Genomic DNA, 57,671 nt, shown 5'->3' on the forward strand with positions numbered 1-57,671 from the left:
TGACTTTTGGCACGCTGTTGAGTTCTCAAGGAACGGACGCTTCCATCAGACCCTCATCAGGCCCTCCGGGCATTTCCCTTCGGTCTTGCGTTTCCGACTCTATCAGATCCTTTCGGGCCTGATTCCCGGTCGAAATCGGGATGTCTTTCCGGCCCTTCGGCCGTTCCGACGAGTGAGACTTTAGCGGAATCATCCGCCCCGACGCTAATCGGGGTCGCGCTCTTTCGAACGCGGGATTCCTCATTTCACAAAAGCACACCAAAAGCGCACGACAACACGTCGTTCGTTCGTAGTAGGTCTTGCGGAATGGCTGCCCGGGGACCAACCGTGGTCGGCGCTCACTGCGGGCAACTCGGAGAACACTATGGAGGATCGCCGTGCCGTGTCAACTTGAGGGCGTGTGTCTGTAGACTCCGCCCCATGACTACGCGTATGTGCTCCCTTCAGTGGTGGGCCGCCTGACGGCGGCCGGCACCTACGTATGACTCAACGGCCGCCGCCTCGGCGGCCGTTCTTCGTTTCTCCCTCCGGGAGTCGGCCGCCGGGCGGTGGCTCCGACCAGGAGACGGAGAACGGGATGACGCGGATCTTCAGCGGGATCAAGCCCACGGGGCACGCGACGCTGGGCAACTACCTCGGCGCGATGCGGCGGTGGGTCGAGGTCGACCAGCACCAGTCGGACGCGCTGTTCAGCGTGGTCGATCTGCATGCGCTGACGATGGAACACGATCCGGCGCGGGTCGGGAGGCTCAGCAGGCAGGCGGCGACGCTGATGCTGGCGGCGGGGCTGGATCCGGCGCTGTGCACCCTGTTCGTGCAGAGCCAGGTGGTCGAGCACGTGCGACTGTCGTATCTGCTGGAGTGCACGGCCACCGACGGCGAGCTGCGGCGGATGATCCAGTACAAGGAGAAGGGCGCGCGGGCGCAGGCGGCCGGGCAGAGCGTACGGGTGTCACTGCTGACGTATCCGGTGCTGATGGCGGCGGACATCCTGGCCTACGGGACCGATGAGGTCCCTGTGGGTGACGACCAGACGCAGCACGTGGAGCTGACCCGGGATCTGGCGGTGCGGTTCAACCAGCGGTACGGGCACACGTTCACCGTGCCGAAGGCGACCCGTCCCCAGGTGGCCGCGCGGGTCATGGATCTGCAGGACCCGACGTCGAAGATGGGGAAGTCTCACGACTCGGGGGCCGGCATCGTCTATCTGCTCGACGATGCGGACCAGGTGCGCAAGAAGATCATGCGCGCGGTCACGGACAGCGGGCGCGCGGTCGAGTACAACCGCGAGGACAGCCCCGGCGTGGCGAATCTGCTGGAGATTCTTTCCGCCTGCGGAGGTGGGAACCCCATCGACTTGGCCGGTGTATATGAGTCGTACGGGTCCTTGAAGAAGGATGTGGCCGAGGCGGTGGTGGAGCTGCTGAGGCCGGTGCGGGAGCGGCATGCGGAGCTGGCCTCGGACCCGGGATATGTCGATCAGGTGCTGAGGGAGGGAGCTGAGCGGGCCAGGGCGATGGCCCGCCCGAGGGTGGATGCCGCCTATGCGGCGTTCGGGTTGCTGCCTTGAGGTGAGGGGCCGGTCCGCTCGCAGAGCGGGTGCCCCGTCCCGCCGGCGTGGCGCCGCGCCGGCGGGACGGGGTGATGGTCAGCCGTTGCCGGAGGCGAGCTCGCGGCTGCGGTCGCGGGCGGCTTCGAGGGCGGCGATCAGGGCGGCGCGCACGCCGTGGTTCTCGAGTTCGCGGATGGCACTGATGGTGGTGCCGGCAGGGGAGGTGACGGCTTCACGGAGCTTGACGGGGTGTTCGCCGCTGTCGCGGAGCATCACGGCGGCGCCGATGGCGGCCTGGACGATGAGGTCGTGGGCCTGGGCGCGGGGCAGGCCGAGCAGGATGCCCGCGTCGGTCATGGCCTCGACGAGGAAGTAGAAGTACGCCGGGCCCGAGCCGGACAGGGCAGTGGCCGCGTCCTGCTGGGACTCGGGGACCCGGAGGGTCTTGCCGACGCCGCCGAAGATCTCCTCGGCGTGGGTGAGATGGCCGGCGGTGGCGTGGTTTCCGGCGGAGATCACGGACATGCCCTCGTCGACCAGTACGGGTGTGTTGGGCATGACACGGACGACAGGGGTGCCTGCGGCCAGGCGTTCCTCGATAAAGGAGGTGGGGATACCGGCAGCGGCGCTGATGACAAGGCGGTCGGCGGTGATGTGCGGGGCGAGTTCGTCGAGGAGCTTGCCCATGTCCTGGGGCTTGACGGCCAGGATGAGGGTGTCGGCGCGCTTGGCGGCCTCGGGGTTGGTGACCGGTTCGACGCCGTAGCGGGTGCGGAGCTCTTCGGCGCGGTCCGCGCGGCGGGTGGTGACCAGCAGATCGGAGGGTCGCCAGCCCGCGCGGATCATGCCGCTGAGAAGGGCCTCGCCGATCTTGCCCGTGCCGAGGACTGCGACTGTGTGGGTCATGGCTCTGTTCACCTCGCCGGAGGGGGTATGTGCCGCCATCCTCGCACCGGAGGTGGGACGGTGCCGGGGTGGTCCGAGGGGCGGTACGGGTGGTGCCGGAGCCGTGAGACCTGTGAGGCCCATGGGTGGCGGTGTGGCGGATTGCGGGATTGGCGTGTGAGGCCGGGACGTGGCGCAGAAGGCGGGGTCGGCATGTCAGTGGGTGAGGCCGGATCTGCGTCTTGGAGAGAGTGAGACGAGAGGAGGCGGAGTGCTTCTGTGTGACGTGAGGGGAACCCCGCTGTTATCGGGGCGGTCCCGCCCTTGGTGACGGACGAGGAGTTCGACGCCTTCTACGCGGCGGCCTTCCCGCGCCTGGTGGGACAGCTCTCTGCGATGACGGGTGATCACAGCGAGGCGCAGGACGTGGTTCAGGATGCCTTCGTCCGGGCGTGGGACCGGCGTGCCTCCTTTCTGGTGACGGAGGCTCCCGAGGCCTGGATCCGGACCGTCGCGACGCGGCTCGCGGTGAGCCGGTGGCGGCGGGCGAGGCGGTGGCTGGAGCTGATGCGGCACCATGCGCCCCTGGTGGACCGGGTGCCCGGGCCGGGGCCCGAGCGCATGGTGCTGGTGGAGGCGTTACGGCAGCTTCCGGAGGCACAGCGGCGGGCGGTGGTGCTGCACCATCTGTGTGATCTGAGCGTGGAGCAGATCGCGGCGGAGACGGGGACACCGGAGGGGACGGTCAAGGCACGGTTGTCGCGGGGACGGGTGGCTCTGGCCAGGTTGCTGGCCCCGGGTGAGCGGGTGGAGGAGAAGGAGAAGGAGGACAGCCGGGTGTGAGGCCGCCGGTCGCTGTGGGCCGCGCGAGGGGCCCACCGTGCCGGGGTGCCAACTGTGCGGGGTGTGGGTTGTCGGGGTGCCGACCGGGGCCGGTGCGGGGTGGGGTGCCGGTGCCGGGGAGTCGTCCGCCGGGCGGGGCTCCCGGGCACCCGCTGGAGGCGAGGCCGGGTCAGACGGTGCGGCGGCGGAGGGTGGCCGCGCCCAGGGCGAGTACCAGAAGGGCACAGGCGGCGACGACCAGCACGTCTCGGATGAAGTCTCCGGTGGCGTCCGCGTGGCGCTGGACCTGGGCCATGGCGTCGACGGCGTACGACATGGGCAGGACATCGGAGATCGCCTCAAGGGCGGGCTGCATGTTCGGGCGCGGGGTGAACAGGCCGCAGAGCAGCAGCTGCGGAAAGATCACCGCCGGCATGAACTGGACCGCCTGGAACTCGGAGGCGGCGAAAGCGGAGACGAAGAGGCCGAGCGCGGTGCCGAGCAGCGCGTCGAGCAGGGCGACCACGAGCAGCAGCCAGGGTGAGCCGACGACGTCCAGACCGAGGCCCCAGAGCGCGAGGCCGGTGGCAAGGAGCGACTGGACGGCCGCGACCAGGCCGAAGGCCAGGGCGTATCCGGCGATGAGGTCGCCTTTGGCGACGGGCATGGCGAGCAGACGTTCCAGGGTGCCGGAGGTGCGCTCGCGCAGGGTGGCGATGGAGGTGACCAGGAACATGGTGATCAGCGGGAAGATCCCGAGGAGGGAGGCGCCGATGGAGTCGAAGGTCTCCGGGCTGCCGTCGAACACATAGCGGAGCAGAAAGAGCATCACGCAGGGGACGAGCAGCATCAGGGCGATCGAGCGGCGGTCGTGACGAAGCTGCCGCAGGACGCGGGAGGCGGTGGCGAGGGTGCGGGCGGCGCTCATCGGGCGTTCTCCTGGGTAGTGGGCTCCGGTTCCAGGGTGGTGGGCCCGGGATTCCCAGTGCTGTGCCTCGGAGTGGCCTGCTCCGGACTGTTGTCCTGAGGGCCGTGGTCCAGAGGACCGTTCGCCTCGGGTTGGTTGCCTGCGGGGTGGTTCTCGTCAGGACGGTCCCCTGGCGGGTGGTTCTGGTCAGGGCGGTTCGCTCTGAGGGTGGTCCGGGTGGCGCGGCTTCCTGCCGGGCGGGTTGCTCCGGGGTGGTGAGGGTCCGGGCTGATCGCTTCGGGAACGTTCGCCCCGGAGCTGCTCGGTTCGGGGCGGTCGCGGTCCGGGCTGATCCGGGCGGTGGGGGCCGGGGCCGTCGCGGTCCGGGCGTCGGCCTCGTCGACGAGGTGGAGGAACGCGGCTTCGACCGTTTCCGAGCGGGTGCGCAGGCGCAGGTCGTCCGGGGTGTCCTCGGCGAGGATCTCGCCCTCGCGCATCAGGAGGAGGCGGTGGCAGCGTTCGGCCTCGTCCATGACATGGGAGGAGACGAGGAGCGACGTACCGCGTTCGTCGGCGAGGCGGTGGAAGAGGTCCCACAGATCGCGGCGGAGGACGGGGTCGAGACCGACGGTGGGTTCGTCGAGGACCAGCAGTTCGGGGGTGCCGAGCAGGGCGACGGCGAGGGAGACGCGGCTGCGCTGGCCGCCGGAGAGGCGCCCGGCGAGCGTATCGGCGTGCGAGGTGAGGTCCACGTCGGAGATGGCGCGGGTGACATGTGCCCTGCGGGTGTCGCGGTGGCGGCGGCCGGGCTGGAGGACCGAGGCGAAGTACTCCAGGTTCTGGCGGATGGTCAGGTCCTGGTAGACCGACGGCGCCTGGGTGACATAGCCGATACGGGAACGGAGGGAAGCGTCGCCCGCGGGCCTGCCGAGGACGTCGAGCGTGCCCTTGACCTTGGCCTGGGTGCCGACGATCGCCCGCATCAGGGTCGACTTTCCGCAGCCGGAGGGACCGAGGAGTCCGGTGATCCGGCCGGGCGGGACGGTGAAGTCGATACCGCGGAGGACCGTGCGATCCCCTCGTACGACGGTGAGACCGCGGGCCAGGACGGCAACCCCGGAAGAATTCATCATGTGATGAATAATCCTCCCGGGGATGGGCTCCGTCAAGCGGTACGAGGTGTTTTCGGCCGTTGGGCAGGCTCCCGCCCGTGCGTCGCCGCTGCCCGGGCTCCGGGCCCGGCCCCTCCCCCAGCCGTCCGGCCTGCACGCACGCGGTCCCGTCACGCAGCAGCGCCGCGCGGATGGGGCCCCTCCCCTGCCCGCCACCCCGACCCCTCCCCCGGCCCGGTCCGGTCGGCCCGGGCCTGGCCCGCCGGTCCCTCCAGCCCTGTCCACCCCGCCAGGTCCATCAGCCCCGTCCACCCCGTCACCCCGCCAGGTCTGTCCCCCGCCAGGTCCATCAGCCCTGTCGGCCGCACGGCCCGTCAGCGCCGACGAGGCCGGAGCGCCCCTGTCAGCCCGGTCCGGGCATCAGTGGCAGGACGCTCGGGGCTCGGCGGGCCACGGAGCACACGCGGATGGTGGAGCGGACCACCTGCTCCTTGATCCGGGCGGCCGTACGGCCCGTCAGGACGCGGTCACGCGGGGAGTCGTCCGCGCGTACGAGCTGGATCAGCCCGTCATGGCGCCCCAGACTCACGCACTGGACGGGATAGCCGAATGTCAGCGGCTTCGGCTCGCGTCCCCGGGCCGCCCCCGGGACTCGTCGACGATCGCGGACGCCGCGTGCAGTCCGGTCGGCAGGGCCGCGGCGCAGCCATGCGCAGCCGACCGGCCTTCGGGGTGTGGGCTGCGGACGCGTCGGCCACGGCGTGGATCCCGGGGTGGGTGACCGAGCGCAGGGAGGCGTCGACCGCGATACGCCCGGTGGCCGGATCGAGTGCGAGACCGGCGGCGGACGCCAGATCCGTGTGGGGGACCATCGAGGCCGCCCAGACGACGGCGTCGGCGTCCATGGCGTCCGCGTTCGTGACCTGCGCCCCCTCCTCGACGTGGACTCCGCGTGCCTCCAGGACCCGCCGTACATGAGCGCGACCGCACGGGGAGTGGCCGCCGGCGACCAGGCCGGCGGCCAGGAGGCGGACCTCCCCGTCGGGGTGCGTCTCGGCCACGTCGGCCGCCATCTCGGTCCCGGGCAGCCCGCCGCCGACGACCGCGAGCGAGCCGGGGCGGTCCTGGAGCCGTTTGCGGAGGGCGTCCGCGGACTCGGCGCTGTAGACGTGTTCGCCCACGATGTCACCAGTGCGACTGCCGAGGGCGTACACCAGCCGGTCGTACGGGAGGTGGTGACCGTCGTCCGTCGTCACCGGGCACGCTGCCGGGTCCAGGCCCGTGGCGCGCCGGGCGATGTGCCGGACGCCGGGGCCGCGCAGCAGATGGGCGAGCGGATGGGGGACGGCGGTGGGCCGGGTGGCGAGTTCGTGCCATCGGACGCGTTCGGTGAACCGGCCGCTGGGATCGCCGTGGGTCCGTCCGGTGACATGCCCGGGCGTACGTGGTGAGGTCGGCGCAGCCCTCGGCCGGGGCGGGGACGGCGGTGCCGGGGCTACGTGCGCTTCTGCTTGCCGGAACGGCCCTTGCGTGCCGCCGGGTTGCCGGTGCGGGAGCTGCGGCGCTTCTTGTACTGGGCGCGGGCCCTCTCGTACTCCTCGCGGTGCAGCTTCTCGCCGGGTGCCTCGGCCAGCGAGCGGAGGAACCACGCGAGAAGGACGCCGACGAAGCCGATCGCCCGCAGGCTGCGCAGGGCGTCCGGTGTCGCGGCCCCGGTGGGGCGTCGGCCGAAGCCCTCCCAGGTCTTGCGGAAGGCGATCGCGCTGCACACCGCGAACATGACGATGACCATCGTGTTGAGGAAGCCGCCGATCTCCGCGATCACGAGGCCCTCGTAACCGAAGCGCAGCGCCAGGCAGCCGACGACGGCCGCGGCGAGCGAGCCGACGGCGACGCCCGCCCTGCGCAGCCCGTATCCGCCGTCGTGGTCGACCCAGGTCGTACCGAAGAAGCGGATGGGTTCGGGCCGCGGGCCACCGTCGCCACCGCCGGTCGTGGTGGACTCCGTGGATCCGGACGCGGATGCGGGTGTGGTGGTGTCGCCGGTCCTGCCGCTCTGCTCGCTCACGGGTCGATTATCCCCGGGAGCGGACGGGAGCGGATGTACGGGTCCTGGCGGTCGGGCCCCGGCCGTACCGGGTGCCCGGCCGTACCGGGTGCCCGGCCGTACCGGGTTCTGACGGTACGGCCGAAGCAGCCCCGCACGACCGGTGTGACGGGCGGCGGAGGACCGTACGGCCGAGGCGGTACGGATCCGGTGGGGCGGGCGGCCGTCAGGGGCAGCGGATGGTCACATAGCCGTCGCTGCCCGTGTTCACGTACGCGTCCGACACGAACTCGCCGCTCGCGATGTTGTCCCAGATGTTGGTCGTGCCGTACGGGCCGGAGATGGTCTCCCCCGGCTTCTGGCAGTGGATCGGCACGGTGGCTCCCAGAGGGAGGACCCGGACGATGCCGAACCCCGTGCCGGGGCCGCTGCGGACGTTGACGCGGTAGCCCGGGGCGACCGGGTAGCGGCGGACCCTCGCCGCGGCCTCTGCCCCGGCGTCGGCTTCCGGCGCGCTGTCGGCGGCAGAGTCGGCAGCGCCGGCAACGCTGGCAGAAGTCACGGTGTCGGTAGCGGCTTCGGCTGTGTTCCCGGTCTCGGTGCCAGCCCCGGTGCCGGTCTCGGGTCCCGCGGTGGCGGAGTCGTCGTTTTCCGGACGTACGTCGTCAAGTGCCATGTAAATCGCCCCCGTTGCCGTATGTGCGTATTACGTACCGTACGCTGTGACCCATCTGACAGGCCACCCCTGGATCGCACCCACCATCGACTAGGCTCCGTGAGTCGCGCGCGCACGTTCAACATGTCGGGGGTGGGAGATGCCACCGCTGCGCAGCACCGGGGAATCCCCGGAAGCCGGGCATCCACAGTACGCGGGGCAGTACCGGCTGGAGGCATGCCTGGGGACCGGCGGCATGGGAGTGGTCCATCTGGCCACCTCGGCCTCGGGACTGAGACTCGCGGTCAAGGTCATCCACGCCGAGCATGCGTCGGACCCCGAGTTCAGGGCGCGCTTCCGGCAGGAGGTCGCGGCCGCACGGCGGGTCAGCGGAGCCTTCACGGCGCCGGTCGTCGACGCCGATCCGGACGCCGGACGGCCGTGGATGGCCACCCTGTTCATCGAGGGCCCGACGCTGGCCGAACGGGTCAAGCGGAACGGGCCGCTGGAGTCGGAGGAACTGCGCAGGACGGGTGCCGGGCTGGCCGAGGCGTTGCGCGACATCCATCGCGCGGGCGTGGTGCACCGCGATCTCAAACCCAGCAATGTGCTGCTCGCGCCGGACGGGCCGAAGGTGATCGACTTCGGGATCTCCCGGCCCTCGGACAGTGATCTGCGGACGGAGACGGGGAAGCTGATCGGGACGCCGCCGTTCATGGCGCCCGAGCAGTTCCAGCGGCCGAGGGAGGTCGGGCCGGCGGCGGATGTGTTCGCGATGGGCGCGGTGCTGGTGCACGCGGCGACCGGGCGGGGGCCGTTCGACTCGGACAGCCCGTACATCGTGGCGTATCAGGTCGTCCACAACGAGCCGGATCTGACGGGGGTTCCGAAGGATCTCGTGCCGCTGATCCGGGGCTGTCTCGCGAAGGAGCCCGAGGACCGGCCGACTCCGTACGGGCTGATGGTCGCGCTGCGGGAGTCGTCGCCGTCGTCCTCGTACGACACGCTGACGCATGTGCCCGGTCCGCGGACGCCCGATCCGCGGGGGAAGGCGCCCGTCGTCGGCGGCGGGTCCGGCCCGGCCCGGACGTGGTCCCTGAGGGGCGGAAGGAAGCGGTGGGCGGCCGCCGGGGCCGCGGTGGCGGTGCTGATGACGGCGGGGATCGTCGTGACCCGGGCCATGGGCGGCGAGTCGGCGCCTCCCTCGTCCACACCGGCCCCGACGCGTACGGAACAGGGCTCGAAGGGCTTCGTCGGGTGGAGCGTGGATCTGGGCGAGCGGGGCGCGGAGGACCGGATGCCCGCGTGTACGGCGGGGCCTCGGCTCACCGCGCTCTACTGCGCGGCACCCGGGCTCAAGGCGGCCAGGCTGGACCCCGGCAGCGGCCGCAGGGCCTGGTCGCGGGCGGCACACGCGGGTGCCGCGCAGAGCGGTCACCCCGGTGCGCCGGTGTTCGCGGGCGGGCTGGTGCATGTGCTCTCGCCGGGAGAGCGCAAGCTGGAGGCGCTCGATCCGGAGACCGGCGCGGTGCGCTGGCACATCGGGACGGCGCCGTACTCCGCCGTCCGGCACGTCGGCGACGTGGTGCTGCTGATCACGGACGGCGGACAGGTACGGGCGGTCGACGCGGCCACCGGTGAGCAGCGGTGGAGCAGGCGGCACGGCGGGCCCGGCACGGAGTGGGTGGCGGCGGCCGGCGGGAACGCCGTGGCGATGGCCGTGACGCAGTCGGCCGACGGGACGTCCACGCTGGTCAAGGCGGTGGATCCGCGGAAGGGGAAGCCGCTGTGGAAGAAGCGGCTGGACGGGCTGCTGAGACCGATGGGGGTGTCCGGGGGCGCGCTGTATCTGATGACCGTCGATCTGGGCGGTTTCACGGACGCGGTGGTACGGGTGGACATGGCGGGCCCGGCCCATGGGATCCGTACCGTGGCGCTGACGGCGCCGGTGGATCAGGCACAGGCGGTCGTGCGGGGCGACGTCGTCCATCTGAGCGGGTCGGGAGGTTCGCTGGTCGCGGTCCGGATGGCTCCCGCGGGGGCGGGGGCGGGTGATGAGCCGCGTCAGCTCTGGCGGCTGGAGACGTCCGTCACCAATCTCTCGCGCCCGGAGGCGGACGGGCGTGCGGTCTATGTGACGGCCGGGGACGGCAGGCTGCTGGCGGTGGACGCCGTGCGGGGGTCGCTGATCGGGCAGACGGAGCCGCGGATGGACGACGGGCGGTACACGTTCGCGTCGTTTCTGCCGCCGCCGGTGGCGGTGGGCGGGCGGGTGTTCGGGGTGGCGCCGAACGGGGCGGTGTTCGCGGTGGACGCGGAGGGACCGGCGGGGTGGTGACCCCGTGGCCCCATGCCCCCCCTGACCTCGTGATGTCCGCGACGCCGCGTCCTGGTCGGCCCCGTGAGCGATGTCCAGCCATGTGAGGGCGTCCGGGGTCGCCCGTGCCTGTACGAGGGTCCCTGTACGAGGGGCCCGCGTCCGGCGGGGCGGGATGGTCAGGCGCCTTCGCCGGTTCCCGGGCGGGGCGCTCGGCAGCGCGCCCGCCCTCCCGAGGATCCGCCCCCGGACGCGACGAGGGCCGGTGGGCTCGGCTTCCGGCGCCGCGCCGGCCGCGCCCGGGATGCGCCCGGGCACGGTCGGGAGACGGGGCGGGAGTTACGGGAGGAGGGTCACGTCGCGGACCGCGCCCTTGTCGGCGCTGGTGGCCATGGCCGCGTAGGCGCGCAGGGCCGCCGAGACCTTCCGCTCGCGGGACTTGGGGGCGTAGACGCCGCCGAGCGCGTCACGGCGTGCGGTCAGTTCCGCGTCCGGGACGAGCAGGTCGATCGAACGGTTCGGGATGTCGATACGGATGCGGTCGCCGTCCTCCACGAGGGCGATCGTGCCGCCCGAGGCCGCCTCGGGTGAGGCGTGCCCGATGGACAGGCCCGACGTACCGCCGGAGAAGCGGCCGTCGGTGACGAGGGCGCAGACCTTGCCGAGGCCCCGGCCCTTGAGGAAGGACGTCGGGTACAGCATCTCCTGCATACCCGGGCCGCCCCGGGGTCCCTCGTAGCGGATGACGACGACGTCGCCCGCCGTGATCTCCTTGCGGAGGATCTTGTCGACGGCCTCCTCCTGGGACTCGCAGACGACGGCCGGGCCCTCGAAGGTCCAGATCGACTCGTCGACGCCCGCGGTCTTCACGACGCAGCCGTCGACGGCGAGGTTGCCGCGCAGGACCGCGAGCCCGCCGTCCTTGCTGTACGCGTGGGCCACGTCCCGGATACAGCCGCCGGCCGCGTCCGTGTCGAGGGTGTCCCAGCGCTCGGACTGCGAGAACGCCTCCGCCGAACGGACACACCCGGGGGCCGCGTGCCACAGCTCGACCGCCTCCGCCGACGGGGAGCCGCCGCGGACGTCCCAGGTCTCCAGCCACTGCTTGACGGACGGGGAGTGGACGGTGTGGACGTCCTCGTTCAGCAGGCCCGCGCGGTAGAGCTCGCCCAGGATCGCGGGGATGCCGCCGGCCCGGTGGACGTCCTCCATGTAGTACGTGCCGCCGGGGGCGACGTTGGGCGCGACCTTCGCCAGGCACGGGACACGGCGCGAGACTGCGTCCATGTCGGCCAGGCCGTAGTCCAGCTCGGCCTCCCGCGCGGCGGCCAGCAGATGCAGGATCGTGTTGGTGGAGCCGCCCATGGAGATGTCCAGCGCCATGGCGTTGTCGAAGGCCGCGCGCGTGGCGATGCTGCGGGGCAGAACGCTGTCGTCGTCGCCCTCGTAGTACCGCTCGGTGATCTCGACGACCGTACGCGCGGCGTTCTCGTACAGCGCGCGGCGGGCGGTGTGGGTGGCGAGCACCGAGCCGTTGCCCGGCAGGGAGAGGCCGATCGCCTCGGTCAGGCAGTTCATGGAGTTGGCCGTGAACATGCCGGAACAGGACCCGCAGGTCGGGCAGGCGTTCTCCTCGATGCGGAGGATGTCCTCGTCCGAGATGTTCTCGTCGACCGCGTCGGCGATCGCGTTGACCAGGTCCAGCTTGCGGACCGTGCCGTCGACCAGGGTCGTCTGGCCGGCCTCCATGGGGCCGCCGGAGACGAAAACAGTGGGGATGTTGAGGCGGAGTGCCGCGTTCAGCATGCCCGGGGTGATCTTGTCGCAGTTGGAGATGCAGATCAGGGCGTCGGCGCAGTGGGCCTCGACCATGTACTCCACGCTGTCCGCGATCAGATCGCGGGAGGGGAGGGAGTAGAGCATTCCGCCGTGGCCCATGGCGATGCCGTCGTCGACGGCGATCGTGTTGAACTCACGCGGAACGGCGCCCGCCGCCTTGATCGCCTCGCTGACGATCCGGCCCACCGGCTGGAGGTGGGTGTGACCGGGCACGAACTCCGTGAAGGAGTTGGCGACCGCGATGATCGGCTTGCCGATGTCCGCGCTCGCTACGCCCGAGGCACGCATCAGGGCACGGGCGCCCGCCATATTGCGGCCGTGGGTGACAGTGCGGGACCTCAGCTCGGGCATCGTCGCTCGCTCCTCGGTAGGTCGGATCAGTACGGGAAAGGGTACGCCCGGGCTCCAGGATCTGGACATTCCGTCCGGGATGCGGGACCGGTGGCCACGGAAACCGGGCGGCGGCCTCGTACCGGTCCGGTACGGGACTGTACGGGCCCGGGTGCGGGTCTCGTACGGGCCAGGCGTCGCCCGGCCCGGAGGCCGGTCCACCAGCGTACGGCCCCGGACCGCGTCACGTGCGGCGCTCCGCCGGGCCGGATCCCTCACCGCGGGGCCGGGCGACCCCGTACGGCACGCGGGTCCCGCCCCGGCCGGGGCCACCGGCCTCGTCAGGGATCAGGGCTCCGTCAGGGATCAGGGCTCGGCGCGCAGGGCTCCGTCGGATGCTCAGGGCTCCGTCAGATAGCGCTGGAGCGTGGGCGCCACCATCGACACGATCTCCTCCGGGTCCGCCGAGGCCAGCGGCTCGACCCTGATCACATAGCGCAGGATCGCGATGCCGATCATCTGGGAGGCCGCCAGCTCCGCGCGGAACCTCGGGTTCGGGACGTCGAGGTCCGCCGCGATCCGCTCCAGCAGCCGCCGCAGCACAAAGCCCCGCAGCACGGTGGCCGCCGCCTCATGGGTGAGCGCCGACCGGACGATGGCCAGCAGGGGGGCGCGGGAGACGGGGTTCTCCCACACGCCGATGAAGTAGCGGGCGAGCCGTTCGCCGATGCCGTCCTTGCTCTCCCCCAGGATCGCCGGGAGGACGAGTACCGGTTCGAAGGAGAGCTCGATCGCGGCGGCGAAGACCTCGTCCTTGGTCCCGAAGTAGTGATGGACGAGCGCCGCGTCCACACCCGCCGCACGGGCGATCCCGCGCATCGTCGTCTTGTCGTAGCCGCGCTCGGCGAACTCCTTGCGGGCCGCGAGGAGGATGCGGTCCCGAGCGCCCGGGCCCTCGGCCGCCTCCTTGCGGGCCGGGCGGCCGCGCCGCCGGGGGGTGGTGCCGTCCGTCATCCGCGGCGTGCTCCCCGTACGTCCGCGCGCGCCGACGAGGCCAGATGCAGCCGGGTGAAGGCGAGCGCCTCCGCGAGGTCGGCCTCGCGCTCGGCGGCGGACATGGCACGGCGGGTGTTGACCTCGACGACGACATGGCCGTCGAAGCCCCGGCGGGCGAGACGTTCCAGCAGCTCGGCGCAGGGCTGGTCCCCCCGGCCGGGCACCAGGTGCTCGTCCTTCGCGGAACCCTTGCCGTCGGCGAGGTGCACATGCCCGAGCCGGTCGCCCATGCGGTCCACCATCGCCATGGTGTCGGTGCGGGAGGTCGCGGTGTGCGAGAGGTCGATCGTGAAGTGGCGGTAGTCGTCCTTGGTGACGTCCCACTCGGGGGCGTACGCGAGCATCTCGCGGTCCCGGTAGCGCCACGGGTACATGTTCTCGACGGCGAACCGGACATCGGTCTCGTCCGCCATCCGCCAGATGCCGCCGACGAAGTCCCGGGCGTACTGCCGCTGCCAGCGGAACGGCGGATGGACGACAACCGTGGACGCGCCCAGTTTCTCGGCCGCCGCCCGGGCGCGCTGGAGCTTCACCCACGGGTCGGTGGACCAGACACGCTGGGTGATCAGGAGACAGGGTGCGTGGACGGCGTGGACCGGGACGCCGTGGTAGTCGGAGAGCCGGCGCAGGGCCTCGATGTCCTGACTGACGGGGTCGGTCCAGACCATGACCTCGACGCCGTCGTACCCGAGGCGCGCCGCGATCTCGAAGGCGGTCGCCGTCGATTCCGGATAGACCGAGGCCGTGGACAGGACGACCTTCGCATCCGGGATGCGTACCGCTGGTTCTGCCGCTCCTACCGCTTCTGCCACGGGACACAGCGTACGGGCCGAGGGCGGGTCGGCGTGGTGCGACGGCTGGTTGGCGGGGCGGGTGGCCGAGAGCGGCTCGGTGGCCGCGGCCGGTCCGGGAAACGGTGGCGAGGGGCGCGGTGAGGAGCCGTCGGGGCCTGGTCCGGTCGGGCGTCGGGCCGGGCCCGGGGGCCGGGGCCGGTCCGGATCCCGGGGGTCGGCGGGGTCCGGCCCGGTCCGGGTCCCGCAGCGGCGGCGGGCACTCGGCCGCGGACGTACGACCGCCCGGACCCGGGCCCGACGCGCCCCACAGGCAGCCCGCGGGCAGCCGCCCCGGCCACTCCCCTCCGCACCGTGAGCGGCGGCCCGGCACCGGGAGTGGCGGCTTCCGGACCCTGAGCGGCGGCCCCGGACCGTGTCAGTCCGCGGGCAGGTGGTCCAGGCGGCGCAGGATCACGCCTTCGCGCAGCGCCCAGGGGCAGATCTCCAGCGCATGCGCCCCGAACAGATCCATCGCGCCCTCCGCGACCAGCGCGCCCGCCAGCAGCTGCTGGGCGCGGCCCGGGGACACCCCGGGGAGCCCGGCGCGCTGCTCGGCCGTCATCTCGGCGAGCTTCGGCAGCCACTCCTGAAGTGATTTACGACTCAGTTCACGCTGCACGTACAGCCCGTCCGACTCGCGCGCCGCTCCGGCGATCCGCGCCAGCTGTTTGAACGTCTTCGAGGTCGCCACGATGTGGTCGGGCTTGCCGAACCGGCTGAACTCGCCGACCGTACGGGCGATCTCGGCCCGGACGTGCCGGCGCAGCGCCCGTACGGCCTCCGCGTCCGGCGGGTCCCCCGGCAGCATTCCGGCGGTCAGCCGCCCCGCCCCGAGCGGGAGCGACACCGCGGCGTCGGGTTCCTCGTCGATCCCGTACGCGATCTCCAGCGAGCCGCCGCCGATGTCGATGACCAGCAGCCGTCCGGCGGACCAGCCGAACCAGCGGCGGGCCGCGAGGAAGGTGAGCCGGGCCTCCTCGGCGCCGGTCAGCACCTGGAGGTGGACCTCGGTCTCGGCCTGGACCCGGGCGAGCACCTTGTCGGCGTTGGTGGCCTCCCGTACGGCGGAGGTCGCGAAGCTGATGACCTGCTCGCAGCCCTGGTCCTCGGCCGCCTGCACCGCGCGCTGGATGGTGGCCACCAGCCGGTCGACGCCCGCGGGGCCGATGGCGCCGTCCTCGTCGAGAAGTTCGGCGAGGCGCAATTCCGCCTTGTGCGAGTGGGCGGGCAGGGGGCGGGCGCCGGGGTGCGCGTCCACCACCAGCAGGTGCACCGTGTTCGAACCGACGTCGAGGACTCCGAGTCTCATGAGAACGAACGCTACTGCTGTCGCGGACATACGCTGGGCCTGTGCCAAAGACGAAAAAGGCGAAGCCGGGCAAAGCCGAGCGCTCGGAGCAGATCCCGGAACGGGTCCAGGGCGACGAGAAGGGCCTGGACTTCCCCCGCGCGTGGGTGGAATTTCCCGACCCCACGGACGACGAACAGGTCTTCCGCTGCGACCTGACCTGGCTGACATCCCGCTGGACCTGCATTTTCGGCAGTGGCTGCCAGGGGATCGAGGCCGGCCGGGCGGACGACGGGTGCTGCACCCTGGGTGCGCACTTCTCCGATGAGGACGATGAGAAACGGGTCGCCGGACATGTGGCCCGGCTCACGCCGGAGCTGTGGCAGTTCCACGACGTGGGGACGGAGTCGGGCTGGACCGAGGAGTCCACCGGCGAGGACGGGGAGGCCGAGCGCCAGACCCGGCGCTGGAAGGGCTCCTGCATCTTCCAGAACCGGCCCGGTTTCCCCGCGGGCGCGGGGTGCTCGCTGCACATCCTGGCGCTGCGGGAGGGGCGTGAGCCGCTGGAGACGAAGCCGGACGTGTGCTGGCAGCTGCCCGTACGCCGGACGTACGACTGGATCGAGCGGCCCGACGACACCAAGGTCCTCCAGATCTCCATCGGGGAGTACGACCGGCGGGGCTGGGGTCCGGGCGGGCACGATCTGCACTGGTGGTGCACCTCGGCGACCTCGGCGCACGGCGCCGGGGAGCCGGTGTACGTGACCTACCGGCCCGAGCTGACGGAGCTGATGGGCAAGGAGGCGTACGACGTCCTGGTGGAGCTGTGCGAGGCGCGCCTGAAGTCCCAGCTCCCGCTGCTGGCGCCGCACCCGGCGGACTCCTAACCGAAAACGCGGGCGCCCAACCGGAAGCGGGGAACGCGCGGCCGCGGCGGGACGGGCGGGCGCCGTAGCGCGGCGCCGTGCCGCGGATCTGGGCACGGCCCCCGTCGGGCCCGCCGGAAGGAACCGCTCAGGAGGGCGGAGGGGCCTCCTCGGACGGCGACGGGGACGGGGGCTCCGGCGAGGGGGGCGGTGACGAGGGCGGGTCGGTCGGTGAGGGCGTGGGGTCCGTGGGCGGGTCGGTCGGGGGCGACGACGGCTCCTGCGGGCCGGACGGCGGACGCGTGGGCGGCCGGGACGAGCCGCGGCCCTCGATCACGACGACCGCGCCCGACGGGTGCACGCCCACCCTGGCCCGCCACGCGCCCTCTGGCTCGCGCGACCGGTCCACCGTGACGTGGACCGTGGCGGACTCGCCGGGGCGCAGGACGCCCGAGGTCCGGCTCAGCCGGAGCCAGGGGGCGTTCGCGTGGGTGGACCAGGAGACCGGGGCGCTGCCGGACGCGGTGAGGGTGATTCGGGTCATACCCCCGGCGGGTTCCGCGGTGACCGTGAGGCGGCCGGGGCCCTGCTGTCCGGGATGCCCCGGGGTGCCCGGGGCAGTGCCGACGACCTCGACAGAGACGCCGGGGGAGCCGGGAGGCCCGGGGGAGCGGCCGGGTTCCACATGGGAGCTGCCCGCGTTCTCGTAGTGGTCGTAGGGCTCGCCCTCCAGGCCCTCGCCCCCGGTGTCGGTCGCGCTGACGGAGGGGCCGTCGTCCCGTGCCTCCCCCGTCAGCGGTGCCCCGCGGTACGCCGCCCACAGGGCGAGTACGGGCGCGGCCACCACCGTCGCGACCACCGTCGTCGTCAGGGCCCGCGCGCGCATCCGGTCGCGCCGGGCCGCGTGGTCCTTGGGGTCGAGCGGAAAGCCGCCGGGACCGAAGCGCGGGGCGGCGGCGCGGGCGCGCGGGACGTGCAGCATCGCGACGTACGCGGCGGAGCGCGGTGCCCTGACCAGCGGGAGCGCCGCGGGGGTGGCCGGGGCGGAGCCCGGCCAGGGGCCGCCCGCCCCGGCGCGCTCGGCGGCGCGGCGGCACAGGGGGCAGTCGTCGACGTGCCGGACGAGTTCGGTGCGCAGGGCGGCGGAGAGCAGGACGCGGTTGTCACCGGTGAGGCGGGCGACGGCCGGGCAGCGACCGGTCCGGACGACGGCGAGCGCCGCCCGGGTGCGCTCGACCTCGCACGCGGCGGCGGCCAGCAGGTCACGGGCGGCGACCGCGTCCAGACCGAGGACGGCGGCGACCTCCCGGCGGCCGAGCCCGTGGCGTACGGCGAGTTCCAGGGCCTCGCGCTGTTCCGGGGACGTACCGGCGGCTTCGGGCCACGCCAGGAGGGCCAGTTCCGCGCGCCGGCGCTCGGCGGTCTCCTCGGAGACGCGGGGGCGTTCCTCGGAGACGACGGGCCTGCCGGTGTGCGCCCCCTGCCGGCCGCGCCGCTGCTCGGCCAGCCGGCGCCGGCACGCCCACCGGGCGAGCGCGTACAGCCACGCCTTGAGCCCGGGGCCCTCCGCGGGGCCGCGGCCGTGGTGCCGTTCGGCGATGGCGAGGACCTCCCCGAGGAGCCCGGTGGCGGCGTCGTGGTCGCAGAGCACGGAGAGGCAGTACGTGAACAGGCCGTCGAGATACGGCTCGTAGCGCGCGGGCGGCTGCTGAGGCGCCGGGTGGGGGGCGCGCCGGAGCGCCCGGTGCGCGCCGGGGGTGCGGGTGGACGGGTTCGGCCTGCTGCTGGTCACCCGGCGACCGTAGGCGCAGGAGCGGACCCCGTTCTCACTGCTTGAAGTCTTTTAATTCTTACGGGTGAACAGATCGCTCGAAGGGGGACAGGAATCGTCGATTCCGACCCCTTCCGGGCCCCTTGCCCCCACTTCCCCCGGCACTTTCCCGCCCTTTCCCGCCCTTTCCCGCCCTTCATCGCCCTTCATCGCCCTTCATCGCCCTTTATCGGTTCTCCGTCCGTTCGCCGCCGCCGGGCGGTCCCGGCCGCGGGGATCACGCTGTCAGTGGTCCCCGCTACGGTTTGCGCATGGCTGCCCGTACGAAATCCGCGAAGGACCGGCCGTCCTACCGCTGCACCGAGTGCGGCTGGACCACCGCCAAGTGGCTCGGCCGCTGCCCCGAGTGCCAGGCGTGGGGGACGGTCGAGGAGTACGGCGCGCCCGCGGTGCGGACCACCGCCGCGGGGCGGGTGTCCACCGCCGCCGTGCCGATCGGGCAGGTCGACGTGCGGCAGGCCACCGCTCGGTCCACCGGCGTGGGCGAGCTGGACCGGGTGCTCGGCGGCGGGCTCGTGCCGGGTGCCGTCGTGCTGCTGGCGGGCGAGCCGGGCGTGGGCAAGTCCACCCTGCTGCTGGACGTCGCCGCGAAGGCGTCGAGCGACGACCACCGCACGCTGTACGTGACGGGCGAGGAGTCCGCGAGCCAGGTCCGGCTGCGCGCCGACCGGATCAGCGCGGTCCACGACCATCTGTATCTGGCCGCCGAGACCGATCTGTCCGCCGTTCTCGGGCACTTGGACGCGGTCAAGCCGTCACTGCTGATCCTCGACTCCGTGCAGACGGTCGCGTCCCCGGAGATCGACGGCGCGCCCGGCGGCATGGCCCAGGTCCGCGAGGTGGCGGGCGCGCTGATCCGCGCCTCCAAGGAGCGCGGGATGTCCACGCTCCTCGTCGGCCATGTCACCAAGGACGGCGCGATCGCCGGACCCCGGCTGCTGGAGCACCTGGTGGACGTGGTCCTCCACTTCGAGGGCGACCGGCACGCGCGCCTCCGTCTCGTACGAGGGGTCAAGAACCGTTACGGGGCGACGGACGAGGTCGGCTGCTTCGAACTGCACGACGAGGGCATCACCGGACTCACCGACCCCTCGGGGCTCTTCCTCACCCGCAGGGACGCGCCCGTGCCGGGCACCTGTCTGACGGTGACCCTGGAGGGGCGGCGGCCCCTGGTCGCCGAGGTGCAGGCGCTGACGGTCGATTCGCAGATTCCCTCGCCCCGGCGCACCACCTCCGGCCTGGAGACCTCGCGGGTGTCGATGATGCTCGCGGTGCTGGAGCAGCGCGGCCGGATCACCGCCCTGGGCAAAAGGGACATCTACAGCGCCACCGTGGGCGGGGTGAAGCTCTCCGAGCCCGCCGCCGACCTGGCGATCGCGCTCGCGCTGGCGTCGGCGGCCAGCGACACCCCGCTGCCGAAGAATCTTGTCGCGATCGGGGAGGTCGGCCTCGCGGGCGAGGTCAGAAGGGTCACCGGCGTCCAGCGCAGGCTGGCGGAGGCCCACCGGCTGGGCTTCACCCACGCGCTCGTCCCGCCCGATCCGGGCAAGGTGCCGGCGGGGATGAAGGTGCTGGAGGTGGCCGACATGGGAGAGGCTCTCGGAGTGCTGCCGCGCGGCCGGAAGCGGGCGGCGGAAGTGCCTCCGGAAGAGGCCCCCTGGAGTGCCCCGAAGCGGGCCGCGGGCGGTACCGGGCGCCGGGAGCGCGCGGACGCCCCACGGGACGACGACGCTCGCCGGTAGACTTTGCCCTGGTCTCGCCCATCCGTACGAGCCGGAGGAGTGCAGTGGCAGCCAACGACCGGGCACCAGCACCCGGAAAGTCCGGCGCGGGCTCCGGCAACGAAGGACTGATCCGCGCCGCCCTCAGCGCCGTCGCGCCCGGCACCGGGCTGCGCGACGGCCTGGAGCGCATCCTCCGCGGGAACACCGGAGGACTGATCGTTCTCGGGATGGACAAGACCGTCGAGTCGATGTGCACGGGCGGTTTCGTGCTGGACGTGGAGTTCACCGCGACCCGGCTGCGCGAGCTGTGCAAGCTGGACGGCGCGCTCATCCTCGACAAGGACATCACCAAGATCCTCCGGGCCGGGGTCCAGCTCGTGCCCGACGCGTCGATCCCCACCGAGGAGACCGGCACCCGGCACCGTACGGCGGACCGGGTCTCCCGGCAGTGCGGCTTCCCGGTCGTCTCCGTCTCCCAGTCGATGCGGCTGATCGCGCTGTACGTGGACGGGGAGCGCCGGGTGCTGGAGGAGTCGGCCGCGATCCTCTCCCGCGCCAACCAGGCCCTCGCCACCCTGGAGCGGTACAAGCTCCGTCTCGACGAGGTCGCGGGCACGCTCTCCGCGCTGGAGATCGAGGACCTGGTCACGGTCCGGGACGTCACGGCCGTCGCGCAGCGGCTGGAGATGGTCCGCCGTATCGCGACCGAGATCGCCGAGTACGTCGTGGAGTTGGGCACCGACGGGCGGCTTCTCTCCCTCCAGCTGGACGAGTTGATCGCGGGCGTGGAGCCCGAGCGGGAGCTGGTCGTCCGGGACTACGTGCCCGAGCCGACCTCCCCCAGAGCCGCGCCGGGAAGGGGCCCCCAGCGGTCCCGTACGGTCGACGAGGCGCTGTTCGAGCTGGACGCCCTCACCCATGCCGAGCTGCTGGAACTGCCCATCGTGGCAAGGGCGCTGGGCTACAGCGGCTCGCCCGAGACCCTCGACTCGGCGGTGTCGCCGCGCGGTTACCGGCTGCTGGCGAAGGTGCCGCGGCTGCCCGGCGCGATCATCGAGCGGCTCGTCGAGCACTTCGGCGGGCTGCAGAAGCTGCTCGCCGCGAGCGTCGACGACCTCCAGACCGTCGACGGTGTGGGCGAGGCGCGGGCCAGGAGCGTACGGGAGGGGCTGTCCCGGCTCGCGGAGTCGTCGATCCTCGAACGGTACGTGTAGCGGCCGGGGCCGGATGCGGTCCGGCGGCCGCCGGTTTCCCCGGACCCGGCTCCGGCGTTCCGAGTACGTCCCGGTGCGTCCCGGCCCCTGCCCGTTCCGGTGGCCCTGAGCCCTGCTCAGGCCCTCCCGGCCGCCTCAGCCCTGCTCAGTGCTCCCCGGCCCCTGGGTCTTCTCCGGTCCCTCTCGTCCTTCTCAGCGCGTCCCGGGCGGGTCAGTCCTTCTCCAGGCGGAACGTCGCCTGATCCACCGTCACGCCGGAGATGCTGGCCTCCACGAGATACGTCCCGGCCGACGCGCTCGCGGCGGGCGGGGTGGCGCACCGGGGCGCGCTCTGCCGGCGGTCCCAGGCGACGCTGTAGCTGATCGTCGAGTGCGCCGGGACCTCCACCAGCGCCCGCTCCGGATCACTCGGGCAGTCCTCCGACGACCACACCTCGTCCGCGTCGGAGTCGGTGATGCTGAGCACCGCCTCCTTGGGGCGGAAGTCCGCCTTGCACGTCGTCGCCGAGGAGTTGGTGGCGATCAGCCGGAACATCGGCTTCTCCCCCGGCTTGTACGCGGTCTTGACGCTTTCCAGTTCCACCTTCAGCGCGCTCGAAGGGCAGTTGGGGAGGCTGGAGTCGGCGGGGAGCTGTCTGGCGACGGTGCCGCCGGCGCCCGCGCCCGCACCGCCGGAGCCATGGCCGCCGCCGGATGCGTCGCCCCCCGTACCGGTGCCCGCGCCGCCGCCCGTACCCGCGGAGCCGCCTCCGCCGTTGCCGGCGCCGCCGTCTTCGCGGCCGCCCGGCTGCTCGCTGATGGCGGGGCCCGACTGGGAGGGGCCCGGTGTGATCGAAGGCGCGGGCTTTCCGGCGCCGTTGGCGCCGTCGCCCTTGTCGCCTCCACCCCCGCCCGAACCGACCGCCCAGGCGACCAGCACGACGAGGAGCGCGACCAGAGACAGCGCGACTGCCCTCCGTCGCCAGTAGATGGAGGAGGGGAGCGGCCCGATCGGATTGCGCAGAGATCCCACGCGTCAAACTCTACGAGAGATCGCGGCCAACTCCTGTCCCACCCGCCGCCTACTTCGCAAGTTCTGCGGATCATCATCACGGGTGGCCGATACCGACCCCCTACTTTTGTCGGGGGAAGCCCTGGCCGATCGCTGCGGGTCACCGATCCGGCCCACCGGGTACGGTCCGTGACCATGGACAGCAGCATCACCAGCGGGCTCTACCGCGACATCACCGACTTCGCCCACGACATGCCTTCCTGGGTTCAGCATGCGGCCGAACTCTGGACCGAGGCGGGACTTCTGCTCTTCGGGGCGCTGTTCGTCATGGCCTGGTGGCGGGCGCGCGGGAGAAGTTCGCGCGCGATAGCCGTGGCCGTGCTCGCCCCCCTCGCGACCGCGGCCGGATACGTCGTCAGCGAGCTGCTCAAAACGGTGTTCGACGAGGAGCGCCCCTGCCGTACGGTCACGGACGCGGCGGCGTCCCTGGTGGCCTGCCCGCCGACCGGGGACTGGTCCTTCCCCAGCAATCACGCGTCGATAGCCGGGGCCGCGGCGGTGGCGCTCGCGATGGCCTGGCCGAGGATCTGGCTGCTCACGGTGCCGATGGCGCTTCTGATGGCGTTCTCGCGGGTCTTCGTCGGGGTGCACTACCCGCACGACGTGATGGTGGGGCTCGTGCTGGGCGGGGTCGTCGCGGCGGTGTTCACGACGGTGCTGACCGGGCCGGCGGGAGCGCTGTTCACGACGGTGCGCACGAGCGGCACGGGGGTGGTGCGGTGGTTCGCCGGGCCGGGTCCGGTGGAGGTCCCGGTCCGGACCGGGGCGCGGCACGGCTGAGGCGGATGGCGCCGCGCCGGGGGTGGGAGGCGTGACCCCTCGATCGCCCCGGCGGGGGCTCCGTCCCCGGTCGCGCCACGGGCCGAGGCGCCCCCCTCGACCGGGCCGCCCACCTGCGAGGCTCCGCCCCGGACCGCGCTCCCCGAACGCCGGAGGGGCTGATCACGACGCCCCCCGGCTCGGGGGACGGGCGCTGAGCCAGACGGCCGGAACACCCTCCGCCGCTTAGCCCATGGCCCGGGGCGAATGCGGCGACCGCTCCTCGTCACGTGCCAGGATCGTGGAGCCATGACTGACACCACGACAGCCCCCTCCGGTGAAGCCGCGGACCCCACCGCCGCCCGCGCCGTGTCCCTCCACGCCCCCGTCATCGCCTGGTTCGACGAGCACGCCCGCGATCTGCCCTGGCGGCGCCCCGAGGCGGGCGCCTGGGGGGTGATGGTCAGCGAGTTCATGCTCCAGCAGACCCCCGTCAGCCGGGTGCTCCCCGTGTACGAACAGTGGCTCGCCCGCTGGCCCCGGCCCGCCGGTCTCGCGGCCGAGGCGTCGGGCGAGGCCGTCCGTGCCTGGGGCCGCCTCGGCTATCCGCGCCGGGCCCTGCGGCTGCACGGGGCCGCGCAGGCGATAACGGAGCGGCACGGCGGTGATGTGCCCCGCGATCACGCGCAGCTGCTCGCGCTGCCCGGGATCGGGGAGTACACGGCCGCGGCGGTGGCGTCCTTCGCGTACGGACAGCGGCACGCCGTGCTCGACACGAACGTGCGCCGGGTGTTCGCGCGGGCCGCCGCCGGGATCCAGTACCCGCCGACGGCGACGACCGCGGCCGAGCGCAAGCTGGCCCGCTCGCTGCTCCCCGAGGACGACGCCACCGCGGCCCGCTGGGCGGCGGCCTCCATGGAGCTGGGCGCGCTGGTGTGCACCGCGCGCAACGAGGACTGCGGGCGCTGCCCCATCGCGGCCCAGTGCGCCTGGCGGCTGTCGGGGAAGCCCGCGCACCAGGGCGCGGCCCGGCGTGGTCAGACGTACGCCGGGACCGACCGTCAGGTGCGCGGCAAGCTGCTTGCCGTCCTCCGCGAGGCCGAGGGGCCGGTGCCGCAGTCGGCGCTGGACGCGGTCTGGCACGAGCCGGTGCAGCGGGCGCGCGCGCTGGACGGGCTGGTCGCGGACGGTCTGGTGGAGCCGCTGGACGGCGGGCTGTACCGGCTGCCCGGCTGAGGCGCCCGGCCGAAGCCCCCGGCCGCCGCCGACGCCGGGCCGGTGCCGCCCGCCGAACCGGACGGTGCCGGCCTCAACCGGGCCACCGGCCCCACCGGACGGTCCCGGCTCGACCGGACGGTGCCAGACGCCCGGGCCGCCGGCCCCTCCCGGGCACGGGGCCGACCGGTACCGTCCGGACCCGCCCACGCCCCCTCCGTACCTCCGCCGTTCCTCCACCACGCCCGCAGACCTGCGGACCCGCAGGCCCCCCAGACACCGCGACCCCTCCGGGACATCGTGTCCCGCGGTCCTCCCGGGCACCCGTCCCGGCCGCCTCCGGTTCCCCGCCCCACCACCTCCGAAACATCAGCTGTTACACAACCGATGGATGGCCGTGCGTCCGCCGACGGCTGCGCAGCACAGGCCCGTGACAACCGCTCCGTAACTTCAGTGGCGTACCAGGACGGGGAAGCGCGACAACATCGCGCGGTGGCACACAGTGCACGACACGGGGTGGAGGCGGTTGGCATGGCGCACGGCGAGGTGCTCGGCTTCGAGGAGTACGTACGCAACCGGCAGGAGGCCCTGCTGCGCAGCGCCCGGCGGCTCGTCCCCGACCCGGTCGACGCCCAGGACCTGCTGCAGACCGCCCTGGTCCGCACCTACGGCCGCTGGGACGGCATAGCCGACAAGTCGCTCGCCGACGCCTATCTGCGCCGCGTGATGATCAACACGCGTACGGAGTGGTGGCGCTCGCGCAGGCTCGAAGAGGTTCCCACCGAGCAGTTGCCCGACGCGTCCGTCGACGACGGCAGTGACCAGCGCGCGGACCGCGCGCTGCTGATGGACGCGCTGAAGGTGCTGGCGCCCAAGCAGCGCAGTGTCGTGGTCCTGCGGCACTGGGAGCAGATGAGCACCGAGGAGACGGCTGCCGCGCTGGGGATGTCGGCGGGTACGGTGAAGAGCACCCTGCACCGGGCGCTCGCCCGGCTCCGTCAGGAGCTGGAGAGCCGGGCGCTGGAGTACCGGGCCGCGGAGCGGGAGGCCGACGGCGGGGCGCCGGCCGTCCGCGCCGAAGCGCGGGGCGGGATACGGCGGTGCACGGCCGAGGAGTACGGCGGGCGGGACGGACGGGGGCAGGAGCGGTGCGCGGCCTGAGAGGCAGACGCGTCAGAACGACGAGGGCGGCGGGTTACACGGCGATGGCCGGGCTCGCCGTCTTCGGGCTGTTCACGGCCTCCTGCTCGGCGGGCGGCACGGGCGTCCAGGACGAGGGCGCGGCACAGGCCGACAGCCAGAAGCCGGGCGCCGCGCCGCCGCCCGTCGCCTCCGGCGGTGACCCGGCGACGATGGCCCAGAGGATCGACCCCATCCGGCTGCTCCGGAGCGATCCCAAGGTCAGCAAGGAGATCAAGGCAACGCTGAAGCCGTGTGTCGGGGCCGAGTTCCCGGTGGACACCTCCTTCGGGAATCTCACCGGCGGGACCGACCCCGATGTGGTGGTCAACCTGATGACCTGCGGAGAAGCGGTCGGCATCGGCACGTACGTCTACCGGGCCAACGGCGAGCGCTACGAGAACGTCTTCGCCTCCGAGGAGCCCGCGGTCTTCGCGGCGATCGACCGGGGCGATCTGGTCGTCACCAAGCAGGTGTACGACGAGGAGGATCCGGTGGCCGAGCCGTCCGGTGAGGAAGTGACCACCTACCGCTGGTCGACCGGCAAGTTCAGCCGGATCCACTGGGTGTGGAACAAGTACCGGGGAGGCGCGTCCCAGGAGGGCGACGTGTTCTTCCCGCCGGAGAGCGAGCCGGGGACCGAGACCGTACCGGCCGAACCGCCGCTGCCGAGAAAGAACTGAGGGCACGGATGGCCGAGACCCATGTCCTGTTCGTCGAGGACGACGATGTCATCCGGGAGGCGACCCAGCTGGCGCTGGAGCGCCAGGGATTCATGGTCACCGCGATGCCGGACGGGCTGCTGGGGCTGGAGGCGTTCCGCGCGAACCGCCCGGACATCGCGCTCCTCGATGTGATGGTGCCCGGACTCGACGGGGTGAGCCTGTGCCGGCGCATCCGGGACGAGTCGACGGTGCCCGTGATCATGCTGTCGGCGCGCGCCGACTCGATCGATGTCGTGCTCGGCCTGGAGGCGGGGGCCGACGACTATGTGACCAAGCCGTTCGACGGCGCGGTGCTGGTGGCCCGTATCCGCGCGGTCCTGCGCCGCTTCGGCCACGCGGGCGGCGGGGAAGCCGCGCTCCAGGGGCAGGGGCCGCACGGCGCTCTGCTCACCTTCGGCGATCTGGAGGTCGACACGGAGGGCATGGAGGTGCGCAAGGGGGGTGTGCCGGTAGCGCTGACCCCGACGGAGATGCGGCTGCTGCTGGAGTTCTCGTCCGCCCCGGGCACGGTTCTGTCCCGTGACAAGCTCCTGGAGCGGGTGTGGGACTACGGCTGGGGCGGCGACACCCGGGTGGTGGACGTGCATGTCCAGCGGCTGCGCACCAAGATCGGCCAGGACCGGATCGAGACGGTCCGCGGCTTCGGTTACAAGCTCAAGGCATGAAGGCCCCAGGTAAGTGGTCGCCGGGCGACCTGCGGATGAAGCCCTACGCCGCGAAGCTCCGCGGTGGCCGCCGGGCGCCCGGCGCCGTCCCTGCGGGGCCCCGCAGGACCAGGCGCCTGGCCGTGCGCACGGGCGTCCGGTGGAAGATCAGCATCGCCATCGCGCTCGTCGGCGCGCTCATCGCGATGGCCCTGAGCCTGGTCGTGCACAACGCCGCCCAGGTGTCGATGCTCGACAACGCGCGCGATGTGCAGATGGAACGCGTCCTGCTGGCACAGCGCTGGTACGAGACGGCCAAGGGCAAGGACCCCCGGTTCAACACCAAGATCAACGACCCGGCGCTGCCGGCCGAGCTCAAGCGGCTGATGAAGGAGAAGCGGCGCGGCACCTTCGTGCAGGACGCCGGGGGCGGCCCGCCCGAGATCTGGGCCGCGGTCCCGCTCTCCGACGGGGAGGTGCTCTCGCTGCACTCCCGGTTCGCCGGGCGCAGTGCCACCATCCTCCAGGACCTCGACCGGGCGCTGATCATCGGCTCGGTGTCGGTGGTCTTCGGCGGCTGCGCGCTCGGGGTGCTGATCGGCGGGCAGCTCTCGCGCCGGCTGCGCAAGGCCGCGACGGCGGCGGCCAAGGTCGCGGAGGGCCATACGGAGGTACGGGTCCGGGACGCGATCGGCGGGGTCGTCCAGGACGAGACGGACGAGCTGGCGCGCGCCGTGGACGCGCTCACCGACGCGCTGCACGAGCGCATCGAGGCGGAACGCCGGGTCACGGCCGACATCGCGCACGAACTGCGGACGCCGGTGACCGGGCTGCTCACGGCCGCCGAGCTGCTGCCGCCGGGGCGGCCGTCCGAGCTGGTACGGGACCGGGCGCAGGCGATGCGGACGCTGGTCGAGGACGTGCTGGAGGTGGCCAGGCTCGACAGCGCGTCGGAGCGGGCGGAGCTTCAGGAGATCGCGCTCGGCGAGTTCGTCAGCCGCCGTATCGCCGTGCTCAACCCCGAGGTGGACGTCCAGGTGGTCCACGAGTCCTGGGTCAGCACGGACCCCCGGCGGCTCGAACGCATCCTGCTCAATCTGCTGACCAATGCCGCCAGGCACGGCGGGACGCCGATCGAGGTCACGGTCGAGGGCCGGGTGGTACGGGTGCGGGACCACGGGCCCGGCTTCCCGGAGGCACTGCTGCGGGACGGCCCGAGCCGGTTCCGTACGGGCGCGAGCGACCGCGCGGGCACGGGCCACGGGCTCGGTCTGACGATCGCGGCGGGCCAGGCCCGGGTGCTCGGCGCCCGGCTCACCTTCCGCAACGCCGCGCCGCAGGGCACGGCGCCGCCGGGTGTGACCGGGGGCGCGATCGCGGTGCTCTGGCTGCCGGAGCACGCGCCGACGAGCACGGGGAGCTTTCCGGCGCTGACGCAGGAGCCCTGAGACCCCGGACACGGACCCGCCACCGGGCCGGGGCCGGGACCATGGCCGCGCGGAATCCGGCCACCGGGATGAGCGGAAGACGGGGTGAGCGGAAGACGACCGCCGGCCCCGGGCCGGGGCCACGGCCCGGGGCCGGGGCTCCTGGAGCGCGGCCGCCGGAACCACAGCCGCGCGGGAGCCGGGCGCCCGGGAGCCAGGGACAGCGGGAGGGCGCCCGGGCATCAGCGCGGTCGTCTTCGACGACGGCGGCCGGGTGCCGCTCGGCAGACGGGCCGACCACGGCCGCTGGTCGACGGTCGGCGGCACCCCCGAGCCCGGTGAGGAACCGGCCGACACCGCCGGGGTCGGCCCGGGCCGGGTGCCTACAGGGCCGGGCCGAAGGGCTCCGGGCCCGGCCCGGGGCCGACCGGGGCCGGGACCACGGCCCCGGAGCCGGGGCCGGGAGGGCTTCGGCCCGGGCCGGGACCCGCGGGGCTACGGCGAGCTAGTTCGCCCAGTCCTTGGAGAGGTCCAGCTCCTCGTTGCGCTCGGTCAGCGAGTACCAGTTGCCGTTGTCGTCGCGGAAGATCGCCTCGATGCCGTACGGACGCTCCTTCGGCTCCTGGACGAACTCCACCCCCCTGGCCCTGAAGGTCTCGTAGTCCCCGCGGCAGTCATCCGTACGGAATACGGCCGCGCCCAGGATACCCTTGCTGACCAGGGCTTTCAGCGCCTCGGCCGAGTCGGGGTCCATGACGGGGCCGTCGAGGCTCATCAGCGCCAGGTCCACATCGGGCTGGTCCTTGGCACCGACGGTCACCCAGCACGTGTCGCCCATGGACAGGTCCGAACGGATCTCGAAGCCGAGCTTGTCCTTGAAGAAGTTCTTGGTCCGCTCCTGGTCGAGCGTCCAGACGGTGGCGATGCCCAGGCCCTTGATCATGGCGTGCTCCCTGCTGACGGCGTTCCTGCTTGCCCCGCCAACGTAGCCACCGGCCCGCTCAGTCCGCTTCTTCGGAATTGCGGGGCTCAGCGGAAGCGGGGCCCGGCGCGGCCCCGGAGCCGCGGGCAGGCGCGGGACCGCCCGCAGCAGGCGCCGGGCCGGAACCGGGCTCCCGGGCAGGTACGGCACCGGAACCCCGGGCAGGCGCGGGACCGCCCGCAGCAGGCGGCGGGCGGTCCCGGCCGGGGAAGCCGCCCGCCCACAGCAGCGCGTAACACCCCGGTATCAGCGCGGTTCCCCGGCCCACGTACCGGGCCCGGTACTCGCTCGGGGTGAGCCCGGTCCGGCGCTTGAACCGGGAGGAGAAGGTGCCCAGGCTGCTGAAGCCCACCAGCGCGCAGATCTCGGTGACGGACAGATCCGCCGACCGCAGCAGCTCCTCGGCCCGCTCGATGCGTCTGCGGGACAGATACCGGCCGGGCGTGCACCCGTACTCCGCCTTGAACGACCGCACGAAGTGATAGCGCGAATACCCCGCGTGCGCCGCGACCGCGTCCAGGTCGAGCGGCTCGGCCCAGTCGCGGTCCATCGCGTCCTTGGCGAGGCGCAGCTGCCGCAGGCGGGCGAGGCGCGCCGGACTCGTCCTGTCCACGTGTCCGATGCTGGCACACGCCACTGACAACGGCCCCCGGCGTGTGTGAACACACCGGGGGCCGTGAGCGTGGTCCGTGCGCGCCGGGCCCGTGCGGGCTCACTGCCGGATCGCACGGGGGGCGTCGGATCGCACGGGTCAGATCGTGACGCCGACCGAACGCAGGAAGGAGACCGGGTTGACGGAGCTGCCGTAGTTCGGGGTCGTACGGATCTCGAAGTGCAGGTGGGGACCGCTGGAGTTGCCGGTGTTGCCGGACAGGGCGATCTGCTGGCCGGCCTTGACTATCTGGCCGGGCACGACGTTGACGCTGGAGAGGTGCGCGTACTGGGAGTACTTGCCGTTGTTGTGCTTGACGACGACGGCGTTGCCGTACGCGGGGCCGTCACCGGCGCCGTTGGGGCCCGCCTTCACCACGGTGCCCGCGCCCACGGACTTGACCGGGGTGCCGGTGGGCACGGCGAAGTCCTGGCCGGAGTGGTTGCTCGTCCACATGTTGCCGGCCTTGCCGTAGGTGGCGCTCAGGACGTAGCTGCTGACCGGCTTGGTCCAGGACGGCGCGGCGGCCTTCTTGGCGGCCGCCTTCTTCGCGGCGGCCTGCTTGGCGGTGGCGGCCTTGGCGGTGGCGGCGGCCTGGGCCTCCGCGGCCTTCGTGGCGGCGGCGGCCTGGGACTGGGCGGTCGCCTGGGCGGCGACGGCCGCGGCCGGGCTCATCGCGACGGTGGACGTGGCGGCCGCCGACGTACCGGTCTCAGCGGCGAACGCGGCCCCGGTTCCGAGCACGGCCGTTGCTCCCAGTCCGGCCACGACGACGGCGGCACGGGTACGGAGAACGGACGAGCGGGGACGAGCGGAAGTGACGCGCGACATATGAGAAAAGCCTCCGGGCACAAAGGGGCCCGGCACAGGAATTTGCGCCGGGGTGGGTTGGCCATCCCTTGGTAACCGACCCCCGCACTTCGCCTCAAATACCCCATCTACGACATTACGTCGTAGCCAGAGCGCCGTGAATCAGGCTCTTGACACCTTTTGACCATGAACGAGCGACTTGCGAAAGACCCGCCGGATTTTCTCCTCGGAAACAGGTTTAACCGCATGTACGAGTGGCGTAGGAGCCCGCCGTGGGAGCCCTGGAACCCGGATCGGTCCCCTTCGCCACCCGGAGGGACCAAAGTCCCGGCGGGCCCCGTTCGGGGGGTCCCCGTACAAGGCCGAACAGCGCTCCTATTCCGGCTAGTAAGGCCGAAAAGGCCTGTGTGCCTTGTCACCGTTTCGGGAACGCGATTGTGGTCCGCGCCACTAATCTCGGAGTCGGTGACGGGGGTGGGAACCATGCGGAGCAGCGCCTCGATGCGGGTCGTAGCGGTCCACGGGCAGCAACAGGGCACCGGCGTTCTGATCAGCCCGAGATACGTTCTGACCTGCGCACATGTCCTGGACAACCGGGAGTGGACGACCGAGATCTCCCATCTCGCCCTCTCCCACCGCGTCCCGTGCCGGGTGGTGTGGAGCGGCGCGGCACAGGGCATCGACGCGGCCCTGCTGTACGCCGAGGCGGAGGTGATTCCCCCCGCCCGGCTGGGCCGGCTCCGCTGGGGACGCCCGACCAGGGACGATCCGCTGCCCGGCTGCCAGACCATGGGCTTCCCCGGCCAGCAGCGCTACGGCGGCGCCAAGCTCGACTTCGGCCAGTACACGGGCAGTGTGCTGCCGGTCGCCGGCCGGGTGCGGGGCGCGCTCACCTTCTGGCTGGACCGCTCCCCCGGCGCCGTACCGCCCGGCGGGGCCTCACCCCTCGACGGGCTGTCCGGGTCCCCGGTCTTCGCCGGGTCCGTGCTGTTGGGGATCGTGTCGACGGTGCGCGGCACGGAGGGCCACCAGCAGCTGGAGGCCGTACCGCTGAGGGCGGTCCACGAGCCCATGATCTCCGCGTTGACGAACCACGGACCCCACGGCGACGCGGCCCTCGGGCTGCCGCCCCTGGAGAACGTCGCCCGATTCGACCCGCGGGACGCCGCCTTCGAGGAGCGGTACGCCGCCGCGCTCAAGGTGCGGTACCGCAGGACGGAGATCTTCGGCATCGACGATCTGGGCATCAGCGAGGCGAGCTGGGACCTGGACACCGCGTATCTGAGCCTCGAAGTCACCCGGCTGGGCAGCGACAGCGTCCGGACCGGCTTCTCCTCCCCCCTCGAACCGCGGCCCGTCCCCCGCCCCGGCCGGGTGGAGGAACTGCTCGGCACCAGCCGCCGCGCCCTCCTGCGCGGCGAGGCGGGCGCCGGGAAGACGACCCTGGTGTGGTGGCTCGCCTCCCACGCGGCCAACGGCACCCTCCCCGCCGAACTGGACCAGCTCAACGGCCTGGTGCCGTTCGTCGTCCCCATGCGCAGCCTCCAGACCCGGGGCGACCGCTTCCCCGGCCCCGACGAACTCCCGCGCGTCGCCGAACTCCCCGTCGGCCGACCGCCCGACGGCTGGGCCGAACGCGTCCTGGAGTCCGGGCGGGCACTCCTGCTCGTGGACGGGCTCGACGAACTCCCCGAGACCCACCGGCACAAGCCCGACCGCCACAAGGCCCGCACCTGGCTGACCGACCTCCTCCGGCGGTACGGCGACAGCCGCTGTCTGGCGACCGTACGGCCGGGCGCGGTCGAGTCCCGCTGGCTGGCCTCCGAGGGCTTCGCCGAACTGCTGCTCCTCCCCATGAGCGACAACGACATCGCCGCGTTCGTCACCGCCTGGCACAGCGCGGCCCGCCTGGAGTACGCGGCCCTCGCCGACACGGCACGCGCCGAGGCGGAGTCCCGTCACCTCGACCAGTTGGAGCGGGCGCTGGGCCGGGAGTTCGCCCACAACAGGGTCCTGCGCGATCTCGCCCGTACGCCCCTGCTGTGCGCCGTCATCTGCGTACTGCACCGCAAGCGGGAGGGCGAACTGCCCGGAACCCGCTGGGAGCTGTACCACGCGACCCTGGAGATGCTGCTCGGCAAACGGGACCGGCGGCGGGGCATCGACGCGCCCGAGGGGCTGAGGATCGGCATCGAGGAGCACAAGCTGCTGCTCCAGCACCTCGCCGTCTGGCTCGTCCGCAACGGCCGCACCCAGCTCACCCCCGACGAGGCCGTCACCCAGATCGCGAAGGCGGCCAAGGGCATGCCGCAGGTGCGGCGACAGGGCAGTGCCGAGCAGATCCTGACCCACCTCCTGAACCGCAGCGGACTGCTCCAGCAGCACACCGGGGAGGCGGTCCAGTTCATCCACCGCACCTTCCAGGACTATCTGGCCGCCAAGGAGTTCGCGGAGACCGACAGCATGAGCGAGCTGCTGCAGCGGGCGTCCGACGAGCAGTGGCAGGACGTCATCCGGCTGTCGGCGGGCCACTTCGACCGCGGCCGGGTCAGCCGGCTGGTCGACCGGCTCGGCGCCCTCGGGGACGGCGCCGGGAACGGCCGCGCGCTGCATCTCCTCGCCGCGCACTGCGCTTCGTCCGCCGTCTTCCTCGACGGCCGCGTCCGGGAGGAGACGGAACGCCGGATCAGGTCCCTGATGCCTCCGCGGAGCTCCCGGGAGGTCCGTGATCTGGCCGGTCTCGGCACCTATGTGCTGCCCCTGCTGCCGGGCCCCTCGGACGGTTCCCCGGACGGCGACAAGCTGGTCGTCGACATGATCGCGCAGATCGGGGACGCGGCGGCCATGGAGGCGCTGGCGCCGTTCACCGGACATGCCGACCCCCGGGTGCGTACGGCCCTCCTGGCCGCCTGGAGCGGCTTCCCGGCGGCGCAGTACGCCCGCGACGTGCTGTCGCGGGTCCGCCTCGACGATGTCCTCCTGGAGGTCCACACCGACGAACAGCTCCGCGGTCTGCGCCACCTGGGGCCGGTCCGCTCCCTCGGGGTCCACGGCGACCACACCGCGCCCCGGCTCGACGGCCGCCTGCCAGCCGACGGACTCGAACGTCTGCTGCTCACCGGCAACAAGAAGGTCACCGACCTGGGTTTCGTCCGCAACCGCCCCGCGATCTCCCATCTCGCACTCGCCGACTGCCCCGCGCTGAACACCCTCGACGAGCTGAGCGACCGCTCCTTCTCCCTGCTCGGCCTGGACTCACGCCTCCTGGCCCTGCCCACGCCCCGCACCCGGGTCCGGCGGCTCCTGCTGGTCGGCCGCACCGGGTTTCCGTACGACGGACTCGCCCGCTGGGTCACGGTGGAGAAAGTCGCCTTCAACAGGGCGGCCCCTCTGCACATCCCCTCGCTCGTCGAGGCCGTCGGACGCATGACCGCCTGCCGGCACCTGGAACTCCATCAGCTGGGCGGGTTCCCCCCGGACGTGCCCGCCCGTGCCCCCGGGATCGGCGAGCTGGTGCTCGACGGCATCGAGCAGGCGATCGACACCGCGCTGCTGGCACGGGTCTTCCCCGGCCTGCGCCGACTGGAGCTGCGCGTCAGCGAAGGCGAGCACGACCCGCCGTACACCGTCGATCTCGCCCCCTGGTCCGGTGTCGCCGACCTCACCGTCGAACTCGCCCACCCCCGGGGCAGCCGACTGCGGGTGCAGGGAGCCGAGCGCTTCGAAGGCCGTCTGCGCATCGAGGCCGTTCCCTGACCGGCGGGGTTACGGCACCGCGGAGGGCTCACGCTCCCGGCGCGCGAGAGCGCCCGCCGCCCGTCGGTATGCGCCCGCCGCGCACCCCGTCCGTCCGGAATCGCGAAGTTCGCGGAACCGCGCGCGTACCGGGCCGTGGCTCGGTACGGTCCGGGCCATGAGCGACACCGACACCGACATCGAACTCGCCGACGCCATCGAATCCGTCCGGGACCAGCTCATCGACGCCGCGACCCGGGCGACCGGCCGTCCCGTGCTCTTCGAAATGGGCGACATCGAGATGGAGTTCACGGTCGAGCTGCGCAAGGAGACCAAGGCGGGCGGCAAGGTGAGGGCCTGGGTCCTGGAGGGCGGCGCGGACACGGGCCGCGCCACCGGCCGCACCCACCGGGTCGCCTTCACCCTCAAGGCGAAGGACGCCCGGACGGGCGGCTCCTGGCTGGTGGGCCATAACGACCAGGGCGATACGAGCGACTTCGGCGGGGACGACCCGTATCCGGGAACGCGGTGAATTCGTCCCCGCCGCCGCCCGTGACCCTCACCGAGAGGGTCGTGGCGGTCCTCGGACGATGCCAGGGGACCGGGGCGTTCATCACCCCGAGCACCGTGCTGACCTGCGCCCATGTGATCGGCTCCGGGCACAACGCCCGCGTGGTGACGGCGGGGCCGATCCCCGGGTCGGCGCGGAATCTGCTCTGCCAGGTCGTCTGGTCCGACGCACGGCTCGATGTGGCGCTGCTCCAGCTCCCCGAGAGCGCGGCACCCCCCGTCAAGGTGTGGGTGGTGGGAACCCGGGCCCGGGAAACATCCGTCCGGATGGCCGCGGTCGCGACCGAACGCCCCCTGCCGCACTGTGTGATCACCGGGTTCCCCGGGATCCAGCGGTACGACGGCCGGAAGCTCGACGTCGACCAGTACACCGGAACCGTCCTGCCGCTGGCGGGCCTCATCCGCCGCACGATGGTGTTCGAGTTCGACCGCCCGCCCGCCGCCGAACCCGCCGACGGCACCTCCCCCCTGGCCGGTCTCTCCGGCGCTCCCGTGTACGCGGGCGACACCCTGCTCGGCATCGTCAGGGAGGTGCCGCGCGGCCGCAACCACCACCGGGTGGAGTGCGTTCCCATCAGCTCGGTGGTCGCGCACCCCGATGTCCGCGAGTGGTACGAGCACCACCGCCATCTGCGGCTGCCCCGGCTGGAGAGCCTCACCCACGTCCACCCCGACGACTCCCGCTACGAGGAGGAGTACGCGGAGGCCCTGGCGACCGAGTACCGCAGGACCAGGATCTTCGGCCTCGACGAGCTGAGCACGCGGGACTCCGCCTGGGAGCTGGACACCGCGTACATGAGCCTGGAGGCCGTGCCGCAGGAGGGCGACGGACGGGCCGCCGCCCTCGGCAAGACGTCCCCCCAGCGCATCGAGTCCCTGCTCGCCACCCGCCCCCGACTGCTGATCAGGGGGGACGCTGGCGCGGGCAAGACCACGCTCGTCAAGTGGCTGGCCGCCCATGCCGCGTCCGGCACCCTCGACTCCCGTCTCGCCGAACTCAACGGTCTGGTGCCGTTCGTCGTCCCCCTGCGCACCCTGCGAGCCGAGGGCGGGGGCTTCCCCGGACCCGACCGGCTCCCCGCCGCGTCCCGGCTGATGGTCGGCGAGGCTCCCCGGGGCTGGGCGCGCCGGGTCCTGGAGGCCGGGCGGGCGCTGCTGCTCGTCGACGGACTGGACGAGATCCCCCCGGAGGAGCGCGAAGAGGCCCGCCGGCGGCTGACCAGCCTGCTGGAGCTCTTCCCCCGCACCCGGTGCGTGGCGACCGTGCGCCCGCTCGCGGTCGCCCAGGACTGGCTGGAGTCGGAGGACTTCGAGGAGGTACGCCTCCTGCCGATGCGGCAGGACGACATCCAGGCGTTCATCACCGCCTGGCACGCGGCGGCCCGGCTCGACAGCGGGGACCCGGAGGACCTGACCGCCCTGGAACGGAATCTGGCCCGCCAGCTCACCCGGAACCACACCCTGGAGGATCTGGCCCGGACCCCGCTGCTGTGCGCCGTCATCTGCGCGCTGCACCGGAAGCGGGAGGGCTTCTTACCCCCGACCCGCTGGGCGCTGTACCGCTCCGCGCTGGAGCTGCTGCTCGGTGAACGCGACAAGCGCCGCACGATCGGCGCGCCCGAGGGCATCACGATGACGGTCGACGAACACCAGCAGCTCCTCCAGCGGATCGCGGTGTGGCTGGTACGGGGCGGCCAGACCGAGTTCACCCGTGAGCAGGCGCTCCACCAGCTGTCCCTGGCGCTGCGGGGCATGCCGCGCGTCCGGGAACAGGGCCCGATCGAGCAGGTGCTGATCCATCTCCTCAACCGCAGCGGTCTCCTCCAGGAACAGGTGGAAGGCGTCTTCCAGTTCACCCACCGCACGTTCCAGGACTTCCTGGCGGCCAAGGAGTTCGTGGAGGGGGACCAGGTGAACGAGCTGCTCCGCCACGCGCACGAGGAGCAGTGGCACGACGTCCTCCTGCTGGCGGCCGGCCACTGCTCCCGCCGTGAACTCCCCGTGCTGGTCGGGGGGCTGGTGGCCGCGGGGGACGCGGAACCGGCGGGCATGGACCGGACGTCGCTGCACGCGCTGGCGGCGCTGTGCGCCCAGCACGCGGCCTATCTCGACGAGGGAACCCGGGAGAAGGTCGACACCGCGATCCGACGAGCCCTCCCGCCCCGCAAATCGGCCGTCGTGGGACTCATGGCCCGGCTGGGCACCGATGTGCTGCCGCTGCTGCCCGACTTCGGCACCCTCGCGCCCGGCGATCTGGGCCGCACGGCGGATCTGATCGGCGAGATCGGGGGCGCCGCCGCCCTTCCGTACGCGGTGCGTCTGGCGGCCTCCACCGGCTCCGGATCGGTGGCCGCCTCGCTGGCCCGCAAGTGGGCCAACTACCCGACCGAGGAGTACCTCCGGGAGGTCCTGCTCCGGATCGATCTGAGCAGCGTCTATCTGTATCTGACCCGTCCCGAGCAACTGCCCCTGCTGCGCAGGCTGCCGCGGACACCGCACCTCAGCTTCACCAACGACTTCCCGCCCGCCGAGCTGGCCGCCGCCCTCGCGGGGCGGACCTGCGAGTCGCTCGATCTGATCGGCAACCGCCTCCTCACCGACCTCGCCTTTCTGCGCTCCTGCGGCCCCGGCGTCACCGAGATGTACATCGGCCACTGCCCGGGCCTGGAGAGCTATGCCCCCCTGGCCGCATTCCGTTCCCTGTGGGCGCTGGGCATCAGCTCCCAGCGGATCTCCGCCGACGATCTGAGGATGATCGCCGGGCTGCCCGCGCTGAGGATGCTCAACCTCGGCAGTCCGTCACCGGCGGAGGGCGGGCTCGATCTGACACCGCTCCACGCGGTGCCCGGGCTGGAGGTCTTCGTCCATGGAGTCCCCGAGCACCTCATCAGGGGCCGCGAAGGGCTCGGCGACCGCCTCACGCTCGGCGTCTGACCCCTGGCGGCCCGCCCCAGAAAAAGGGGCTGCCCCGGCCCGTACGTCTCCGTACGAACCGGGGCAGCCCGTCAGGCGCGGTCCCGGAGGCTACGCCTCCTTGGACAGATTCGGCCCGGCGCCGCCCGCCGCCTGCTCGATCGGCGGAACGTCCGGCAGCGCGGACTTCTCCTCGCCGCGGAAGGTGAACTTCTTCTCCTCACCCTCGCCCTCGGAGTCCACGACCACGATGTGACCGGGGCGCAGCTCGCCGAAGAGGATCTTCTCGGAGAGGATGTCCTCGATCTCGCGCTGGATCGTCCGGCGCAGCGGCCGGGCGCCCAGCACCGGGTCGTAGCCCTTCTTCGCGAGGAGCGACTTGGCCGTGGGGCTGAGCTCCAGGCCCATGTCACGGTCCTTGAGGCGCTCGTCGACCTTGGCGATCATCAGGTCGACGATCTGGATGATGTCTTCCTCGGTGAGCTGGTGGAAGACGACCGTGTCGTCGACACGGTTCAGGAACTCGGGCCGGAAGTGCTGCTTCAGCTCTTCGTTGACCTTCGCCTTCATCCGCTCGTAGCCGGTCTTGACATCGCCCTGTGCCGCGAAGCCCAGGTTGAATCCCTTGGAGATGTCCCGGGTCCCGAGGTTGGTCGTCATGATGATGACCGTGTTCTTGAAGTCCACGACGCGGCCCTGGGAGTCGGTCAGCCGACCGTCCTCCAGGATCTGCAGAAGGGAATTGAAGATATCGGGGTGGGCCTTCTCCACCTCGTCGAAGAGGACGACGGAGAACGGCTTCCGGCGGACCTTCTCGGTGAGCTGGCCGCCCTCTTCGTATCCCACGTATCCGGGCGGGGAACCGAAGAGACGGGAAACCGTGTGCTTCTCGCTGAACTCCGACATGTCGAGGGAGATCAGGGCGTCCTCGTCGCCGAAGAGGAATTCGGCGAGCGTCTTGGACAGCTCGGTCTTACCGACACCGGAGGGGCCGGCGAAGATGAACGAGCCACCGGGGCGCTTCGGGTCCTTCAGACCCGCACGCGTACGGCGAATGGCCTGCGAGAGGGCCTTGATGGCGTCCTTCTGCCCGATGACGCGCTTGTGCAGCTCGTCTTCCATGCGCAGCAGGCGGGAGGACTCCTCCTCCGTCAGCTTGAAGACGGGAATGCCGGTCGCCGTGGCGAGGACTTCGGCGATCAGCTCGCCGTCGACCTCGGCGACGACGTCCATGTCGCCGGCCTTCCATTCCTTCTCGCGCTTGGCCTTCGCGGCGAGGAGCTGCTTCTCCTTGTCGCGCAGGGAGGCAGCCTTCTCGAAGTCCTGGGAGTCGATCGCCGACTCCTTGTCGCGGCGCACGCCCGCGATCTTCTCGTCGAACTCGCGGAGGTCCGGCGGCGCGGTCATCCGGCGGATGCGCATCCGGGAGCCGGCCTCGTCGATCAGGTCGATCGCCTTGTCCGGCAGGAAGCGGTCCGAGATGTACCGGTCGGCCAGGGTCGCGGCCTGGACGAGGGCCTCGTCGGTGATGGAGACCCGGTGGTGGGCCTCGTACCGGTCGCGCAGGCCCTTGAGGATCTCGATGGTGTGCGGCAGCGACGGCTCCGCGACCTGGATGGGCTGGAAGCGGCGCTCCAGGGCCGCGTCCTTCTCCAGGTGCTTGCGGTACTCGTCGAGCGTGGTGGCGCCGATGGTCTGGAGCTCACCCCGGGCGAGCATCGGCTTGAGGATGCTGGCCGCGTCGATCGCGCCCTCGGCGGCACCCGCGCCGACGAGCGTGTGCAGCTCGTCGATGAACAGGATGATGTCGCCGCGGGTGCGGATCTCCTTGAGGACCTTCTTCAGGCGCTCCTCGAAGTCACCGCGGTAGCGGGAGCCCGCGACCAGCGCGCCGAGGTCCAGGGTGTAGAGGTGCTTGTCCTTGAGGGTCTCGGGCACCTCGCCCTTGACGATGGCCTGCGCCAGGCCCTCGACGACCGCCGTCTTGCCGACGCCGGGCTCGCCGATGAGCACGGGGTTGTTCTTGGTACGGCGGGACAGCACCTGCATGACCCGCTCGATCTCCTTCTCGCGCCCGATGACCGGGTCGAGCTTGGACTCACGGGCGGCCTGCGTGAGATTGCGGCCGAACTGGTCCAGGACGAGCGAGGTCGAGGGCGTGCCCTCGGCGGGGCCCCCTGCGGTGGCGGCCTCCTTGCCCGAATAGCCGGAGAGCAGCTGGATGACCTGCTGCCGCACCCGGTTCAGGTCGGCGCCCAGCTTCACGAGGACCTGGGCCGCGACGCCCTCGCCCTCGCGGATCAGGCCGAGCAGGATGTGCTCGGTGCCGATGTAGTTGTGCCCGAGCTGGAGGGCCTCGCGGAGCGACAGCTCCAGGACCTTCTTGGCACGGGGAGTGAAGGGGATGTGCCCGGACGGGGCCTGCTGGCCCTGGCCGATGATCTCCTCCACCTGCTGGCGGACCGCCTCGAGCGAAATCCCGAGGCTCTCCAGGGCCTTAGCGGCGACACCCTCACCCTCGTGGATAAGGCCCAGGAGGATGTGCTCGGTGCCGATGTAGTTGTGGTTGAGCATCCGGGCTTCTTCCTGAGCCAGGACGACAACCCGCCGCGCGCGGTCGGTGAACCTCTCGAACATCGTTAATCGCTCCTCAGAGCGGTCAGGCAGTAAGGGGTCGGTCCCCTCCCTGTCCTTCCGCAGCTTAGTCCCGCAAGCGGGGACCGCTCATTCCAACTGCCGACACCCGTCTGTGGCCTCCTGAGCCCTGAACGCCGACAACTGCTCCAACCCGATGGTGCGAGACGATGTTCCCGCAGGCCAGGCAGTTACTCTCTCCATCTGTACGCCGATGGCGAACGTAAGGCCGTCCTGCGAGCGTGTCGCCCCTCCCCACTAGGAATGTCTTACCCGTAAGCACTGACACTCCATGCGGCGCGCACCGGTTCCCTCCGCTACGGGCGAACAGACTTGCTTCGCCGCACACGGCCGAACGCCCCGGATCGGGGCACCGTGCGCAATGCCCGCCCCACCCTGCGTAACTCTTTGGGCCGATCGGGAGTTCCCGGGGTGTGACCGTCAGCCTTCCGTCCCAGCGTCAGCCCTCCGAGGGGCACGAGGCCCGCTCCCGGGCCGTCGCGCGGTGGTACGGGACGACACTCGGCTGGGCGGTCGCGGAGGGCTCCCCGGCGGCCGTGGGCGGGCCCGTCCGGCTGCTCACCGGGCTGCGCTTCGATGTGCTGGAGCTGCCCGCGGACGCGGGCGCCGCCGTCCTGCGCCGTGCGGTCCCCACCGGGCCCGTCGCGCTGGAGGGGGACCGGATGCGGCTGCTGGTGGCCGCGGGGAGCGCCGATGAGCTGCCGGAGCTGCTCGACTGGCTGCAGTGGGGCGGGATCGCCCTGGGGCTGACCGCGCTCGGCGCGGGCGGGCGGACGACCGCTCCGGTACCGCCCGGCTGGGCCGGCTCGCGGGGGGCCGCCGTGTGGCTGCGGCCCCCCGTGCCGGGGCGTGAGGTGGAGCCGACTCTTCCGGCCCTCGCCCCGTTCGGGCGGCGCGGCCCGGGAGCGGGTGCCGGAGGCGGCCCCGATCTCGTACGGCTCCTGGACACGGCGGCGACGGAATGCCACCGGGCCCGTTTGCTGCGTACGAATGTCCGTGCGAACCAGTACCAATACGCAGCGGGTGAATACTCGGCCGATTAAGAGTGCGCTGATCAGCCGTTGGCCTTCTCGTACGCCTCACGCACCGTGGCGGGGACGCGCCCGCGGTCGTTGACCTCGTAACCGTTCGCCTTGGCCCAGGCGCGGACTTCCGCGGTGTTCTTGTTGTCGCTCGCCGCGCGGCCCTTGCCGCGGCCCGCGGCGGCACGCCCACCGGTCCGCCGGCCGCTCTTGGCGTACGGCTCCAGCAGCCCGCGGAGCTTGTCCGCATTGGCAGTGGTGAGGTCGATCTCGTAGGTCTTGCCGTCCAGAGCGAACGTCACCGTCTCGTCCGCCTCGCCGCCGTCGAGGTCGTCGACAAGAAGGACCTGAACCTTCTGTGCCACCGGATTTCCTTTCATCGAAAATGCAGTACGCGGAAAGGAAACCGCTTTTCCCTGGAAAACACAAACCCTTGGCAGAGGTTCAGAACCCCGGGAAGACGGGAAACGTGCGCGATTCGGACATAGGGATCCGGTCCGGGTTCACGGTCCCGGATGGGGCCCGAGGGGGATCACAGGTGCAGAAGCATCCGGCTGTTGCCCAGGGTGTTCGGCTTCACGCGTTCGAGCCCGAGGAACTCGGCGACGCCCTCGTCATAGGAACGCAGCAGCTCGGTGTAGACATCTCCGTCGACCGGCGTCTCACCGATCTCGACGAAGCCGTGCTTGCCGAAGAAGTCCACTTCGAAGGTGAGGCAGAAAACCCTGCGCACCTCCAGCCAGCGCGCCGTCTGCAACAGCTTGTCAAGCAGCTGGTGACCGATGCCGGTGCCCTTCAAGAGCGGGTCGACGGCAAGAGTGCGCACTTCCGCGAGGTCTTCCCAGATGACATGCAGGGCACCACATCCGACGACCGTACCGTCTTCCTCGCGTTCGGCGACCCAGAACTCCTGGATGGCTTCGTAAAGAGTGACGGTTGCTTTGTCGAGCAGGATGCCTTCACTCACGTACGGATCGACGAGCCGGCGGACCGAGGGCACATCGCTGGTCCTGGCACGCCGGACGGTGATGGCATTTGCTGCGGGATAAGGCATGCGCCGACGCTATCGCCCCGTGGTCGGCGGGCCGTCGGCGGCCTCGTCACGGCGAACACCCGCCTGAACTGCGCGCCCGGCTTCGGCGGCGTCTTCACTCTCCGCGCCGCTCTCGCCTTCGCTCCGGTCTTCGCTTCCGGCATCACCGCCGGCATCACCGTGAACGGTGTCTTCCGGTGCGTTGTCGACCTCAACGGGATCGTTCTGCGGGGCGTCCGCCTGAACGATACGGACCGCCGCCCGCAGAGCTTCCCGCTGCTCCTGCGACATCATGCCGAAGAAGGCGACCAGGGCGGCCGCGGGGTTGTCACTCTTGGACCAGGCTTCGTTCATGAGCGCGGCCGAGTAGGCGGCACGGGTGGAGACGGCCGTATATCGATAGGCACGGCCCTCGACTTCCCTGCGGACCCAGCCCTTCTGATGGAGATTGTCCATTACCGTCATGACGGTCGTGTACGCGATGGACCGGTCCTGCTGAAGGTCTTCCAGGACTTCCCGGACGGTGACCGGCCGGTTCCATTGCCAGACGCGTGTCATGACGGCGTCTTCGAGATCTCCCAATTGGCGGGGCACATCGTCACCATAGTGGGAGAAGTCGGAATATTCAGTAATGACGGAACAAAAAGGACACATGACCGACGGGAAGTCAGCCATGTGTCCTGTACGCGCCGGGGGCGGGTGGGGCGTCAGTCGCCCTTGACGGTCTGGCGGGCCGCCTCCGCGCGGGCGATCGCGGCGTCCACGAACGCGTCCTCCTTGGCCTTGTTCGGGCCGCCTTGGCTCTTGACGATCGTCACGATCAGGATGGTGAAGAAGACGGCCATCACCACGGGAGGCACAAGCGCGGATACGTAGTCCATGGTTGCCAGAGTAGCTAGCCCGCGGCCCGCTCCTCCGGTGGGGGCACGGGTCTGCGGCGTGGCGGGAAGACCTCGGACGGCTTGGGCACGGGCCGCTCGCCGGGCGCGGGGGAGGCGGGCTCGGGCTTCGGCCGGGGCCGCGGCTCGGGCTTCGGGCGCCGTTCGTCGGCGGCGCGGCCCCCGGGGAGCGCGAGGAGGCGGGTCCGGGGGGCGGGGGCGGTCGCGCCCGCTTCCGGCGCGTCCGGGCGGGCGGCCAGGCGGGCGCGTACCGACCGCTCCGCGATCACCTCGCAGTGGTCCAGCACCGCCGCGGCGACCGGGTTGCCGCGCAGGGCCCGCAGGGCGGCGAGGTCGTCCGGGCGAGGGTCGTAGCCGGCCGCCAGAGCGTCCTGGAGCAGCTCCAGGTAGCCCGCCACCGCGCCGGGGAGCGCGGCGCGGTAGCGGGCGAGATCGGCGAGCAGGAAGGCGCGCAGCCGGCCCGCCTCGCGTGCGGCCTCGTCCACGGAATCTGCCAGCCGCAGGCAGTCCTGGACGTCCTCGTCGGCGAGGGGGGCGGGCTGAAGGGCAACGGCGAGGGCGCGTCGGAGCACACGCAGCTCGTCTGCGCTGAAGGCCATGCCGCCGCGGGATCCGTATGGCGTGGGCATGCCCCGACGATACGCGCGCTCGGACAAAATCGGGCTAATTAGACAATTCCGGGCGGGTCGACGGCGGGGCGACGACAGGTCGGCGCATGCGCCCGGCCCGCCGTGCGGCGCGGGACGCCCCTGGGCGCGGGCGGGTCCTCGACGGTCCGTCCCTCGTCGCCCGATGTACCGGGCTCGGTCCTCGGCCACCGGACGGGCCGGACCGCGCAGCCGGCGCCGCGCAAGGTCTGCGGCTCGGACTCCGTCCCCGAACACCGGACGGGCCGGGTGTTCGGCCGGGCCCGCGCCGGACGGCCTCGCCGGGTTCGGGGCCGTACGGTCGGCCGCCCGGGCCCGGAGGGCCGGGGCCACGTGGCGGAGGGCCGAGGCAGGGGTACGTGGCCCCGGGGCCGGGCTCCTCCCTGGCGGGGCTCGGAAGGACCGCGGGGCGCGGGCGGAGGCTGGGCCCGGCGGGGCTACATGCGGGAGATGTTGCGGTCGTAGACCAGGCGCAGACCGATCAGGGTCAGCCACGGCTCGTGCTCGTCGATCTCCGACGCCTCGCCGAGGACCATCGGCGCGAGACCGCCCGTAGCGATCACCGTCACCTCCTCCGGCTCGTCCGGCGCCAGCTCCCGCTTCATCCGGCGCACCACACCGTCGACCTGGCCCGCGAAGCCGTACACGATGCCCGACTGCATCGCCTCGACCGTGTTCTTGCCGATCACACTCCGGGGGCGCGCCAGCTCGATCTTGCGCAGCTGCGCGCCCTTGACGCCGAGCGCCTCGACGGAGATCTCGATCCCGGGGGCGATCACACCGCCCGCGTACTCGCCGCGCGCGCTGACCGCGTCGAAGGTCGTCGCCGTGCCGAAGTCGACGACGATCGCCGGACCGCCGTACAGGTCGACCGCCGCGACCGCGTTGATGATGCGGTCGGCGCCGACCTCCTTGGGGTTGTCCATGAGGATCGGCACACCGGTCTTGATCCCGGGCTCGACGAGGACCGCCGGGACGTCGCCGTAGTAGCGGCGGGTGACCTCGCGCAGCTCGTGGAGGACGGACGGGACCGTGGAGCAGATGGCAATGCCCTCGATGCCGTCGCCCAGCTCCATGCCGAGCAGCGGGTGCATGCCCATGAGGCCCTGGAGGAGGACGGCCAGTTCGTCCGCGGTACGGCGGGCGTCCGTGGAGATGCGCCAGTGCTCGACGATCTCCTCGCCGTCGAAGAGACCGAGGACCGTGTGCGTGTTGCCGACGTCGATGGTGAGCAGCATCAGGCGTCCGCCTCACGCAGGTCGAGTCCGATGTCGAGGATGCGGGAGGAGTGGGTGAGGGCCCCGACCGCCAGATAGTCGACTCCGGTGTCCGCGTACGCCCGCGCGTTGTCGAGGGTGAGCCGGCCGGAGGACTCGACGAGCGCGCGGCCCGCGACGAGCGCGACGGCCTCCGCGGTCTCGGCGGGGGTGAAGTTGTCCAGCAGGATGAGATCCGCGCCCGCGTCGAGCACCTCGCGCACCTGGGGCAGGGTGTCGACCTCGACCTCGACGGGGAGGTCGGGGAACGCGTCCCGTACGGCCTTGAAGGCCGCCGCGACGCCGCCCGCCGCGATCACGTGGTTGTCCTTGACGAGGGCCGCGTCCGAGAGGGACATCCGGTGGTTGACGCCGCCGCCGCAGCGGACCGCGTACTTCTCCAGGGCGCGCAGGCCGGGCGTGGTCTTGCGGGTGTCGCGGACCTTCGCCTTCGTACCGTCGAGTACGTCCGCCCACGCGCGCGTGGCGGTCGCGATGCCGGAGAGCCGGCACAGGATGTTCAGCGCGCTGCGCTCGCCGGTGAGGAGTTCGCGGGTGCCGGTGGTGACCGACAGCAGCTTCTGGCCCGCCTCGACCCGGTCGCCGTCCGCGACGTGCCGTTCGACCTCGAACTCCTCGGAGGCGACGACGGAGAGGACGGCCTCGGCGATCTGGAGGCCCGCGACCGTGCCGGCCTCCCGGGCCGTGAAGTCTCCGGTGGCGACCGCGTCCGGGGGGACGGTCGCCACGGAGGTGACGTCCGTACCGCCGTCGAGGTCCTCGCCGAGCGCGAGATGGGCGATGTCCTCGACCTGGACGGGGTCCAGGCCCGCCTGCGCGAGCAGCGCGGCGAGCGCGGGGTCGAGGCCGCATTCGTACTCGCCCCCGCCTTCGTACTCACCCCCGCAGCCGCAGCCGTCACCGCAGCCGCCGCCGGACTCCGCGGCCGGTGCTCCGATCTGGATCAGGGGTACGTCCACGGGGCGCGGACGTTCTTGGGGCGTGCTCACGGCTGGGGCTCCCTAGGGGCTGTCGGCGGGAAGGCGGTGCTGTCGGTCCGGTGGACGACGAGCGAGCGGTCGGCGGCGAGGCGGACCACCAGATGGCGGCCCCACGTCCCGTCGTCGCGGTCGGGGCGGTCCTCGCGCCAGTGGCAGCCCCGGGTCTCCTCGCGCTCCAGCGCGGCGGCGGTCAGCACCCGGGCGACACAGAGGAGGTTGGTGGTCTCCCAGGACTCGACACCCGGCTCGGCGGTCTTCTCCCGGCTGTCGTTGACGGCCGAGCGGTGGACTTCGTGGAGCGCCCGGGCCGCCGCGGTGAGGCTGTCGGCGGAGCGCAGGACGCCCGCGCCGTGCGACATGATCCGCTGGATCCCGGCGCGTGCCTCCGGGGCGATCAGCGGCAGTACGGAGGGGGTGCCCGAGGACGCGGGGGCACCGGCGGCCAGGGGGGCGCGGGAGGCGATGTCGGCCGCGATGCGCTCGGCGAAGACCAGGCCCTCCAGGAGGGAGTTCGACGCGAGCCGGTTGGCGCCGTGCACTCCCGTGCAGGCGACCTCTCCGCACGCGTACAGCCCGGGGACCGTGGTGCGGCCGTGCAGGTCGGTGCGGACGCCGCCGGAGGCGTAGTGCGCCGCGGGGGCGACCGGGACGGGCTCGGTGACCGGGTCGATGCCGTGCGCCCGGCAGGCCGCGAGGATCGTCGGGAAGCGCCGCTCCCACATCCGCGCGCCGAAGTGGCGGGCGTCGAGATACATGTGGGCCGCGTCCTGCTCCCGCATACGGCGCATGATGGCCTTGGCGACGATGTCCCGGGGGGCCAGCTCGGCCAGCTCGTGCTGCCCGAGCATGAAACGGGTGCCGGAGGCGTCGACGAGATGGGCGCCCTCTCCCCGTACGGCCTCCGAGACCAGCGGCTGCTGGCCCTCCGAGTCCGTGCCGAGGAACAGCACCGTGGGGTGGAACTGGACGAATTCGAGGTCCGAGATCTCCGCCCCGGCGCGCAGCGCGAGCGCGACGCCGTCGCCGGTGGAGACGGCGGGGTTGGTGGTCGCGGAGAAGACCTGGCCCATACCGCCGGTGGCGAGGACGACGGCCGGGGCGTGGACGGCTCCGACGCCGTCGTGCTGCCCCTCGCCCATGACATGGAGGCTGATGCCGGCCGTGCGGCCGGCGGTGTCCGTGAGGAGGTCCAGGACCAGGGCGTTCTCGATCGTGCGCAGTCCGGCGTCGCGCACGGCGCCGACGAGGGCCCGGGAGATCTCGGCGCCCGTGGCGTCACCGCCCGCGTGGGCGATACGGCGCCGGTGGTGGCCGCCCTCGCGGGTCAGCTCTATCTCGCCGGAGGCGGAGGTGTCGAAGTGGGCGCCGGACGCTATCAGCCGCCGCACCGCCCCGGGGCCCTCGGTGACCAGGAGGCGGACGGCCTCCTCGTCGCACAGGCCGGCGCCCGCGACGAGCGTGTCGTCCAGGTGCTGTTCGGGGGTGTCGCCGTCGCCGAGCGCGGCGGCGATGCCGCCCTGGGCCCAGCGGGTCGAGCCGTCGTCGAGACGGGCCTTGGTGACCACGACGGTGGAGAGCCCGGCCGCGGCACAGCGCAGTGCGGCGGTCAGGCCCGCGACACCGGAGCCGACCACGACGACATCGGCCGCGATGGACCAGCCCGGCGGTGGGGCGTCCAGCCGTATGCCGGTGGTCTGGGGTGCGCCGGTCACGAGGTGGCTCCGAACCTGAGGGGGATGTTGTCGATCAGCCGGGTCGCGCCGACGCGGGCGGCGACCGCGAGGATCGCCTCACCGTGGTGGCCGTCGGGGACCTCGGTGAACGTCTCCGGGTCGACCAGGGCGAGATAGTCGAGGACGAGCGGCGGGGTGGAGCGGGCGGCCTCGTCGAGGACGGTGCGGGCGGCGGCCCGTACGGCATCGGCGCCGGCACCGGCCTGGGCCACGGCGGCGGCGTCGGCCGCGGCACGTGCCTCGCCCATCGCGGAGAGCGCCTCGGCACGGGCGCGGGTGCCGGGGATGGCCTCCGCCCTGGCCAGCAGCGCCTGCTCGGCGGCGAGGCGGTCGTGGGCCGCGAACAGGGCGCGGGACAGCGCGAGGGCGGTGGTCCGCTCGGCGGGCGAGAGGAAGCGGTTACGGCTGGACAGGGCCAGGCCGTCCTCCTCGCGGACGGTGTCCACGGCCGCGATCTCCACCGGAATATTCAGATCGCGGACCATCCGGCGGATCAGCGCGAGCTGCTGCGCGTCCTTCTGCCCGTACAGCGCGACGTCGGCGCGGGTGAGGTGGAGCAGCTTGGCGACGACGGTGAGCATGCCGTCGAAGTGGCCGGGGCGGCTCGCTCCTTCGAGACGCTCGCCCAGGGGTCCCGCGCCGATGCGGATCCGGGGCTGTCCGTCCGGGTAGATCTCGTCGGCGGAGGGTGCGAAGACGAGGTCCGCGCGCGCGGCCTCGGCGGCCGCCAGATCGGCGTCGAGCGTACGGGGGTAACGGTCGAGGTCCTCGCCCGGGCCGAACTGGAGCGGGTTGACGAAGACGGTGACGATCACATAGCCCTTGCGGCCGACGCGCTCGCGGGCGGCGCGGATGAGGGTGGCATGTCCCTCGTGGAGCGCGCCCATGGTCATGACGACGGCGGTACCGCCGGGGACCGAGTCATGGCTGAGGACATGGTCGAGATCCTCCAGCGTCCGCACCAGCTCGACCGTGGGCCCGCCGCCGAACGAGAACGACCAGCGCCCGGGAGAGCGCGGGCCGCCCCGGGCGGAGGTACGCGAGTCTCCGGAGGTACGAGGGGTGCCGGAGGTATCAGAGGTACATGGGGCGCTGGAGGAACCCGGGGTGCCGGAACCGGAACCGGGGGTGCCGGAGGCCGCGGCTCCGGGCGCTCCGGGGGTGGCTTCGGCGCCCTGCGCCCCGGAGGAGGGTGTCCCGGGTGACGTCTCGGGGGTCATCTCTGCTCGCCTTCCGCCAGCACTCCCAGCAGGTCCTCGGCCAGCTCCGGTTTGAGCAGGCCGTGCGCGAGGGCGCGGTCGGCGGTGGTGCGGGCCATCGCGAGATAGCCGGCGACCGCCCCCGGCGCGTGCTTGCGCAGCTCGGCGACATGGGCCGCCACGGTACCCGCGTCCCCCCGGGCGACGGGTCCGGTGAGAGCCGCGTCCCCCGAGCGCAGGGCGTTGTCGAGGGCCGCGCCGAGGAGGGGGCCGAGCATCCGGTCGGGGGCGGCGACCCCCGCCGTACGCAGCAGCTCCATCGACTGGGCGACCAGGGTGACCAGGTGGTTCGCGCCGAGGGCGAGAGCCGCGTGGTACAGCGGGCGGGCCTCCTCCTCGATCCACTCGGGCTCCCCGCCCATCTCGATGACCAGCGCCTCGGCGGCGAGCCGCAGCTCCTCGGGGGCGGTCACCCCGAACGAGCAGCCCGCCAGCCGCTGGACGTCCACACTCGTGCCCGTGAAGGTCATCGCGGGGTGCAGCGCCAGTGGCAGCGCGCCCGCGCGCAGGGCCGGGTCCAGCACCCGCGCGCCGTACCGCCCGGAGGTGTGCACCAGCAGCTGTCCCGGCCGGACGGCACCCGTCTCGACGAGTCCCTCGACCAGCGCGGGCAGCGCGTCGTCGGGGACGGTCAGCAGCACGAGATCGGCCCGGGCCAGGACCTCGGCGGGCGGGACCAGCGGGACGTCGGGGAGCAGGGCGGCGGCTCGGCGCACCGACGCGTCGGAGACTCCGGAGACCGCCACGGGGCGGTGCCCGGCCAGCCGGAGCGACGCGGCGAGCGCCGGTCCGACCCGGCCGGCGCCGACGACACCGACGGTCAGGCGGGCGGGCCGGTCCCGGGGATCGAGCGGCTCACGGGGTGCTGTGGCATTCACGCGGTAGGGCCTTCCGTTCCAGTCCGCGGTGGGTACCGGACGATGTGCCGTCATGCTACGCCAGCGCCGCGAAGGCCCCTCTGGCTGTCCACAGGCGAGTTGTCCACAGGCGTGGACGGTGCCGTGACGAGCGGGAATGATCGAGGGAACATGATCGGGAAGTGACAGGGCGGGACCGGACGGGGGACAGCGGATGGATGCGGACGAGCTGAGGGAGAGGCGCCGGGCCGCGTGGCGGGCGTCGGACCGGCTGCTGTGGCGGACCGCGACGGATCAGCTCCTCGGCGAGCGGCTGGCCGGACTCGCGGCCGACGCGGCGGCGGTCCACGACCCGGACGAGCCGGCGGATGTGTACGGGAACGGGGTGGTGGAACAGCTGGAGCAGCGGGTGGCGTCGCTGCTCGGCTTCCCCGCTGCCGTGTTCTTCCCGACCGGGACGATGGCCCAGCAGGTCGCGCTGCGCTGCTGGGCGGGGCGCACGGGCAGCGGGACGGTGGCCCTGCACCCGCTCGCCCACCCGGAGGTGCACGAGCGGGGCGCGTTCGGCGCGGTGAGCGGCCTGCGTACGGTCCGGGTGACGACGGAGCCCCGGCTGCCGACGGCCGAGGAGGTCCAGGACTTCGAGGAGCCCTTCGGCTCCCTGATGCTGGAGCTGCCGCTGCGGGACGCGGGGTTCGTCCTGCCGACCTGGGACGAGCTGGTGGCGGTCGTGGGCGCGGCGCGCGAGCGGGACGCGGTGGTCCACTTCGACGGGGCGCGGCTGTGGGAGTGCCCGCCCCACTTCGGGCGGCCGCTCCACGAGATCGCGTCCCTCGCCGACAGTGTGTACGTGTCGTTCTACAAGTCGCTGCGCGGGCTGTCCGGCGCGGCGCTCGCGGGCCCCGAGGACCTGGTGTCCGAGGCCCGCACCTGGCGCCACCGGTACGGCGGTCTGGCGTTCCAGCAGTTCCCGGCGGCCGTCTCGGCGCTCCTGGGGCTGGAGCGGGAGCTGCCCCGCCTCCCGGTGTACGTGTCCCACGCGAAGGTCGTCGCCTCGGCCCTGCGCGACGCGTTCGACGCGTCCCCCGCGCCCTGGGCCCGCGTCCATCCGGAGGTTCCCCACACCCACCAGTTCTTCGTCTATCTCGCGTATCCGGCCGACGTGCTGAACAGGGCCTGTCTGCGCCAGGCCGAAGAGTCGGGCGTCACCCTCTTCCGCGACTGGTCGCCGCAGGGATGCCCGCCGGGCGTCTCGGTCACGGAGGTCACCGTCGCCGCCGAGGGCCTGGAGTGGACGGCGGCCGATGTGCGGGAGGCGGTGAGGGGGTTCCTGGACCGGGTGGAGAAGGAATCGCGCTGATCGGTCTGCCCCGGGCCCTGGGTTCGGCGTGGGCCCGGGCCCGGCGGGGTGACCGGGTGCGGTGTTACGGCAGGTCGCGGGTGCCGTGGGCCGGGCTCGGGCGGCCGGGCCCGTCCCCTCGCGCCGACCGCTCACCCGGCCCGGGCGCGGTGGGGCTCCGGCCCGGGTGCCGGTCGGCCACGCGCCCGGGCGCGGGAGGCCGAGGCGGGCATCACGCCGTGGTGCCTCCGCCGCCGGCCCGGACCAGACCCGTCTCGTACGCCAGGACGACCACCTGCACCCGGTCGCGCAGGCCCAGTTTGGTGAGGATGCGCCCCACATGGGTCTTCACGGTCGCCTCGGACAGGACCAGCCGGGCCGCGATCTCTCCGTTCGACAGGCCCTGCGCCACCAGCAGCATCACCTCGCGCTCGCGCTCGGTGAGCCGCTCCAGCTCCTTGTGCCGCGGCTCGCCCCCGGTGCTCGGCAGCATCGGCGAGAAGCGGTCGAGCAGCCTCCGCGTCGTCGACGGCGCGACCACCGCGTCACCGCTGTGCACCGAACGGATCGCGCCCAGCAGCTCACCGGGCGGCACATCCTTGAGCATGAAACCGCTGGCCCCCGCCTTCAGCCCGGAGAAGGCGTACTCGTCGAGATCGAAGGTCGTCAGGATCAGCACCTTCGGCGGGTTCGGGGCGGCGCAGATCCGCCGCGTCGCCTCGACGCCGTCCAGCCTCGGCATACGGACGTCCATCAGCACCACGTCGACCGCCGTGGAACCCAGGACCTCGATGGCCTCCGCGCCGTCGCCCGCCTCCGCGACGACCTCCATGTCCGGCTGGGCGGCCAGGACCATCCGGAAACCGGTGCGCAGCAGCACCTGATCGTCGACGAGCATCACACGGATGGACATGTCAGCAGGGTCCTCAATCTGTAGGGGTCAGGAGGTCGGGCAACCAAGGGTGGTAGGGGGTCAGGGGCAGGTGGGCGGGGGCAGGGGCTGTGGTCGGAGGGGGCGATGCGGCCGTTGCGGCCGGATCAGTTCGGACGGTTCGGTTTCGGGCGGTTCGGGTCGGACAGGGCTGTTCGGACAGGAAGCGGTTCGGTTCGGGCGGTCGGGCGGGTCAGGCGGGCTTGAGCGGGAGCAGGGCGCTGATCCGGAAGCCGCCGCCGGGCCGGGGCCCCGCGTCCAGCGTGCCGCCGACCATACCGACGCGCTCGCGCATCCCGATGAGCCCGTGCCCCTGCCCGTCGACGCCCCCGTCCTCGTACAGCTCGTGCGCCGAGCCCCGGCCGTCGTCCTCGACCAGCAGGCCGAGCCCGTCGTCGAAGTAGACGAGCCGCACGCTGGCGCCGACCTCGGGACCGCCGTGCTTACGGGTGTTGGTCAGCGCCTCCTGGACGATGCGGTACGCGGTCAGCTCGACACCGCTCGGCAGCGGCCTCGGCGTCCCCTCGATCTTGAAGTCCACGGTCAGACCCGCCTTGCGCACCTGCTCGACGAGGTCCTCGATCTGCCGCACATCGGGCTGCGGCACGTACTCACCGCTCTCCGGGGCGTCCCCGGTCCGCAGCACGCCCAGCAGCCGCCGCATCTCCGCGAGCGCCTGGCGGCCGGTGGTGGAGATGGTCTCCAGAGCCTGTTTGGCCTGGTCGGGGGCTGCGTCGAGGACATAGGCCGCCCCGTCCGCCTGCACCACCATCACCGAGACGTTGTGGGCGACGACATCGTGCAGCTCACGGGCGATCCTGGCGCGTTCGGCGGCGACCGCGACCTTCGACTGCGCCTCGCGCTCCTTCTCCAGCCGGGACGCCCGCTCCTCCAGCTGTTCGAAGTAGGCGCGGCGCGTGCGTATCGAGTCGCCGAGCGTCCAGGCCAGGGCGAACGGCACGGTCAGGATCACGGTGAAGAAGATCCGGCCGAGGGTGCTCACCTGGGGCTCGGGCCAGCGGATCATCGACAGGGTGGCGGCGGTCAGCCCTCCGATGAGCGCCAGCCGGGACGCCCAGCGGGATGTGGACTGTGCGGCGACGGTGTAGATGATCACCATCATCGCGAAGTCACCCGGGTTGACCCGGACGTCCAGCAGCAGCTGGGCGAGACCGATCACCGCGGCGAGGACCAGCATCTTCTCCGGCATACGGCGGCGCAGCGCCACGACCAGACTCAGGCCCACGATCACCGGAAGAGCGGCCCACACGGGCTCCTCGAACCGATTGTTCGCCACCTCGAGCACCGAGAACGCCAGGAGTACGACAGCCCAGAAGCTGTCGACACCCGTGGGGTTTCTGCGAAGGAAGTCATAGAGGCGCTGCACGTAACCCAGCGTAGGGAAGGCTGACAGCCGTGGGGGTCAACCGCCAGAGCGATCCGAACAGCGGAGGCGTACTCCGCAAGGTGGAGACTTATGGCCGTGACGGACGATACGGATGCCCCGCGGACCTGGCTGAGCTGGCGCGATGCGACGGAGACGGCGCTGTACGGGCCCGGTGGTTTTTATCTGCGGCCCGAGGGTCCGGCCGGACACTTCCGTACATCCGTGCACGCTTCGCCCCTGTTCGCCTCGGCGGTCGCCCGGCTGCTGCTGGAGACCGCGCGGGAGCTGGGCGGCGGAAGCGAGGACGCGTACGCGTTCGTCGACATGGGCGCGGGGCGGGGTGAGCTGGTCACGGGGGTGCTGGCGGCACTGCCCGAGGGTTTTCCGGTACGGGCTTACGCCATCGAGCGGGCCGAGCGGCCCGAGGGGCTGGATCCGCGGATCTCCTGGCTGCCCTCGCCGCCGGAGGGGGTCAGCGGGCTCCTCTTCGCGAACGAGTGGCTCGACAATGTGCCGGTCGACATCGCGGAGGCGGACGCGGACGGGGTGGCGCGACGGGTGCTCGTCCGCCCCGACGGCACGGAACGTCTCGGTCCGCCCGTGGACGGCGCGGACGCGGAGTGGCTGGCGCGGTGGTGGCCGCTGACCGAGTCCGGTGCCCGCGCGGAGATCGGCCGCCCGCGGGACGAGGCGTGGGCGGACGCGGTGGCGATCCTGCGGTCGGGACGGGCGGTGGCCGTCGACTACGGACATACGGCGGGGACCCGGCCGCGCTTCGGGACGGTGACGGGTTTCCGCGACGGCCGCGAGGTCCGGGCGGTGCCGGACGGGAGCTGTGACATCACCTCCCATGTCGCGATGGACGCGTGCGCGGGTCCCGGCGCCGTCCTGACGACGCAGCGGGACGCGCTGCGGGGGCTGGGGGTGTCGGCGGAGCGGCCCCCGTTGTCGCTGGCGTCGACCGATCCGGTCGCGTACGTACGGGCGCTCTCGGCGACGGGCGAGGCGGCGGAGCTGACGGCGCGGGGCGGGCTGGGTGACTTCCTCTGGCTCCAGGAACGCGTGTGAGTGCCTGGTTCCTCCTTCCAGCGCCGGACGGGCCGGGTTGACGCGGCCCACCGCGCCCCACCTGCCCGGTCTCACCCCTCGGTCCGTCCTCAAACGCCGGACGGGCCCGGTTGCCCGGCGCCGGGCCCGGTCCGTGCCCGGAGGGCGCGGGGGATACTGAGGGCATGACGGAGACCACCTTCAGCGTCGGCGGGGCCGCCGAGCGCACCGACATGGTGCTGAACATCGGGCCCCAGCACCCCTCCACCCACGGTGTGCTCCGGCTGCGGCTCGTGCTCGACGGCGAGGTCATCCAGCACGCCGAACCCGTCATCGGCTATATGCACCGCGGCGCCGAAAAGCTCTTCGAGGCCCGCGACTACCGCCAGATCGTGATGCTGGCGAACCGCCACGACTGGCTCTCCGCGTTCTCGAACGAACTCGGCGTCGTCATGGCCGTGGAGCGCATGCTCGGCATGGAGGTCCCCGAGCGCGCGGTCTGGACCCGGACCCTGCTCGCCGAGCTGAACCGGGTGCTCAACCATCTGATGTTCCTCGGCTCGTATCCGCTCGAACTCGGCGGGATCACCCCGGTCTTCCACGCGTTCCGCGAGCGCGAGGAGCTCCAGAGCGTCATGGAGGAGGTCTCCGGCGGCCGGATGCACTACATGTTCAACCGGGTCGGCGGGCTGAAGGAGGACCTTCCGGCGGGCTGGCTCGGCCGGGTCCGGCACGCCGTCGCGGATGTGCGGTCGCGGATGGACGTGTACGACCGGCTGGTGCTCGGGAACGAGATCTTCCGGGGGCGGACCCGCGACGTGGGCGTCCTGTCGGCGGACGCCGTGCACGCGTACGGCGTGAGCGGGCCCATCGCCCGCGCGTCGGGCGTGGACTTCGATCTGCGCCGGGACGAGCCGTATCTGGCGTACGGGGAGCTGGGGGACACCCTCAAGGTGGTCACCCGGACCACGGGCGACTGCCTCGCGCGCTTCGAGGTGCTGCTGGACCAGACGCACAACGCGCTGGAGCTGGCGGACGCCTGCCTGGACCGGATCGCGGAGCTGCCCCCCGGCCCGATCAACCAGCGGCTGCCGAAGGTGCTCAAGGCTCCCGAGGGGCACACGTACGCCTGGACGGAGAACCCGCTCGGGATCAACGGGTACTACCTGGTCTCCAAGGGCGAGAAGACCCCGTACCGGCTGAAGCTGCGCTCGGCGTCGTACAACAACATCCAGGCGATCACCGAGCTGCTGCCGGGCACCCTGGTCTCCGACATGGTCGCGATCCTGGGATCGCTGTTCTTCGTCGTCGGCGACATCGACAAGTAGCCTGCGCGCGAGGAGCCGCGACACCGGGGCGCGGAGGCCGGGGTGACCGGCAGTCGGCGGGCGGGATCCGTCAGGAGCTGACCGCTTTCCGCAGCCGGCCCAGGTCGAGCTTCTCCGTCTCGTCGTGCACCGTCAGATCGATGACGTCGCTGACGGGACGGGCCGGGGACACACCCTGTGCCGTACCCGCGCGCTGTGCCGCGTCCGCGCGCTGCTCGGCCAGGGCCTCCTCGCCGACCACATCGGCGAGGTCGGCCGTCTGCGCGGCCTCGATCGCCTTGGGGTCCACGGCCCGGGACTCGATGGCCCTGGTCTCGACGGACCGGGTCCCGATCGCCCTCGTCTCCGCCGACTTGGACTCGATGGCCTTCTGCGCACCCGCGCCCGCGGCCGTACCCTCCGACGGGTGCCCGTGGTTCGTGCCGAAGAAGTCGAACCCGCCTTCGGGGCGGCGCTTGACGGGCCGGCGGCGCGGCCCGTACGGGACGATCGCCGCGGCACCGGGGGCGGCGCGCCTGGCGGGGACGGCGGCCGCCGTGGGGCGGGTGTGCTGCTCCTCTTCGGCGTCCGCCACGGGATTCCCCCGGGGATCGCCGACTTTCGGGGCCGTCTCCCCCGCCGTCCCGGCCGCGAGGCCGGCCGAGGCCCACGGGGCGGCACCGGCCGGGGCCGCCGGGCCTGCGGCTTCCCGTGCGTCCCTGGCGTCCTTGGTGCGCTCGGCGATGTCGCGGTCGCGGGCCTCTTCCAGCGTGGCCCTGGCCTTCTGCGCGGCGGCGTTGCGCGAGAGGTCGTCAAGGGCCTTGGAGGCACGGAGATAGGTGGCGCGGCTGGTCGCCGAGGCGGACTCGGACAGCTCCTTGGGCGCGGCGACCTCCATCGCCAGCCTGCGGCGGCCTTCGAGAGCGTCGGCGCGCTCGGTCTCGGCGGTCGCGTAGCGGCGCAGGAGTTCGGCGTGCTCACCGCGGAGCGCGGCCAGCTCGACCCTCTTGGAACGGAGCTTGGCATCGAGCCGGGCGCGTAGTGCGCGCGACTCCTCTATGTCCGACTCCAGTTCGGCTATGCGCTCCTCGGCCTGCCAGGCGTCGCTGGCGCGGCCCCGGGTGAGGTCGGCGACCTTGCGCCCGGCGGCGCGGTCCCAACTGCGCATCAGGACGGCGCCGCTGACGGCGGCGGCGGCCGCGGCGGCGGTCAGGGATCGGAGCAGGGCCGGTTCCGAGAGAAACCACGCGCCGGCGGCACTCAGTACCGACGCTCCTGCGACCGCCGAAGGCGGCAGGAGCCTGTGCAGGGGAGGGGAATGGCGGTGGCGTCCACGGGGCATGGCCCGAAATTTACCG

At 72.4% G+C, this 57,671-nt stretch carries 48 protein-coding genes and 2 pseudogenes; 20 read left to right on the forward strand and 30 right to left on the reverse strand.

The window, feature by feature from the left end; all coding sequences use genetic code 11:
- Positions 1-577: 577 nt before the first annotated feature.
- Positions 578-1,570, forward strand: a complete 993-nt coding sequence (trpS, locus tag ACFYT4_RS30355) for a tryptophan--tRNA ligase (RefSeq protein WP_389276059.1) — start codon at positions 578-580, stop codon at positions 1,568-1,570.
- 78 nt (positions 1,571-1,648) lie between these two features.
- Here trpS and proC read toward each other — a convergent pair whose 3' ends face one another.
- Positions 1,649-2,458 (reverse strand): pyrroline-5-carboxylate reductase, encoded by an 810-nt coding sequence (proC, locus tag ACFYT4_RS30360; protein ID WP_389276062.1) that lies wholly within the window; start codon positions 2,456-2,458, stop codon positions 1,649-1,651.
- A 306-nt stretch (positions 2,459-2,764) separates the two neighbouring features.
- Between proC and ACFYT4_RS30365 the strand changes: the two genes are divergently transcribed.
- Positions 2,765-3,280, forward strand: a complete 516-nt coding sequence (locus ACFYT4_RS30365) for a SigE family RNA polymerase sigma factor (RefSeq protein ID WP_389276210.1) — start codon at positions 2,765-2,767, stop codon at positions 3,278-3,280.
- A 169-nt stretch (positions 3,281-3,449) separates the two neighbouring features.
- Here ACFYT4_RS30365 and ACFYT4_RS30370 read toward each other — a convergent pair whose 3' ends face one another.
- The 6 genes and pseudogenes from ACFYT4_RS30370 to ACFYT4_RS30395 form a co-directional block, all read right to left on the reverse strand.
- Positions 3,450-4,187, reverse strand: coding sequence for an ABC transporter permease (locus tag ACFYT4_RS30370; protein ID WP_389276065.1), 738 nt, complete (start codon positions 4,185-4,187; stop codon positions 3,450-3,452).
- Positions 4,188-4,537: 350 nt separating this feature from the next.
- Positions 4,538-5,299: pseudogene (locus ACFYT4_RS30375) on the reverse strand (ABC transporter ATP-binding protein); the annotation flags it as partial.
- Between the two features lie 382 nt (positions 5,300-5,681).
- A complete protein-coding gene (locus tag ACFYT4_RS30380; protein ID WP_389276068.1) occupies positions 5,682-5,867 on the reverse strand; it encodes a hypothetical protein in 186 nt (61 codons plus the stop codon).
- Complete coding sequence (locus tag ACFYT4_RS30385; protein ID WP_389276071.1) at positions 5,848-6,534, reverse strand: FAD-dependent oxidoreductase; 687 nt, start codon at positions 6,532-6,534, stop codon at positions 5,848-5,850. The genes ACFYT4_RS30380 and ACFYT4_RS30385 overlap by 20 nt, the downstream gene beginning before the upstream one ends.
- 239 nt (positions 6,535-6,773) lie before the next feature.
- A complete protein-coding gene (locus ACFYT4_RS30390) occupies positions 6,774-7,346 on the reverse strand; it encodes a hypothetical protein (RefSeq protein ID WP_389276074.1) in 573 nt (190 codons plus the stop codon).
- A gap of 205 nt (positions 7,347-7,551) precedes the next feature.
- Positions 7,552-7,887, reverse strand: coding sequence for a peptidase (locus tag ACFYT4_RS30395; protein ID WP_389276077.1), 336 nt, complete (start codon positions 7,885-7,887; stop codon positions 7,552-7,554).
- 253 nt (positions 7,888-8,140) lie between these two features.
- Here ACFYT4_RS30395 and ACFYT4_RS30400 point away from each other — a divergent pair, with 253 nt between their 5' ends.
- On the forward strand, positions 8,141-10,318 hold the full coding sequence (locus ACFYT4_RS30400) for a PQQ-binding-like beta-propeller repeat protein (protein WP_389276080.1): 2,178 nt from the start codon (positions 8,141-8,143) through the stop codon (positions 10,316-10,318).
- 318 nt (positions 10,319-10,636) lie between these two features.
- On the opposite strand, the gene ilvD is transcribed toward ACFYT4_RS30400, so the two are convergent.
- The 4 genes from ilvD to ACFYT4_RS30420 form a co-directional block, all read right to left on the reverse strand.
- The gene (gene ilvD, locus ACFYT4_RS30405) at positions 10,637-12,487 is read right to left on the reverse strand and encodes a dihydroxy-acid dehydratase (protein ID WP_389276083.1); all 1,851 of its coding nucleotides are present in this window, start codon (positions 12,485-12,487) and stop codon (positions 10,637-10,639) included.
- A 378-nt stretch (positions 12,488-12,865) separates the two neighbouring features.
- Positions 12,866-13,480, reverse strand: coding sequence for a TetR family transcriptional regulator (locus tag ACFYT4_RS30410; protein WP_389276086.1), 615 nt, complete (start codon positions 13,478-13,480; stop codon positions 12,866-12,868).
- On the reverse strand, positions 13,477-14,334 hold the full coding sequence (locus ACFYT4_RS30415; RefSeq protein ID WP_389276089.1) for a sugar phosphate isomerase/epimerase family protein: 858 nt from the start codon (positions 14,332-14,334) through the stop codon (positions 13,477-13,479). Before ACFYT4_RS30415 ends, ACFYT4_RS30410 begins: the two co-directional genes overlap by 4 nt.
- A 397-nt stretch (positions 14,335-14,731) precedes the next feature.
- Positions 14,732-15,664 carry a Ppx/GppA family phosphatase gene (locus tag ACFYT4_RS30420; RefSeq protein WP_389276092.1) on the reverse strand — a complete coding sequence of 311 codons (933 nt, stop codon included), beginning with the start codon at positions 15,662-15,664 and terminating at the stop codon, positions 14,732-14,734.
- Between the two features lie 41 nt (positions 15,665-15,705).
- Between ACFYT4_RS30420 and ACFYT4_RS30425 the strand changes: the two genes are divergently transcribed.
- Positions 15,706-16,530 (forward strand): hypothetical protein, encoded by an 825-nt coding sequence (locus ACFYT4_RS30425; protein WP_389276094.1) that lies wholly within the window; start codon positions 15,706-15,708, stop codon positions 16,528-16,530.
- A 127-nt stretch (positions 16,531-16,657) separates the two neighbouring features.
- Here the strand turns inward: ACFYT4_RS30425 and ACFYT4_RS30430 are convergent, their stop codons facing one another.
- The gene (locus ACFYT4_RS30430) at positions 16,658-18,301 is read right to left on the reverse strand and encodes a hypothetical protein (RefSeq protein WP_389276097.1); all 1,644 of its coding nucleotides are present in this window, start codon (positions 18,299-18,301) and stop codon (positions 16,658-16,660) included.
- Between the two features lie 290 nt (positions 18,302-18,591).
- On the opposite strand from ACFYT4_RS30430, the gene radA reads away from it, so the two are divergent.
- A complete protein-coding gene (gene radA / locus ACFYT4_RS30435) occupies positions 18,592-20,082 on the forward strand; it encodes a DNA repair protein RadA (RefSeq protein ID WP_389276100.1) in 1,491 nt (496 codons plus the stop codon).
- A 44-nt stretch (positions 20,083-20,126) separates the two neighbouring features.
- Positions 20,127-21,278, forward strand: a complete 1,152-nt coding sequence (disA, locus tag ACFYT4_RS30440; protein ID WP_389276103.1) for a DNA integrity scanning diadenylate cyclase DisA — start codon at positions 20,127-20,129, stop codon at positions 21,276-21,278.
- Positions 21,279-21,489: 211 nt separating this feature from the next.
- Here the strand turns inward: disA and ACFYT4_RS30445 are convergent, their stop codons facing one another.
- The gene (locus ACFYT4_RS30445; protein ID WP_389276106.1) at positions 21,490-22,290 is read right to left on the reverse strand and encodes a hypothetical protein; all 801 of its coding nucleotides are present in this window, start codon (positions 22,288-22,290) and stop codon (positions 21,490-21,492) included.
- 174 nt (positions 22,291-22,464) lie between these two features.
- On the opposite strand from ACFYT4_RS30445, the gene ACFYT4_RS30450 reads away from it, so the two are divergent.
- From ACFYT4_RS30450 to ACFYT4_RS30480, 7 genes and pseudogenes are all read left to right on the forward strand, one after another.
- Positions 22,465-23,109, forward strand: coding sequence for a phosphatase PAP2 family protein (locus ACFYT4_RS30450; protein WP_389276109.1), 645 nt, complete (start codon positions 22,465-22,467; stop codon positions 23,107-23,109).
- Between the two features lie 288 nt (positions 23,110-23,397).
- Complete coding sequence (locus tag ACFYT4_RS30455; protein WP_389276112.1) at positions 23,398-24,324, forward strand: A/G-specific adenine glycosylase; 927 nt, start codon at positions 23,398-23,400, stop codon at positions 24,322-24,324.
- Between the two features lie 510 nt (positions 24,325-24,834).
- Positions 24,835-25,464 (forward strand): SigE family RNA polymerase sigma factor, encoded by a 630-nt coding sequence (locus tag ACFYT4_RS30460; RefSeq protein ID WP_389276115.1) that lies wholly within the window; start codon positions 24,835-24,837, stop codon positions 25,462-25,464.
- On the forward strand, positions 25,452-26,165 hold the full coding sequence (locus ACFYT4_RS30465; RefSeq protein WP_389276118.1) for a hypothetical protein: 714 nt from the start codon (positions 25,452-25,454) through the stop codon (positions 26,163-26,165). Before ACFYT4_RS30460 ends, ACFYT4_RS30465 begins: the two co-directional genes overlap by 13 nt.
- A gap of 8 nt (positions 26,166-26,173) precedes the next feature.
- On the forward strand, positions 26,174-26,872 hold the full coding sequence (gene cseB / locus ACFYT4_RS30470) for a two-component system response regulator CseB (RefSeq protein WP_389276121.1): 699 nt from the start codon (positions 26,174-26,176) through the stop codon (positions 26,870-26,872).
- A complete protein-coding gene (gene cseC, locus ACFYT4_RS30475; protein ID WP_389276213.1) occupies positions 26,761-28,299 on the forward strand; it encodes a two-component system sensor histidine kinase CseC in 1,539 nt (512 codons plus the stop codon). Before cseB ends, cseC begins: the two co-directional genes overlap by 112 nt.
- Positions 28,300-28,513: 214 nt before the next feature.
- Positions 28,514-28,639, forward strand: a pseudogene (locus ACFYT4_RS30480) (NUDIX domain-containing protein); the annotation flags it as partial.
- A 144-nt stretch (positions 28,640-28,783) separates the two neighbouring features.
- Here ACFYT4_RS30480 and ACFYT4_RS30485 read toward each other — a convergent pair.
- The 3 genes from ACFYT4_RS30485 to ACFYT4_RS30495 form a co-directional block, all read right to left on the reverse strand.
- Complete coding sequence (locus ACFYT4_RS30485; RefSeq protein ID WP_389276124.1) at positions 28,784-29,221, reverse strand: VOC family protein; 438 nt, start codon at positions 29,219-29,221, stop codon at positions 28,784-28,786.
- A 58-nt stretch (positions 29,222-29,279) separates the two neighbouring features.
- Complete coding sequence (locus ACFYT4_RS30490) at positions 29,280-29,810, reverse strand: helix-turn-helix transcriptional regulator (protein ID WP_389276216.1); 531 nt, start codon at positions 29,808-29,810, stop codon at positions 29,280-29,282.
- Between the two features lie 201 nt (positions 29,811-30,011).
- Positions 30,012-30,743, reverse strand: a complete 732-nt coding sequence (locus tag ACFYT4_RS30495) for a M23 family metallopeptidase (RefSeq protein ID WP_389276127.1) — start codon at positions 30,741-30,743, stop codon at positions 30,012-30,014.
- A 462-nt stretch (positions 30,744-31,205) separates the two neighbouring features.
- Between ACFYT4_RS30495 and ACFYT4_RS30500 the strand changes: the two genes are divergently transcribed.
- The 3 genes from ACFYT4_RS30500 to ACFYT4_RS30510 all read left to right on the forward strand — a co-directional run bounded on the left by ACFYT4_RS30500 (position 31,206) and on the right by ACFYT4_RS30510 (position 37,961).
- Positions 31,206-34,478: an NACHT domain-containing protein gene (locus ACFYT4_RS30500; RefSeq protein WP_389276130.1), complete on the forward strand. Its 3,273-nt coding sequence runs from the start codon at positions 31,206-31,208 to the stop codon at positions 34,476-34,478.
- Between the two features lie 157 nt (positions 34,479-34,635).
- The gene (locus ACFYT4_RS30505; RefSeq protein WP_389276133.1) at positions 34,636-34,989 is read left to right on the forward strand and encodes a trypco2 family protein; all 354 of its coding nucleotides are present in this window, start codon (positions 34,636-34,638) and stop codon (positions 34,987-34,989) included.
- Positions 34,986-37,961: an NACHT domain-containing protein gene (locus ACFYT4_RS30510; protein WP_389276135.1), complete on the forward strand. Its 2,976-nt coding sequence runs from the start codon at positions 34,986-34,988 to the stop codon at positions 37,959-37,961. Before ACFYT4_RS30505 ends, ACFYT4_RS30510 begins: the two co-directional genes overlap by 4 nt.
- Positions 37,962-38,051: 90 nt before the next feature.
- Here ACFYT4_RS30510 and ACFYT4_RS30515 read toward each other — a convergent pair whose 3' ends face one another.
- Positions 38,052-40,577: an ATP-dependent Clp protease ATP-binding subunit gene (locus ACFYT4_RS30515; RefSeq protein ID WP_389276137.1), complete on the reverse strand. Its 2,526-nt coding sequence runs from the start codon at positions 40,575-40,577 to the stop codon at positions 38,052-38,054.
- A gap of 431 nt (positions 40,578-41,008) precedes the next feature.
- On the opposite strand from ACFYT4_RS30515, the gene ACFYT4_RS30520 reads away from it, so the two are divergent.
- Complete coding sequence (locus tag ACFYT4_RS30520) at positions 41,009-41,638, forward strand: SCO3374 family protein (RefSeq protein WP_389276140.1); 630 nt, start codon at positions 41,009-41,011, stop codon at positions 41,636-41,638.
- Between the two features lie 11 nt (positions 41,639-41,649).
- On the opposite strand, the gene ACFYT4_RS30525 is transcribed toward ACFYT4_RS30520, so the two are convergent.
- The 10 genes from ACFYT4_RS30525 to ACFYT4_RS30570 all read right to left on the reverse strand — a co-directional run bounded on the left by ACFYT4_RS30525 (position 41,650) and on the right by ACFYT4_RS30570 (position 50,323).
- Positions 41,650-41,982: an Lsr2 family protein gene (locus ACFYT4_RS30525; protein WP_389276143.1), complete on the reverse strand. Its 333-nt coding sequence runs from the start codon at positions 41,980-41,982 to the stop codon at positions 41,650-41,652.
- Between the two features lie 167 nt (positions 41,983-42,149).
- On the reverse strand, positions 42,150-42,671 hold the full coding sequence (locus ACFYT4_RS30530; RefSeq protein ID WP_389276145.1) for an amino-acid N-acetyltransferase: 522 nt from the start codon (positions 42,669-42,671) through the stop codon (positions 42,150-42,152).
- 9 nt (positions 42,672-42,680) lie between these two features.
- Complete coding sequence (locus ACFYT4_RS30535) at positions 42,681-43,208, reverse strand: BlaI/MecI/CopY family transcriptional regulator (protein ID WP_389276219.1); 528 nt, start codon at positions 43,206-43,208, stop codon at positions 42,681-42,683.
- 149 nt (positions 43,209-43,357) lie between these two features.
- Positions 43,358-43,531 (reverse strand): hypothetical protein, encoded by a 174-nt coding sequence (locus tag ACFYT4_RS30540; protein ID WP_389276148.1) that lies wholly within the window; start codon positions 43,529-43,531, stop codon positions 43,358-43,360.
- 14 nt (positions 43,532-43,545) lie between these two features.
- Entirely contained in the window at positions 43,546-44,148 is a 603-nt protein-coding gene (locus ACFYT4_RS30545) for a hypothetical protein (protein ID WP_389276222.1), read from the reverse strand.
- 485 nt (positions 44,149-44,633) lie between these two features.
- Complete coding sequence (locus ACFYT4_RS30550; RefSeq protein ID WP_389276151.1) at positions 44,634-45,434, reverse strand: type III pantothenate kinase; 801 nt, start codon at positions 45,432-45,434, stop codon at positions 44,634-44,636.
- Positions 45,434-46,462, reverse strand: a complete 1,029-nt coding sequence (gene nadC, locus ACFYT4_RS30555) for a carboxylating nicotinate-nucleotide diphosphorylase (RefSeq protein WP_389276154.1) — start codon at positions 46,460-46,462, stop codon at positions 45,434-45,436. Before nadC ends, ACFYT4_RS30550 begins: the two co-directional genes overlap by 1 nt.
- Positions 46,459-48,165 (reverse strand): L-aspartate oxidase, encoded by a 1,707-nt coding sequence (locus ACFYT4_RS30560; RefSeq protein ID WP_389276157.1) that lies wholly within the window; start codon positions 48,163-48,165, stop codon positions 46,459-46,461. The genes nadC and ACFYT4_RS30560 overlap by 4 nt, the downstream gene beginning before the upstream one ends.
- Complete coding sequence (gene panC, locus ACFYT4_RS30565; protein ID WP_389276225.1) at positions 48,162-49,151, reverse strand: pantoate--beta-alanine ligase; 990 nt, start codon at positions 49,149-49,151, stop codon at positions 48,162-48,164. Before panC ends, ACFYT4_RS30560 begins: the two co-directional genes overlap by 4 nt.
- Before the next feature lie 251 nt (positions 49,152-49,402).
- Positions 49,403-50,323, reverse strand: coding sequence for a Rossmann-like and DUF2520 domain-containing protein (locus ACFYT4_RS30570; RefSeq protein WP_389276160.1), 921 nt, complete (start codon positions 50,321-50,323; stop codon positions 49,403-49,405).
- Positions 50,324-50,516: 193 nt separating this feature from the next.
- On the opposite strand from ACFYT4_RS30570, the gene ACFYT4_RS30575 reads away from it, so the two are divergent.
- The gene (locus tag ACFYT4_RS30575) at positions 50,517-51,662 is read left to right on the forward strand and encodes a threonine aldolase family protein (protein WP_389276163.1); all 1,146 of its coding nucleotides are present in this window, start codon (positions 50,517-50,519) and stop codon (positions 51,660-51,662) included.
- Positions 51,663-51,873: 211 nt separating this feature from the next.
- On the opposite strand, the gene ACFYT4_RS30580 is transcribed toward ACFYT4_RS30575, so the two are convergent.
- Both ACFYT4_RS30580 and ACFYT4_RS30585 read right to left on the reverse strand, forming a co-directional pair.
- Positions 51,874-52,554: a response regulator gene (locus ACFYT4_RS30580; RefSeq protein ID WP_389276166.1), complete on the reverse strand. Its 681-nt coding sequence runs from the start codon at positions 52,552-52,554 to the stop codon at positions 51,874-51,876.
- Positions 52,555-52,765: 211 nt separating this feature from the next.
- Positions 52,766-53,959, reverse strand: coding sequence for a sensor histidine kinase (locus ACFYT4_RS30585; protein WP_389276168.1), 1,194 nt, complete (start codon positions 53,957-53,959; stop codon positions 52,766-52,768).
- 90 nt (positions 53,960-54,049) lie between these two features.
- Here ACFYT4_RS30585 and ACFYT4_RS30590 point away from each other — a divergent pair, with 90 nt between their 5' ends.
- Together ACFYT4_RS30590 and ACFYT4_RS30595 are read left to right on the forward strand one after the other, a co-directional pair.
- Positions 54,050-55,027 (forward strand): SAM-dependent methyltransferase, encoded by a 978-nt coding sequence (locus tag ACFYT4_RS30590; RefSeq protein ID WP_389276171.1) that lies wholly within the window; start codon positions 54,050-54,052, stop codon positions 55,025-55,027.
- A gap of 164 nt (positions 55,028-55,191) precedes the next feature.
- Entirely contained in the window at positions 55,192-56,334 is a 1,143-nt protein-coding gene (locus ACFYT4_RS30595; protein WP_389276174.1) for an NADH-quinone oxidoreductase subunit D, read from the forward strand.
- 70 nt (positions 56,335-56,404) lie between these two features.
- Here the strand turns inward: ACFYT4_RS30595 and ACFYT4_RS30600 are convergent, their stop codons facing one another.
- Positions 56,405-57,655 carry a hypothetical protein gene (locus ACFYT4_RS30600; protein WP_389276177.1) on the reverse strand — a complete coding sequence of 417 codons (1,251 nt, stop codon included), beginning with the start codon at positions 57,653-57,655 and terminating at the stop codon, positions 56,405-56,407.
- Positions 57,656-57,671: the final 16 nt, after the last annotated feature.

It is taken from the genome of Streptomyces sp. NPDC004609, assembly GCF_042873655.1.
In the GTDB taxonomy this organism is placed as follows: Bacteria; Actinomycetota; Actinomycetes; order Streptomycetales; family Streptomycetaceae; genus Streptomyces.

Bases quoted from the DNA above. Each gene is read 5' to 3' on its own strand.
- trpS (WP_389276059.1), top strand. From the start codon at position 578: ATGACGCGGATCTTCAGCGGGATCAAGCCCACGGGGCACGCGACGCTG.
- proC (WP_389276062.1), bottom strand. From the start codon at position 2,458: ATGACCCACACAGTCGCAGTCCTCGGCACGGGCAAGATCGGCGAGGCC.
- ACFYT4_RS30370 (WP_389276065.1), bottom strand. From the start codon at position 4,187: ATGAGCGCCGCCCGCACCCTCGCCACCGCCTCCCGCGTCCTGCGGCAG.
- ACFYT4_RS30400 (WP_389276080.1), top strand. From the start codon at position 8,141: ATGCCACCGCTGCGCAGCACCGGGGAATCCCCGGAAGCCGGGCATCCA.
- ilvD (WP_389276083.1), bottom strand. From the start codon at position 12,487: ATGCCCGAGCTGAGGTCCCGCACTGTCACCCACGGCCGCAATATGGCG.
- ACFYT4_RS30410 (WP_389276086.1), bottom strand. From the start codon at position 13,480: ATGACGGACGGCACCACCCCCCGGCGGCGCGGCCGCCCGGCCCGCAAG.
- ACFYT4_RS30420 (WP_389276092.1), bottom strand. From the start codon at position 15,664: ATGAGACTCGGAGTCCTCGACGTCGGTTCGAACACGGTGCACCTGCTG.
- radA (WP_389276100.1), top strand. From the start codon at position 18,592: ATGGCTGCCCGTACGAAATCCGCGAAGGACCGGCCGTCCTACCGCTGC.
- ACFYT4_RS30450 (WP_389276109.1), top strand. From the start codon at position 22,465: ATGGACAGCAGCATCACCAGCGGGCTCTACCGCGACATCACCGACTTC.
- ACFYT4_RS30455 (WP_389276112.1), top strand. From the start codon at position 23,398: ATGACTGACACCACGACAGCCCCCTCCGGTGAAGCCGCGGACCCCACC.
- ACFYT4_RS30460 (WP_389276115.1), top strand. From the start codon at position 24,835: ATGGCGCACGGCGAGGTGCTCGGCTTCGAGGAGTACGTACGCAACCGG.
- cseB (WP_389276121.1), top strand. From the start codon at position 26,174: ATGGCCGAGACCCATGTCCTGTTCGTCGAGGACGACGATGTCATCCGG.
- ACFYT4_RS30485 (WP_389276124.1), bottom strand. From the start codon at position 29,221: ATGATCAAGGGCCTGGGCATCGCCACCGTCTGGACGCTCGACCAGGAG.
- ACFYT4_RS30490 (WP_389276216.1), bottom strand. From the start codon at position 29,810: ATGGACCGCGACTGGGCCGAGCCGCTCGACCTGGACGCGGTCGCGGCG.
- ACFYT4_RS30495 (WP_389276127.1), bottom strand. From the start codon at position 30,743: ATGTCGCGCGTCACTTCCGCTCGTCCCCGCTCGTCCGTTCTCCGTACC.
- ACFYT4_RS30500 (WP_389276130.1), top strand. From the start codon at position 31,206: ATGCGGAGCAGCGCCTCGATGCGGGTCGTAGCGGTCCACGGGCAGCAA.
- ACFYT4_RS30505 (WP_389276133.1), top strand. From the start codon at position 34,636: ATGAGCGACACCGACACCGACATCGAACTCGCCGACGCCATCGAATCC.
- ACFYT4_RS30515 (WP_389276137.1), bottom strand. From the start codon at position 40,577: ATGTTCGAGAGGTTCACCGACCGCGCGCGGCGGGTTGTCGTCCTGGCT.
- ACFYT4_RS30530 (WP_389276145.1), bottom strand. From the start codon at position 42,671: ATGCCTTATCCCGCAGCAAATGCCATCACCGTCCGGCGTGCCAGGACC.
- ACFYT4_RS30535 (WP_389276219.1), bottom strand. From the start codon at position 43,208: ATGACACGCGTCTGGCAATGGAACCGGCCGGTCACCGTCCGGGAAGTC.
- ACFYT4_RS30540 (WP_389276148.1), bottom strand. From the start codon at position 43,531: ATGGACTACGTATCCGCGCTTGTGCCTCCCGTGGTGATGGCCGTCTTC.
- ACFYT4_RS30545 (WP_389276222.1), bottom strand. From the start codon at position 44,148: ATGGCCTTCAGCGCAGACGAGCTGCGTGTGCTCCGACGCGCCCTCGCC.
- ACFYT4_RS30550 (WP_389276151.1), bottom strand. From the start codon at position 45,434: ATGCTGCTCACCATCGACGTCGGCAACACGCACACGGTCCTCGGTCTC.
- ACFYT4_RS30575 (WP_389276163.1), top strand. From the start codon at position 50,517: ATGGATGCGGACGAGCTGAGGGAGAGGCGCCGGGCCGCGTGGCGGGCG.
- ACFYT4_RS30580 (WP_389276166.1), bottom strand. From the start codon at position 52,554: ATGTCCATCCGTGTGATGCTCGTCGACGATCAGGTGCTGCTGCGCACC.
- ACFYT4_RS30590 (WP_389276171.1), top strand. From the start codon at position 54,050: ATGGCCGTGACGGACGATACGGATGCCCCGCGGACCTGGCTGAGCTGG.
- ACFYT4_RS30595 (WP_389276174.1), top strand. From the start codon at position 55,192: ATGACGGAGACCACCTTCAGCGTCGGCGGGGCCGCCGAGCGCACCGAC.
- ACFYT4_RS30600 (WP_389276177.1), bottom strand. From the start codon at position 57,655: ATGCCCCGTGGACGCCACCGCCATTCCCCTCCCCTGCACAGGCTCCTG.